This is a genomic window from Pedobacter panaciterrae, from assembly GCF_013204795.1.
Lineage (GTDB): Bacteria > Bacteroidota > Bacteroidia > Sphingobacteriales > Sphingobacteriaceae > Pedobacter > Pedobacter panaciterrae.
The window spans coordinates 57,672-115,342 of record NZ_JABMKW010000017.1; the positions used below are offsets into that span (position 1 = coordinate 57,672).

The window sequence follows — 57,671 nt, forward strand, 5'->3', positions numbered from 1 at the left end:
TGCTCAAACCGACCTTAAACTAGGGGTCCATAGCATATCGGGTAAGATTATAGATACTGCCAATAAAGCCGTATCCGGCGTTCTGATAAAACTACAAATGATAGTTCCTCAGGACAGTGCTTATGTTGATGATGAGGTAGAAGTAAAATCAGCGGGATTAACATCATATGTCCGAACAGATGCCAACGGGAATTTTGCATTTTTAAATTTACCTGAAGACAAAGCCTTTGAGCTGTTACCCCTAAAACCCGGCTTTCAATTCGGAAGATCACAGGGCATACAGGAACTTCAAAAAGATGCTTCGTTTACGTTTAAGCAAACACAACATACTATCCGGCTTTTTTCTGCAAGGGATTTTAAAATCTTAAAGAAAGAAAAATCGCTGATAGTACGTACTCCTGATGAATTTAATAAATGGTTCTGGATCATTACCGGAAGTTTTTTTGCAGGATTTTTCCTGTTACATTTCCTGCTAAGCGTTAAGTTTCCTCAGGCAGATCAGCTTATTTTACCCATCATTATGCTAATGACGGGGTTCTCGTTTATAGCCTTACTCAGTTTACAGGATCCATTACGAGATCGTTTTTTAGCAAAAGATACCCTTGTTTTTTTTGGCATGGGCGTTTTCGCCATCATTATATTAATGCTCATTAAATTCCGGAAGTTTAATGTCGACTCCAGGTTTTACCGGATGCTTGTGCTTAATAAAAACTCAGGAAAAGCAAACGGGTGGCAATGGGCGGGGCTGGCACTGGCGCTACTGGCCTTAACCATCATTTTCGGAAATGGCCCCGAGGGCAGTGGTGTAAAAGTAAACCTGTTTGGTGTACAACCCAGTGAGATCGTAAAATATGCCATCATTTTATTTCTTGCAGGCTTTTTTGCCAGTAACGAGCGTTTTATCACCGAATACCGCAGCTGGCAAAAAAGATGGTATTTCTTCTCATTCGCACTTGTGGCAATGGGCATCGCTATCCTGATGTACCTGGTTCTGGGTGATCTGGGCCCTGCAATGGTGGTGTGTTTTACATTTATCATACTGTTTTCTTTCTCGCGTGGCGATTTCATGATGATGCTCATTGCCATCATTACTTACACATTGACTGTCTGGTTTTTGAACATCTGGATAGCCAGTCTGGTTACCGTTGTATTGATGGGCCTGGTCATGCTGATCAATAAAAAACAGACCAGCGAATCGGCAATAATGGTCATCATGATCATCGCAGGTTTCTTATTGATAGATCAGGTTCCTTATCTCGACAAACTCATCCAGGGACCTGTTAACCGGCTTACAGAACGTAAATCTATATGGCAAGACCCATGGAATAACGAAGTCTATGGCGGAGACCAGGTAGCAAACGGCATTTGGGCTATGTCTGGTGGTGGCTTAACCGGTCAGGGTGTAGGCGAAGGTTTTGCCAAAACAATACCAGAGGCACACACCGACATGATATTGCCAGCCATAGGCGAAGAATTCGGGTGGACAGGTATAGTGAGCATATTTGTGTTGTTCCTGATTTTCTTAAACAGGTCAATAATTATAGGCCGGCAAACGGGCACTCCATTTCTATTTTATCTCTGCGCAGGTATTGGGATAAGTATGTTTGTGCAGTTCCTGCTCATTGCCGGTGGTTCTACAGGAGCATTGCCCCTATCAGGTGTTGCATTGCCGTTTATCAGCTATGGTGGGTCATCACTGGTAGCAAATATGATGGCAGCCGGCATTTTGCTTTCCGTTTCTTTAATCAGAGGCACAGATGTACAGATGGCATTTATTACCAAACAGCAAGATAAGAACCTTGTACCGGCACTTTTATCTGCCAGCATCGCCGTTCTTCTGTTAACCATCACCATATCAAGATATATTGCCAATAATAAAAAATGGGTAGTACAGCCATCGCTTGTAGCCGATAGAAGTGGTTTACGCATGTTTAGCTATAATCCCCGCATTGCAATTTTAATGAACAAATTAGAAGCGGGCCAGTTATACGACAGAAAAGGAAGGGTTCTTGCAACAAGTAATCCTGACTTTGTCAGGAAACAGGCAGACACGTTAAGAACATCTGGCATTAGCTATAATCTCGATTCGGCCATGCATAAACGGGTCGACAGGTATTATCCTTTCGAAGAGCAAACCTTTTTCTGGATAGGTGATGCAAACACGGGAGTATTTAACGGTAGCACAAACGGGTATTTTGCCGAGTATGAACATGCAGCAGAGCTTAGAGGCTTCCATACACCTATTACCTCCTTCAATACAAAAGCGAATAAATACCGTGAAGACCGCTTTCTGCCAAGAGGCGTAAAAGAGATGACGGTAAGCAAAAGAGATTATGCCGCCCTGGCTCCTTTATTACTGGCAGGAATCAACAGCAATGAGGTTGAATCGTTCAAAAAAAGAAACAGAGATGTTAAGCTCACTATAGATGCACGTTTACAGTCAACCATCCAGCATTCTGTTGGTTTGGATACCTCACTAAGAAAAAGCAGGGTTTCCGTGGTAATCATGGAAGATTCAACTGGCGATGTACTCGCTTCATCAGTTTACCCCTTACCTCCGGTTAAGGATTGGGAGCTGTTAAACATGACTACCAACGAACAGAACAAGCTTTCCGGCTGGTATACCAATGCAGATCTTGGGTTTACCTACGCAACACAGCCAGGCTCTACCGCTAAGGTTTTAACAGCAATGGCTGCCTTTAACAAACTGGGCATTAATGCAGCCAAAAGATCTTTTACAGTAAGTTCCTATGAAAGGATCAGAACCAAAGGTATAGAACCGGATGAAACAGGAAATATTACATTGGAGCGTGCAATTGTAAACTCAAACAATGTTTATTTTATTAAATTAGCTAATGAAGAGCATTTGCAGGAAAACATGGCCGCTTTATATATGAAAACCGGAATGTTCCTTAGAGGCGTTGGTGGTTATTACTTTGATAAGGACACCAGTAATGCAAAACAAGAGAACAAGTGGATGAATCTTTGGCGTAAAACTGAGTTTAATACTAAACCGAGATACGATCCTTCAAATATACGTCGCACCAGGGCTAAAGGTATTTCCGGAATGGCCTGGGGGCAGGGCGAGCTAATTGCTACCCCCGCCTCTGTTGCAAGGCTTATATCCGGAGTGGCTAATAAGGGCACATTAGTTGCTAATCGTTATGTTTTAAAGATCAGCGATTCTACAACTAAAGTTAAACCAGGTATTAAGTTGGCCAATGATCCGCAATACGCGGCTTTGCTTACAGATTATATGCTTAAGCAGAGTGCCAATAAGCGGTATACATTGGGCATTACTGTAGGAGGTAAAACAGGAACACCAGAAAGGATCTGGAAAAAAGAGCGAATTAATGACGGCTGGTATGTGTTCTTTGCGCCCAAAAAATCAGGTCCCGGTCACGTTGTTGTTTGTATTCGTATAGAATCTACCAGGGGCTCAAGTAAAGCGGTACAACTTGCCGGAAAACACGTTGTACCAGCATTATTGGATCTTGGATATATCAAAGATTTTAAACCGCCTGTTGCAAAACCTGTTATAAAAGAAAACATAGTAGTAAAAAAAGATAGCATCAACTAGTTAAAGAAAGGATAAAACATGTTTAACCTATTTAGTAAAAATACCTCAGAAAAGCCACAGGATGTTAAAGCCATCAGGGAGGCTATACTTGTTTTCATTAAGCAGGAACTACAAAAAATGGAAGGCGGAGAAGGAAAACACATTAAAGGTTTCCAGCTCTACATTGCCTGTATACCTGTAGAAAAATACATGTATGAATCGGCGGTTTTTGCCGAAGAGGAGAATCATTTCAAAAATGAGGTACAAAGAATAGCTGATGATTTTGCAATAGACCTTCCCAAAACCTGGACAATGGAAAATGTTTTTGTGGATGAGCTACCTCAGCAAGCCATAAGAATGCCTAATCTGGAAGTGGCCCTTTACATAAAAACACCTGAACATGCAGCAGTACAAAAATCAGGAACAGCATACATAAGAATTTTAAGTGGTGAGGCCGAGAAAGCCGAATATACCCTCTCTTCTTCTGATGGCAAGATTAATATTGGCAGGGAAAAACAGGCACAGGATAGCGACGGCTTTATCAGGGTTAATAACATTGCCTTTCCAGATTCCAGCACAAATGAATGCAACAAATACATAAGCAGGCAACATGCCCATATAGAATGGAATAATGATGCTGCAGCTTTTATGCTTTTTGCTGATGATGGTGGTGTGCCTCCCCGAAATAAAGTAAAAATAAGGTCTGTAAAGGAGCATAATTCTGTAAAACTTACCTTCACAGAACTGGGGCACGCACTACAAGAAGGAGATCAGATAATTTTAGGAGAATCAGCTGTTTTAGAATTCAGTTATCATTCTAATCAGTAATTATAAACAAATGGCAAAAGTATTTACTATAACAGAAGGATTGGAAAATATGGGTGCATTACGCACCGGCGGACAAGGATCTGTATATAAGGGTAAGAGAATGGGCGCCATTCTTTCGGCCGTAAAACTATTGCCTACACCTATCCACGCAGAGAACACTGAGGACAAGAATTTCAGGGATTTCCAGAACGAAGTAGAAAAACTAAAAAAAGTTAATGAAGATCCAAGTCCCAATGTGGTCAAAATATTAAACTCAGGCCTTACCGAAAGCGGCTCTCTTCCTTTTATAGAAATGGAATACATAGAGGGCCCTGATCTGGAAGACTTGCTGAAACCACCACATAGTCCGATATTTACCATAAGAGAAACCATCAAGCTGGCCGATCACCTGGCCAATGCCCTTGCGCATTGCCATAAAGTAGGTGTTAAACATGGCGATATTAAAAGTAACAATATCAAATTCAATACGGATACTGGCAACTATATACTGCTTGATTTTGGTTTGGCGGTAATGTCTGATGAACAGCGTCGTTCCAGTTTACGTCATGCAGGTGCAGTAGAGTTTATGGCTCCTGAGCAGCACGATGGCAAAATGCTTTTTCAGTCCGATATTTACAGTTACGGCATTATTCTTTATGAACTTTTAGCCGGAACGGTCCCCTTTCCGTTGATCAATAAAACAGAAACATCCCGAAATATGGTGATGCTTTCACATATCGAAAAGCAGATCCCTGATGTGATGGAGCTCCGTAAAAACCGCTTACCGGTAGAATGGTCAGAAGAAAAGAAAGCTCATGAAATGATGGCTCCGGCCTGGTTACTTCAGATTATTGAAAAATGCCTAGAGAAAGATCCGGAGAAAAGATTCCACGACGGAGTTGGCCTGTATGAAGCGGTTAGCAATAGCAATCAGGACATCCTTAACAACGAACAGGTTACAACAATAATAAATGAACTGAAAGCCGAGAATGAACGACTAACCAATTTGGTTCAGAAGTACGAAAAAGGAGGCAAAGCAAAAGCATTTCTTATTGGCGGAATTATATTATTTATTTGTTTAGCTACATTTGGAATAAATTTGGTCTTAAATCAACGTAAGGGTACTGAAACAGACAGCACTAACGTTGTAAGTAAACCAATACAGCCAGTAAAAAGCAGTTCAAAAACTGAACCTGGCAAGAAAGTTACAACAGTGAATCCGGATACCTTACAAACTGTTCCGGCGGCTAAAAAGGATACGATCAAACCAAAAACGACTAAAAAAACAAAGGACGGATTGATTAATGATGTTCCTGAATTTTAATAAAACAACAAAGACACTATGAGCAAAGTATTTACCATAACAGAAGGATTAGAGAACATGGGCGCCCTACGTACAGGTGGGCAGGGTTCTGTTTACAAGGGTAAAAGAATGGGTGCCATTATTACTGCGGTAAAGATATTGCCAACTCCTATTCATACTGAAAATACGGACGATAGAAATTTCAGGAATTTTAAGAATGAAGTTGAAAAACTAAAAAAGGTAAATGAAGTACCAAATCCAAATGTAGTTAAGATCCTTAATTCGGGCTTAACCGAAAGTGGCTCTTTCCCATTTATTGAAATGGAATACATCGAAGGGCCAGATTTGGAAGAACTGCTTAAATCACCACACGCTCCAATTTTTACGATCAGAGAGACCATTAAACTTGCCGAACAGCTGGCAAATGCCCTTACGCATTGTCATAGAGTTGGGGTTAAGCATGGCGATATAAAAAGCAATAATGTAAAATTTAATACGGATACAGGGAATTACATCCTGCTCGACTTTGGCCTGGCAATCATGTCCGACGAGCAGCGCCGCAGCAGTGTGCGACATGCAGGTGCAGTTGAGTTTATGGCTCCGGAACAGCATGACGGCGAAATGTTCTTCCAAACCGACGTGTATAGCTATGGTATAATACTCTATGAGCTTCTGGCCGGTACTGTTCCTTTCCCATTGATCAACAAAGGAGAATCAGCGCGTAACTCGGTAATGCTTGCCCATATGGAAAAGCAGGTGCCCGACATATTAGCACTGCGAAGAGCTCAATTGCCGGAAAACTGGTCTGACGACGTGAAGGCACGAGAAATGAATGTACCTGCATGGCTGCTTGATGTGATCAGGAAATGTTTAGAGAAGCGACCTGAAAACAGATTCTCTAATGGAATGGAATTGCAGGATGCCGTATTGCACCATAGCCATAGTAATGTATCTGCAACTGCTGCAAAACCAGCGGCCACAGTAGCAAGCGCAGTTACTGCAGCACCCTCATCAGGAGTTCGTGTTGCAAAGCCAGTATTTGTTTTAATGATCATGGCCATTTTAATGCTGGGTATTCTTTCAGCATATGCTTTGTTTTTTAAAAATCTTGAACCGAAAAAAGATCTGGTTACCGATTCCAGCAGTATAGTCCATCAAGACACCACCCATCAGGCAGAAGAAATAATTCCTGACACCACCGAGGAAATCAAACCTATTATTTTAGATACCGCGGCACAACAAACCAACCAGGATAGCTTAAAAAAAGAGTTTGAACGCCAAACTGCAGCAAATACACCTAAGCCTACTCCTCCTCCTGTTACACAACCTAAAGAAGGACCAGAGGAACCTGTTATATTTAGTGAGGGCAAAAAATACAGAGTCCCTAAAACCACACTCTATTTTCATGATTCTCCAAATAACGATGCGCCAAGAAAAGGTATTTTAGGACTATGGGTCAAATCAAAATTTGAGGTAATTGATGAACAGGGCAACTTTATCTATGTTACACTTACCGATAGTGATGGGCAGGTTACAAAAGGCTGGTTAAAAAAATCAGACCTGAAGGAAGTTCCACAATAAATGCTTAAATTTCATTACCAAATATTAAGCATACCGTTGTATGGCAAGAACTACACCGCTTTCCGTCAATTACACTGTACTTAAGAGTGCACTGGATCAACGTTTCCTTATACTTAACTCATCCGTTAATAAAATAATATTTATTAGCCTGGTTACTGTAATCAGCTTGCTTTTCATGTACACCTTTGTGCCTTTTAACATCAACAGGTGGTATGAGGATGCAAGCAAATTTGACTTGTTCAAAATCTTTAGCATCTTTTCACTTGCCGGAACATTCACACTCCTGCTCACCCAATTTGGATTGCGGAAATGGCTGCGTATCGAATACCTTACCTACGGGCAATATTTCTTCTGGTTTCTTGGTGAAATACTGATCTTAACCTTTGGCATTATGGGTTGCGACTGGCTGCTCAACAATCATCCCGACCTGTCTGTAAGCAATTATCTCGACACGTTCAATTATACCATACTTATTGCCATCCCCCCTTATGTAATTTCATTACTGATTTTATTTGGCGCACAGCAATACAAACTGGCACACAACCTTTCATTGGTAGCAACAGAACACAAAGCACTTTCAGATAACCTGCTGATCGGAGATGAGAACGGAAAAATCATATTAACCCTTCACCCGAACAATGTATTGTTCTTTAAATCTGAAGACAACTATGTAGATGTTCATTACCTATTGGGTGGTGAAGTTAAAACAGAGCTTATCCGTACCACATTAAAAAAGATTGAGTCAACCTGCAGTTATTCCGGTTTAATAAGGGTACACAGGTCATATACCATCAATATAAAAACCGTTTCTTCTTCAAAGAAAACACATAAAGGCTATGTGCTTCAGTTCGATCCATTGCCCGACTTGCAGATTCCTGTTTCAGCATCACATCAAAAACAATTTGAGCAATACCTCAGCAGTACTTCTTCTACGTTCCCATTCACCCCATTATAGCCCTATTTCGTCCCAAACACGTTCTAATCATTGTATGCAGATGGTTTTGCAATCTATATTGCACTAACCAAAACCAAACACAATGAAAGTAACCAGACTATTTTTATTGATCCCTTTTCACTTTTTATTTGCCAACCTAAACGCTCAGGTTATCAAAGGAACGATTAAAAACAGCGCCACACAGGAGGCCGCACCGGCTGTATCCATTCATGTAAAGAATTCTTCGGAAGGAACTTATTCTGATGACAGGGGCAGGTTTCAACTGACCATTAAAAAGAAATTACCCATCGTACTTGTCATCTCTTCTATCGGTTTTGAAACTAAAGAAGTTGATGTGCAAAGTACCTCTGCCGCGCTCGATATCACCATTAACCCCACATCTATACTTGGGCAAGAGGTAGTGGTTTCGGCCAGTAGGGTGGTACAAAAAAAGCTCTCCTCTCCGGTAACCATAGAGCAGCTCAGCAGTAAAGACATCAGCAATTCCCCTCAGCTAAACTACATGGATATGATCCAGGGTTTAAAAGGAGTTGATGTAACCGTTTCCAGTATTGGCTTTACCAGCATCTCTACAAGAGGGTTTAACACCAGCGGAAATACCAATTTCACACAAATTGTAGATGGGATGGACAACCAGGCGCCGGGGCTCAATTTCCCCCTGGGTTCGGCCATCAGCTTAACTCAGCTTGATGTTGACAACATTGAAGTACTCTCGGGTGCATCATCTGCACTTTACGGTTCAAGAGGCTTAAATGGCACCATGGTAATGACCGGTAAAGACCCATTTAAATACCAGGGCTTAAGCGTGCTGATTACACAAGGAGTAAACCACGTTAAAAACAGCGGCAGTTATGACCCTGTAGGCGCATCACCATATTATGACTGGGCAATCCGCTATGCCACAAAGATCAACGAGAAACTGGCTTTTAAAATTAATTCTCAATATACACAGGCAAACGATTGGGTAGCTACCGACAGCACCAATAAAAATGGCCCTGGCAGCAGGTTTACAGATCCAAATTATAATGGCGTAAACTATTATGGTGGAGCTACAAGTACAGATATTAATCCGTTCTTAGAGGGAGCATTAGCGGGCGATCCTTCCCTGGCTCCCCTTATTGAACCTTTACTGGCCAAACCTAATTACGTAGCCAGAACAGGATATCCGGAGTATGGATATCTGGATAACAAGGCAAAATTATTCAAAGTAAATGCCGAGTTCAGGTATAAAATAAATCCCAAACTAGAGGCAATCATGTCGGGCACATACGGTACAGGAAACATCGTATACACCAACGATACCCGCTACCAGCTTAAGGCCTTTAAAGTTGGCCAATACCGCGCAGAATTAAAAAGCGACAATTGGTTTGTCCGCGCATATACCACTTCAGAAAATTCCGGAAGAACCATAATTGCCGGCCCAACCGCTCAGTACATCAACGAAGGATGGAAAACGAGTTATGATGGTGCTACAGGAGGATGGTATCCGGAATATACCGGTGCTTTACTCGCTTCCCTTGCCGGAGGGGCCAGCTTAAATGATGCACATTTAGCTGCCCGGGCATTTGCAGATCAGGGTCGCGCACAATTAGGCACCCCGGAATTCAACGCCCTTAAAGAAAAGATTTCCAATACACCTATTTCCGAAGGAGGCACCTTATTTCTTGACCGCAGTAAGCTCTACAATGCAGAGGCTCAATACAATTTTACCGATAAGGTTAAGTTCATGAGTGTAATTGCCGGCGTTAACTGGCGCCTATACAGCCTGAACAGTAAAAACACATTATTCCCTGATAAGGATAAACCAATCAATGTAAAAGAATACAGTGCCTACATTCAACTGGCAAAAAAACTGGCAGCCGACAGGTTAAGTCTAAGCACCTCTTTCCGGTACGACAAGAACACACTTTTCTCTTCTCCTAAAGTAACCTCAAGAGCATCAGCAGTGTATGAGCCCGTTAAAGAAAACTTTATCCGCTTCTCTTATCAAAATGCGTATAGCTTTCCATCAAACATTCAGGCATTGCAAAGCACACTTAACGGATATAACAGCTACTCCTCAGGAGGCTCTTCTTTGCTGTTAAATGACAATTACCATTTCAATCAGTTTCCGCCATATACACTTGAAAGTGTATCCGCTTATCAGCAATCAGGCGATGCCTCCGTATTAAAGAAATTTGAATACAATGACATTAAACCGCAATCTGTAAATGCCTTTGAGCTTGGTTATGCAGCTTTAATTGGCAAAAGAGTAATGTTTGATGTATTGGGCTATTTCTCTACCTGGAAAAACTTTATCGGCTACGCCAATGTGGCAAATACTCCGGGAACCGATGATGTAACTGCTTTTAAAGATCATAGTACATATGTACAGTACAATATTGCTTTTAATGGCGGACAAACCGTAAACACTTATGGCTACGCTGCCAGTGTAAGTGTAGACCTGTCGCATAACTTTTTGGCTAAGGTCAACTACTTTTCAGACAACATTAAGAACAAAAACAACAGCCAGGTAAACAACTTTAACACGCCTCATTACCACGTTAACATGGAATTTGGCAACAGCGGTTTCGGCAAAAAGCAAGAATGGTCGTTTGGCACTACCCTACGTTACAAGCCCGGCTATTTCTATGTTGTTTCGGGTGGCTTAGCTGAGGGCAGGGTTCCCAGTTCAGCAGTTATAGATGCCCAGGTAAGCTACAAACTTATCAAAGCACGTTCCGGCATAAGGCTGGGTGCTACAAACATTACCAACAAATACTATTCAACCGGCGTTGCCAACCCAAATATTGGCGCGGTCTATTATGTAACTTATGCATATAATATCCTTTAATATGAAAACCATCCCATCATTACTAATTGCCCTTCTTGTTACCCTTTCTTTGTTTTCCTGCACAGGAAACAAATCAACGCAAGCGGGAAACTACAAAACCAGGTTAACCTTTAAACCTGGCGAAGAACAGAAAATTGCCGAAGCTTTCCTGTCGATAAAAGACAGCACACAAATTTTATTGAAGCAGGGCACCTATAAATTCGACAACCTGAGCATTGCACAGGTGAACCACATCATGATACAGGGCGAAGGACATGACAAAACTATTCTCGACTTTAAAGAACAAAGCCAGGGCGGAGAAGGCATTAGGGTAACAGATGTAAAAGGCTTTGTGATTGATGGAATGACCATTCGTGATTCTAAAGGCGATCTGCTAAAGATTAACAAGAGCCGGGATGTTACCATTACCAACCTGCATGCAGTTTGGAGTAAAGCCGACTCAACCAGCGGTGGCTATGCCATTTACCCTGTAATGTGTAAAAATGTATTGATAGAAAACTGTTATACAGAGGGCTCATCAGATGCAGGCATTTATGTTGGTCAAACGGATAGTGCAGTGGTAAGAAAATGTAAAGCAGCAAAAAATGTTGCAGGCTGTGAAATCGAAAACACATCTAATGCCCAGGTTTACGACAATGAATTTTATAACAACACCGCGGGCTTTCTGGTATTCGACTTACCGGATCTTTCAAAGAAAGGCGGCCATGTTAAAGCCTACAACAATTACATCCACGATAATAATTTCAGAAACTTTGCAAAGGCAGGCAGCTTTGGCACCTCATGGGGTGTGGGTAATGCCTCACCCGGAAGCGGTATTATTATATTGGCGGCATCAGATATTGAGATCTATAACAACCGGATCATTAACAACAATTCATCCTCAATAACCATTGCTTCGGGCTTTGCAGTTGATGAAAAAGCTGCCGAGAAAATAAACGACAATTACTTTCCCATTTCAAAAAACATCAATATTCACAACAATACTATTGAAATGGGCCCCGCCTTTCCGCAGCCAGCCTATGAGCACCGTATTGGAAAAATATTAGTAGCCGTTGAACAGCAGTTAAATGCCAGTGATCCGGCAAGAAAAAACAAACGTATCCCTTTCATTATGTACGATGGCATCTCGAGCAATATCTTAACCAAGGGTACAGCAGTTAATCCGGATTCTATTTGCATAAAGCAAACGGGCGACAACCTATTTGTAAATGCCGACTTTTTAAACATCAGCAATCCTAAAAACTGGAAACCAAACACAAACATTACCCCTTATATCTGCAAGTAAAAATCAGTATCAATGCGTAAAACTTATCTTTTGGGGTTTCTCCTCCTTTTCAGTATTTCACTTTCCATTTTAAGTGAGCAGGGTTGTAAAAACAAAACCGGCCAGGCTGTGCAAAACAGTGGCTTTGTATTTAAAGAAAAACTATCTGATTATGGTTTCTTTAAAAACAAACTAAAGGATCTTGATCCCAATGAAGGGGTTTTGCATTATGATATCAGTACCGCTCTCTTTACAGATTATGCCGTTAAAGACCGCTTCATTGTTTTACCAAAAGGTACTGCAATGAAGTACACGGCACAGGGTGCGCTTGAATTCCCTGACTCAACCATCATCGTTAAAAACTTTGCTTATACCAATGTCAATCATCAGAAAATAATGATCGAAACAAGGCTACTGGTTAAAGACCCTTCCGATAAGAACTGGAAGGTGATGAATTATCTGTGGAACAAAGAACAAACAGAGGCCATCAAACACATTACCGGAGCAAAAATCCCGATTACCTTATTGGATAATGATGGCAATAAACTCTTTACAAATTACCAGGTACCAAACACCAATGATTGCAAGCGTTGCCACATTAAAAATGATGTGTTAATCCCTATTGGTCCAAAAGCCAGAAACCTTAACATTACCCTTGTCGGACAAAGTACCAATCAACTTAAGGCATGGGCAGCAAAAGGAGTACTTAAAGGATTGCCAGATACGGGAGCGGTTGCTCAATTACCGAACTGGGCCGATGCTAAGCATTACAGTCTGGAACAACGCGCAAGAGCATACCTTGATATAAACTGTGCCCACTGTCATACCAAAGGAGGCGACGCCTATAATACAGGTCTGTTTCTAGAATATGAGCAAACCAACCCCAATCATTTAGGGATCAGAAAAGCCCCGGTTTCGGCCGGAGGTGGAGCTGGCGGGCTTAATTATGATATTATACCTGGCGATGCTACCCATTCTATTTTAGCTTACAGAATGAATAGCACAGAGCCGGGCACTGCTATGCCTGAGCTTGCAAGGACCCTTCCTCATAAAGAAGGAATTAAATTGATCAGGGAATGGATAAACAGTTTAAAATAAAAAAGAACAGCCGTATATTTCTTCCGACTGTTCTAACCTAATTCACAAAACTCCCTAAGTTTATGAATGCTGTGCATCCAGATCAACACAGCACTCAGCCTAAATAGTGTTAAACCAAATTGGTATGGCCAGATCAGGGCTAACCATTCCCTGATCCTTTATTAACTAACAATCCGCAAGGGTGGCGGAAGGATCTTTATTACAGTTTCTCCTTCAATGCCTCATAGGTCTTTTTATAATCCGCATTATCGGATTCCTACAACAAGCTTTTTACTCCATGCCAATGCTTTGGCAAGCTCCTCTTTGTCTGCACTATACTCTAATACAAAGTTGGCATTGGTATTTATGGTAGCCAGGTTGGCTGTATCTTCATATTTCTCGGTGTAGTTTACAATTGCTGAGGCAAAAGCTTTCCAGTCCTTACCGTAGTAAAAAAACAGTTTCGCTCTGGTAACAGTCCGGTCGGCAGTTGTGGCATCATGCTTTTGCGTTACCGATGCGGCTATTGTTTTCCAGTCAGGGATTTTGTCTTTGGCTTTAGCAGCCTCAACAGCCGGGTTAATAATTGCATCGGCAATGGCTTTATCTTTTTATTTAATATCTGTGGCGTCAGATGATTTTGGGGCGGCAGTTACCACTTTACTCAGCTCATCAATTGCACTCAATTTCAAATACAACTATGAACTGGTCCGAATTTCCGAAGTCAATTATGAGCTCTTCCTCAGGTCAAGGAACCTCGAGGTAAAAATGCTTGGCATACTGGCCAACCTTGGAGATGGCAACCCTAGTAAAGGAAATACGAGCCAGCTTAGAGCCTAAGAAATAAACAAAGTATGACATCAGTCAGCATAGGCGACTAGTCCGCTATCATACGATTTGGCCGTATCCAGTAATAGCAATAAGGATTGTATATCGCTATCATTAACAGTATGCTTTTGAATATTCACCCTGATTTGCCGTATTAAAGATGTGTCCCATCTAAAGTCCGAATGGTAGTCAAACCTTTCAGGAATGATCTTCTTTACTTTTAGTCTGTCAAAAATTTGATCATCTATACTGCCTATTAATTTACATTCCTCTTCTTCTGGATAGTTCGGCATATTCTGATTATCGGCTAATAAATAGAAATCTAACATACAGAACTTATTTTTCGATATACAAATATTAACTATTTTAAAATCAATTAATTACAAAAAATAAGCAACAAAAGAATAACTGAGTAATTGATATTGCTTACCTCTATTGGGTAGGAAATTGAACTGTTCCTGTTCACTCTAACTGATCCAGTAGACTTGAGTTGAACAGTAAACCCTCTCTGAAGTTCATGCCTAATCTCAAAATATCGGGTATCAAAAAGCAACGACAATTTGTTTCTTGAGATAGTCTCAAGATCCTCACCGCGGCTGGATAGAGGCAATTTAATGCTACCACAAGTTTCCGACTTATCAAAATTTGGCTTTGTCATTTAGAGAGGTTTTTAATTCGAATATACAAGTGCTAAGTGTTTTTTGTTAAATGATCCAAAATTGGCGGTTCAAGTATTTTTCAATCTCAATAAACCTTCCGGTAATCCTTAATCTTCTATAATTGCTTTAAGATTATCAGAAAGGTAATGATCAAAGAGATTGTTTGTTTAAAGATACATAATTGAATTATTTAAAATTCCTTCCCCCATAAAAGGTTCCCTTTGGAACTTCCCCGGGAACCGTTGTAAGTACTGGCAAATCCTCTTGCTCCCGCTGCACCAGTTTACCCATCAGTTTAGTCAAATCCACGCATTTGCTCACAATGACATGAACCACCTCTCCTTCCCGCTGCAAACGCCCCTCCACCATCAACAGCCTGGAATGCAAAATCTCTTTCCGGTAGGTATCAAAAAACTTTTCAAATACCACCAGATTGCTAAAGCCAGTCTCATCCTCAATGGTAATAAAACATACCCCACCGGCAGTTCCCGGTCGTTGTCGAACCAGCACGAGCCCGGCAACCTTCACCAATTGTCCGTTCTGCGCCTCCTTATTGATCTGATGGCAGGACAAGATGCGCAGCATCTCCAGTTGTGATCGCACAAAGCACACCGGGTGTGCTTTTAACGATAAGCCTACGGTAGCATAATCCTGAACCACATGTTCTCCTTTGCTCATCAACGGCAATTCCACCTGTGCCTCCAACACACTTTCTGAGGGTTGCCCTTTAAAAATCACCACTGGCATATCCTGCAAGGCAGAAACCTCCCATAATGCTTTTCTGCGGTCCAACCCAATCGAGCGGAAAGCATCAGCATCTGCCAGTCTTTCCAGTGTATTAATCGCTATTCCTGCATCACGTAAGGCCGTAACTGTCCTGTACTCATTTCCCCTGCAATTCACCAAAACATCCATCTCCTCCTGCCCTAAACCTTTAATCTGCCGGAAACCCAAACGGATCGCACAATACTTCCCTGATTTTTCTTCCAGCAAATTATCCCATGTAGAATAATTGATATCAACTGGCCGAACCTCCACACCATGTTTCTGTGCATCAATTACAATCTGCGCAGGCTGGTAAAAGCCCATTGGCATACTATTGAGCAAGGCTGTAGCGAAGGCATCCGGATAGTAGTGTTTCAGCCAGCAGGACACATAAACCAGCAAAGCAAAACTTGCCGCATGACTTTCGGGGAAACCATAACTCCCAAAACCCTCCAACTGCCTGAAAATCCGTTTGGCAAATTCCTCGGTATATCCCTTTTTCATCATCCCCTCGACCAGCCTCTGTTCATACAAATTAACCGTTCCGGTATACTTAAAAGTGGCCATACTGCGACGCAGTCCATCTGCTTCGGCGGGTGTAAATCCTGCGGCTACAATGGCAATTTTCATTGCCTGTTCCTGAAATAGCGGCACACCATAGGTTCTTTCTAAAATTTCTTTTAATTCAGCGGAAGGGTATTCCACAAGTTCATCACCATTACGTCTCCGCAAATAAGGATGCACCATATCTCCCTGTATGGGGCCAGGCCTGACAATGGCAACCTCAATCACCAAATCATAAAAACATTTGGGCCTTAACCTGGGCAGCATGGACATCTGTGCCCTGCTTTCAATCTGGAATACCCCCAGTGTATCCGCAGCACTAATCATATCATAGACCTCCGGATCATCCTGAGGGATATTGGCCAGGGTCAGATCTAAACCATAATGCGCTTTGCACAAGTCAAAAGCCTTGCGGATACAAGTCAGCATACCCAAAGCCAATACATCCACTTTCAGAAAACCCAAAGCATCAATATCGTCCTTGTTCCACTCAATATTCGTACGGTCTTCCATACGCGCATTCAGGATCGGACAGAGATCAGTCAGCTTCCCATTGGTCACCACAAAACCACCGGTATGCTGGCCCAATTGTCTGGGGAAACCCATCATCTGCGCGGTCAGTTGCAAGGTCTTCATCAAATGCGGATCCCGGGGATTCAAACCCTGTTCAGTCACACGCTTGCCCTCAAACCATTCGTCTGTAAACTCCCATACTGAACTGGATAACCTGTTAATGGTATCCACAGATAAACCCATGGCCTTGCCCACATCTCGCAAAGCACCTTTCTGGTGCAGCTGTGTTACCGTCGCCACAATCGCTGCACGGTCACGGCCATACTTGGTATAAATGTACTGCATGATTTCCTCCCGACGTTCATGCTCAAAGTCCACATCAATATCGGGCGGTTCATTCCTGTCCGAAGAAATAAAACGCTCAAAAAGCAAGTCGAACTTCATAGGGTCTACTGAGGTTACACCCAGACAGAAACAAATTGCTGAATTGGCCGCTGATCCCCTTCCCTGGCATAAAATGCCTCGGCTTCTCGCTTCGCGGACAATGTCTTCCACAAAAAGGAAGTAATTCGCATAGTCCATCTTCCGCACAAAGTCCATTTCATGGGCAATCATGTTCAATACTTTTTCCGGGATAACCTCCCCATAAAATGCATGTGCGCCTTTAAAACACAGGTATTCCAGCTCTTCCAATGGCGAACGACCGCTTTTGTTGATCTCCTCCGGATATACATATTTCAGTTCATCCAGTGCGAAAGCACATGCCTCAGTGATGTGCATCGTATTACGGATCGCTTCGGGATAATTACGGAACAAGCGGTGCATTTCGGCAATCGGTTTCATATAACGTTCCGCATTCTGATGCAACCTGAAACCAGCCTCCTTGATGGTACACTTTTCTCTCACACAGGTCAGCACATCCTGTAATTCCCTTCTGGAAGGATTGTGGTAATGCACATCACCGGTGGCTACAACAGGTATTCCAAACCTAGCAGATAACTGCTGGATGCGAAAGATCAGCTTATCATCATTACCCAGGTACGTACGTGTTGCAGAAAGGTATAACTGCTTACCCAAAGCTTCCCCATATTCCTCAAAATCTTTAACAAAGGAATCCTCAAAATTGAAATGACGGTTCAGCACACCAGGCATCACAACGGTAAACAACATCCCTTCAGCGTGTTCATAAACATCCGCCTTATTCAAATGGCAGGAACCTTTTTCCGCACGCAGATTCCCAACCGTTAATAAAGCCGAAAGTCTGCAATAAGCATCTTTGTCCGTAGGATAAGCCAGTAAACTTGGCCCATCCAGTAAATCCAGGCGACAGGCGGGAATGATCTGAATGTTTTTTTCTTTAGCTGCAGCGTGTGCACGAACAATGCCTGCCAACGTATTGCGATCAGTAATGGCTACCTTTTTATAGCCGAAAGCAGCTGCCTGATCCACCAGTTCATGGGGATGGGAAGCCCCCCTTAGAAAGCTGAAATTAGAAGTCACCTGTAATTCACTGTATTCCATATCTCATTCTTCATGCAAAAAAACCATGTATAAACCATTGGTACCGCTGCTCGCCCCCATAGTGACCCGAACGGAACAGCCAGTAACGCTGTCCCAGTTCATCTTCCACCTGGTAATAATCCCTGTGCTCTCCTACATCTAACCACCACTCCCGTTCTATGCGCTCAGGACCATCGGCCTTCACCACAACATGCCTGATGCCCATATAAATAAAAAACTTTGGCGGATGATCGGGTATCAAGGCCATTACTTCGATTGGGACAGGTTTACTCAACAATTCTGTTGGGCGCGGTCTGTCAATATGCCATTGGGCTATCGGTTTTTCAGTAATGGAAACTGCCCGGTTCGCAGATCGTTCCGGCCAATAGCGAGCTGCAGGGACATAACGATGAATCACATCAGGCCCCATTTTACCGGTTACCCTGTCCAGCAGCTGGATCACACTCTGATCATCCAGTCCGGGCTTACCCGCCCAAAGCGCTTCTTGTCCGGGTAAAATATCATCCACTTTAGGCGCTTCCAACACAAACAGTTCAATGCCCAGGGCCGGGCGGATCTGATCGATCTTCAACTCGAAAAGTTTAAACAAATGACTGACGCTACAGGTTGCCCCGCTGGTTCCTATAGAAACTTGTACCACCTTGCCATCAATACGATAACAAGTCAGCACCCCTGTCCTTAAGCCCTTGCCCTCATTTTGCAGTCGCAGACACAAATGCTCCAGTAACCGGCTGATCGCCACTTCAATGCCAATGCGGGTTTTAATCGGCTCCAGACAAGGCAAGCGTTCCTGAAAAAGAACAGGCACCTGCAAAGGAGTAATCAACTCATCAACTGTACCCAAAGCCTGCCCCAAACGGGCCAAAAAATCCTCTCCGAAACGCCTGCGCAGCACCGAGCGCGGCATACCTATAAAACTCCTGATCCGGTAAAAACCAAGCTTGCTCAGCTTAGCCAGTGTATTTTCCGGTAAACGCAAGGCTTCTGGCGGCAACGCAAGCAGGGCTTCTGTATGCGTCCCGGGTGCAATCAAAGGAGTTACTTTTCCAAAACGAGCTATTGCCCATGCGGCACCGGCAGTATCAGCCATCGCCACACGAACCGTATAACCCTTGCTTTTTAACCTGGATACGATTTCTTTCAGGTATTCCCGTTCCCCGCCCCAAAGGTGGGTACAGCCACTTACATCCAGGAACAACCCATCTACCGAAAAATCATCGGCCATCACCACGGGTGAATAACGCACACACCACTCTCCAAGTCCTTTCAGCAATATGGTAGTGCGCCCGGCTTTATCATCCAAAACCTCCAGTCCCGGGCAAAGGGCCTTGGCATCAGCTGCACGCATTCCTATCTCAATTCCCTGCGAAGCAGCTAAAGGACTTGTCGCAGTAATCATATTGCGCCCATGATCGGGCGCTGCGAAAACAAAAGGAATGTCACAAAGTTCCGGCCGGCGGATCAGCTGCCAGTCTGCCAGCAAATGACGGAACCATATCGAAACATAACGCTTTTGCATTTTTTAGCCGTTTAACCAATTTGTCTTTCCTCATGATCGTACCATGCTGCTGTTTTCAAGGCTGGAAGTACTTCCACAAAACGATCTCCTCCCCATTCCATGATCCAGCTTCCCGGATTTCCATTACGGACTTTGGTCAGCTCCACCTTCCAGCGAGGGAAACCCACACCAGGCATTTCATCCTCGGTTACACTGGGTACCGGGCTGATCTTCCAGCGCGCTGTAGCCACCGTACTTACGGCCTTACGGGCGTCTTTACGTAAAATAAAACCCGTCACACCAGAACCTTCCACCGCAAGCTGGAGTCTACGGGATTCAATCAAACTCAGTTCATTCAACTCCGCCACCACAGCAGCAAGACCTTCACATTTTAAAGCCTCCTCCATAATCCAGAGCACATCTTTTTCCCTGGTAACATCCATAAAAATGATCCGCTCGGGTTCTACGTTGAACAGACAAAGGGAAACCGGGAATAACTTTCTTGCAGTACTGATCCATACACAAGCAGCGCCATCCTTCATCAATACCGAAAGCAAGCCACCGATAAAACCATCGCTCGCTGCCGCATGTTCGGGCAGCACCGTAATAAATTCATGAATGGCCTTTTTCGGAAAAACCCCGTTTGGAAATACGTTTTCCAGCTCACCAAGGCCAATCGCCTCAGCAGCTTCTTTACCTTGCAGTTTAAAGCCCTGCCACAGCAGAATATCCTGTTGTAATTTACTAACCAATTCCTGTTTTGCGTTCATGATGTTATCCCCTTTCTTGAATCATTGTATTAGCAATGCAAATGAACAAACAAATATAATACTAAAAATATTAGTACTGTAAATAAAATGAGAAAGAATTTTTACGCTCGATTTTTCTCGCTAAAATCCTAAAACTCCCGTCATCTCCTTTGGTTAACCAAAGGAGATGACGAGGAAGGGCGATGAAGGGAAGGGCAAGGACGACGTTTACTGTACCAACACCGGACATAATAGTGTGATTGCTAAGGCCAGCTTGAAGACAGCGTCGAGGCAGCATCGACATTCCTTCGGAAAAAGGTACCTGTTTTCCGAAAGAATCCTATCGCAGTCCTTAATTTGCCTTGATTCAGTCGAGACCCAGGTACTAGCATTAACATATTGAGTGCTATACAAAAGGAGATTAATTGAAAAATTTATTAATAAAAAAAAGTCCTGTATCATAATTATGATACAGGACTTTTTTCATCCTCACGTCATCCCGAACGAAGAGAGAGATCTCTTGGACTACGCCTAAACAAGGGATCTCTCTCTTCGTTCGGGATGACGGAGAAGAGTAATGACGGTCAAGGGTGATATCCGTCTGTCCCTACTTCACTACCATTTCTTTTTTGCTAACCGTATGTGCGCTGAAATACCCCAGGGCATCATTGCTAATATTTGAAGGCGGGTTACCTGGAGTAACACCACCACCAGGACCATTCTGTGATTGCTGACTTAATGTATTCCAGTAAGTAAATACATTTTTATCTATACACTGCATCTCAACTTCTACGTTATCGCCTGTTTTCAGCTCATCGTCATCATCATTTTTCCCATTAAAAAACATCACACTCGGAACATTGTTTCCATCGGTAAAGCGATCATTTTCAGAATACACACTTCTCGATTGAAAACCATTCACTTTTAGCACAAACCGGTACTGATTGGCAATTCCGGCAGGATCTTTATAATGTACCTGTGCCTGCTTTTGCTTTTCGCTACCAAAATTAAATACTTTAACATCAAGCGAATCAATGCCTACAGAATCTGGCATGGTTGAAGAAGCAGTATAAAGCACATTATTTATATTTACTTTAAGGCTATATGTGCGGCCCGGTTCTCCTTTGAACGCGCCAAAAGTATAGCTGCCGGGTGTGCTTTCGGTAAAGATCCATGAACTGCCCTGATCATCAGTTACATTTACTACGGCACCTTGAACAGCCGGGTAATCGTTAGGTTCAGTATAAGCAACCGATTGACTTATTTTAATGGTTTGCATCCCCAATTTATTGGTAATGTTGCCTTCTATCACCAACTGATTTGGAGAAGTATTAAGCTCAACGTCTATCACTTTTTCACATGAACATATGCTAAAGGATACTGCAAGTAACAGACTTAAATATTTGATTTTTCTTAACATCACTATTAAAATTTAAAGTTGTAAGTTACCGAAGGAATAATGCCAAAAAGGCTGGTTTGCACTGCTTCGGTACGTGTTGGATCATTTTCTTTATCGCGGAACTGGATAGAATAAGGGTTTTTGCGGTTCAATGCATTGTAAACACTGAATGTCCAGCTAGAACGGAATTTCTTGGTTTCCTTAGCCTTTAATGTTGCCCCTAAATCTAAACGGGAAGTATATGGCATTCTGTTGGCGTTTCTATCGGTATAATAATAAGTGGTAAGACCACCTACATTATACTTTCCGGCCGGATAGGTTACGGCATTACCAGTGCTGTAAATGTAATTAGCTGATACCGACCAGCGGCGACTAAGGTTGTACATGGCAACCAAAGCCAGGTCATGTGTACGGTCTTGCTTTGCATTATAATATTTGCCTTTATTGATTTCATCAAACTGCCTTTCGGTTTTTGAAAGGGTATAGCTCAACCAACCGGTAAGCTTGCCTTTGGTTTTTTTACCATAAAGCTCAAGTCCGTATGCCCTGCCCTTGCCATACAACAATTCAGATTCAACATCTTTATTAGCTGTTAGTTCAGCAGCATCTCTATAATCTATCTGATTTTGCAACCATTTATAATACACCTCGGCAGAAAATTCGTAAGCATTGCTTTCGCTATTTTTGAAAAACCCTAAAGCTACCTGATCTGCAATCTCGGGCTTAATGTTATTGCTGCTCATTACATATTGATCTGTTGGAGAGCTGGTGCCTGAATTGCTAAGGATATGGATATTTTGGGTATTTCGGTTGTATGATGCCTTTACAGAGTTTCGCTCATTTAAGGTGTAACTTGCCGAAAGACGCGGTTCTAGGTTGAAGTAATTTTTAACAAATTCACCGCTTTTATAGGTTGATGAGGAACTTACTTCTCCTGAACTGTCATATGTATTTATTGTACCGGGCCCCAAAAGGGAAAACTGGCTTAATCTTAAACCATATAATAAATTAAATTTATCGCCAATGGTCCATTCGTCTGAAGCGTATACAGCCATTTCTAATCCGTACCTGTTCTCTATAGAAAGAGGGTTGAAGCTCGAATTGGCCGATGCGGTAATGTCAGATGGTGCTATTCTATGGTGTGTGGCCTGCAATCCGAATCTTAGGATGTGGTTACTGGTATAATATTGCAGGTCTTCTTTAAAATTAAAATCTCTGATCAGGGATTTTACCTTGGCATTGCTATTTTCATCGAGCAGTTCTATGGCATAGTTGTACTTGTTATAGATCAAAGATGTATTTGAAAACAACCTGTTGTTAAATACATGGTTCCAACGGATAGTAGCTGTTGTATTGCCCCAATCGTTTGCAAAAAGGTCTTTGATACCAATATTATCCTGCCCAAAATAGCCTGAAAGAAACAGCGTATTCTTATCGTCAAACTTGTAATTCACCTTGGCATTAATGTCGTAAAAGTTTAACGTATTGTTCTTTAATGCCGAATCGCCCGAGGCTTTAAGCAAAAGATCTACATAGGTGCGTCGGGCGCTAATCATAAAAGAGCTTTTATTCTTAACGATTGGTCCTTCTGCTTTTATGCGTGAGGCGATGAGCCCTAGTCCACCTTCAAAGCCATATTCTTTATCATTACCATCCTGCATTTTAACATCAAGCACTGATGACAATCTGCCTCCATATTGCGATGGCATGCCACCTTTGTACAAACTTACGTCCTTTATGGCATCGGCATTAAAGGTTGAAAAGAAACCCAGCAAGTGAGATGAATTATATACTGTGGCCTCGTCTAAAAGGATCAGGTTCTGATCGGCAGCTCCTCCGCGTACAAAAAAACCTGTATTGCCCTCTCCTCCTGCCTTTACTCCCGGTAAAAGCTGTATGGTTTTCAGAACATCCTTTTCGCCGAATAGAATAGGTACATTGTCAAGATCGGCCATATTGATCTTGTTGAAACCCATTTGAGGGCTCTTTACATTTTCATTTTTCCTTTCACTGGCACTTATTACTACCTCCTGCAAATCTGAAACGGCAGCAAGTTCTATATTTAGTTTTAAGGCCTTGTTTAAGGTGATTTTTTGAGTATTGCTCTGGTAGCCGCTGTAGCTTACGATGAGGCTATACTCGCCTCCATCGGCTGTTAGGGAATAAAATCCGTATGCATTTGTAGCAATACCTGAATTTTGCGTGGCACTTTGCAATCTAACCGTTGCTCCAATCAAGGTTTCTCCGGTTGAAGCATCCCTTACCGTACCACTAATGGCGAAACGCTGCTGCGCAGATAAGAAGAATGGTACTGAAGTAATAGAAAATAAGAGGAAAAAGAGATATACTTTCATAGTGTTTTGGTAATTAACCGCAAAATTATCGTATTAGTATACCATCACCTCCAAAAAACTGATGAAACGGACAAAATAAGTAATGAAGTGTTCAAAAACTCCTTTGAATTGTAGGGAGTAACAATAATACAAAAAAGTGGTAATGACAATCGTCATCTCGAAAGAAGAGAGAGATCTCCTGAATAACACAGGCAAGAGATCTCTCCTATCGTTGAGATGACGACAGCTTTAAACATCTGTCATTGGTAATCTATTTCTAATCTTCCAACACGCCAAATTTCCCCATGTTGAAATCAGTGATCGCTTCTCTGATTTCTGCTTCAGTATTCATTACGAACGGTCCGTAGCTTACAATAGGTTCATTCAAAGGTTCCCCGCTTAACAACAAAACAACACTTTGCTGATTTGCTTTAATGTGAATCTCTTCGCCTTTATTTTCAAATAAAACAAAGCTATGTTCTCCAACTATTTCATCGTTTACCTGAACACTTCCGTTTACAACTAATAAAGCGGTATTGTGGCCGGCCGGAATACTGGTAGTCGTTTCGGCACCTTCATTCAATTTGATGTCAAACAGGTTCACCGGACTATATGTTTCTGCAGAACCTGCAACACCATTGAAGTTTCCGGCAATTACATTTACCTCGCCACCATTGTCTGCAAGCTGCACTTTACCCATACCATCTTTAGTCAACTCCTGATAATGCGGAGCTGTTGATTTGTCCTTTTTAGGAAGGTTAACCCATAACTGAACCATTTCAAAAGGTCCTCCTTTTTTAGAGAAAGTCTCTTCATGATATTCTTTATGCAAGATTCCATTACCGGCAGTCATCCATTGTACGTCACCAGCATTGATTATTCCGCTACTTCCGGTACTATCGTGGTGTGCAACACTTCCTTTGTAAGCAATGGTTACTGTTTCGAAACCTTTATGTGGGTGAACACCAACACCTCTAAGGTGATCTGAAGGCCCAAAATCATATTCAGGATTAAAGTCCAATAGTAAAAACGGACTTATTCTCTCCTGCGGAATGCCAGCGCCCGGGATATAATTAAATACCCTAAACCCATCGCCAACCATATGCGGGCGATCAGAATTTATCACGATTTTTTCAATTAACTTTTTCATTTTAATTCTCCTTTTAATAGTATAACACAAAGTTATCCTAAATAGATGAGCTGTTAATTGATCTAGGATAAGAAGTATGGCCTGGTTATTTGACAGAAAAGTACCACACCCAACCTATAAAAAACAATTGAAGAGGGATGCGCTGCCACAAATAAGACATCCCTTTCCCATCAAACTTTGCAGTTTCATAGTTGATGCTATGCATTGAGGCATATATGTTTGCAGGCAAAAGAAGTATAAAGAAAATGATTAGGAAGTACCCTGCATAAGGCCTAACTGCAGGGAACAACAGGGCTATTCCCAAAACAATTTCCATAATTCCAGTTAAAAATACGATGGAATCTTTAAATGGAATTACGGGTGGTATCATTAGGGCCATTCCTTTTGCATAAATGAAATGCCCTATTGCAGTGAAGCAGAGCATAACCAGCATTGCCAGATTGCCCCCGAATGTAAAATTCCAGTTTCCCGTTATAAATCTCGAGATAATCGAATACAATAAAAAAGTTATTAATAATATAAATAGGGGCTTCATTGTTCTTTGTTTTAATGTTCAACAAAGTTGCAGAATGATAGCTGCGAAAAAAATGACATATGTTAGTTTCGCACTTGAAGCTTACGGATCCGACTAAGGCTTTCGGGCTGAATCCCTAAATAGGAGGACAAATGTTTAACAGAAATATTCTGTATCAACTCAGGATTTTTACTTAAAAGTAACGCATACCGTTCTTCAGCAGTAAAAGCAAGAAGATCCATTTCCTTTCGCAAGCGTTTTACGTATTGAAATTCAGCCATTAAGCGGCCAATTCTTTCTCCTTCATGATCTTTTTTATAGAATTCCTGTAAGTGTCTATAAGGAATAGCAACTACTTCAGCCTCTTCTAAAAGCTCAATAAAAATAGGGCTTGGTTCTCTGCTAATGAAAGAGAGATAAGCGGTTACAAAATCGCCTTCAAATTGGAAATCTACGGTATAATCCCGGCCATCTTTCAAAAAGTAATTCCGGGTTGCACCTGCATTCAGAAAGTAGATATAATTTTCAGTCTGTCCTTCTCTGATTAGAAAATCGCCCTTTTTGAATGTTTTTAAAAGTAAACCGGAAGAAAAGGCATTCCACTTTTCATCAGTAAGCGCTACAAATCCAGAAATTGCCGACTTTATTTTATCGAAATTACAATTCATAGCTATAAAGATAGCTCTATTGAGTATTCAATGCATCCCGCAACTGTTTTTCTTTATCACCATTCCAGTAAGCACAATCCAACTGTAAAAAGACCGAAGTATAGGGAATGGTCTCATTTGTTTTAATGACCAGAACTTTAAACAGTTTCGATTCCGTATCCAATTTCCTGAATACGGAATCATGAAGCATCGTTTGAACAGTTTGATTGCCAAAAATTGTTTTTGATTCCTGTACAAACTGCTTAACCCCCTTGGCCTGACTTTCTGTAATAAAACCTAACTCCTTATCCTGATAGATAATCGGTTTAACATGGTTAGACAAATTGATTTGTGTAAGTACCTGTTTTAAAACAGGCAGCAAACCTTCATTAATATAAATGTATTCCATTCCCTGAGCATTTTGCTCTGGAAAGGCTTTATCGACAACAAGAATCCAATTCCTGTGACCCAGCATAGGCAGTTTCTGATTAAGTTGTTCTTTCCAGTTCTGATCCTTATTCGCAACATCTCCGTTTGTTTTGCTTGCAGGTTCCTGGCAACCAGACAAGATTACTGCTGTAGTAAACAATAAAACTGTAAGCAGTTTTTTAAACATATCATCTAATTTTTTCATGCTACTTATCTATCTATGAAAAGGTAATATTTAAACGCTCATTGGTTTTAACGCTGATCTTCTTATTGCTGGTAATCTGCAATTCGGCACCGTTCTGTTTAAATTGGACAGGAATATTTTGAGCGCCCAGCATTACGGAAACAGATTTTACAGTGCCTGAGCCTATTTTGTTAAAAGCCAGTTCCTGTAACTGCAACTCGCCATATTTCAGGTGTATGGTGTGTAATTGTTTAGCGCCTGTTTTTTTCTGTGTATAGCTGCCCCATCCATTAGCTGAAGTAAAGGGAGCTTTAAAATCCTCTGCTTTCCAGGCAGGCGCGAATTTGATATAACCTTTAGGGCCATGGTACTCAAAACCACATGCGTTAATAAAGGTCCCATAACTTGCCATAGCCCTTGCATAATGGTCGCTGCACTCTATCTCATTGAATGGGTTTCTTTTAGCTGCATGATACCTGTCGTGAATAAATCGTGTAAGAATCAGGCTCTCTTGTACCATACCTTCGGCCATCAGGTGTGCTGCAACCTGATGTTCAAATCCGCTCATACATTCGTGAAAGTACCCGAGTTGCCAGGTTACATTCTCTCCAAAAGGCTTAGGTTCGTTATGCGGATTGGTATTCATGACCATTCCACCCTCTCCTGGCAAGGCATATGGCCTGCCACCAACATGGGTTTTGATGTATGGGCCAACATCGGCAGTAAAGTTATATTTCCATAAGGCTTTTAGAGCAGCAATGGCTTTGTCTTTACTCAATACCCTTGGTAATCCTACCTGAAACGCCCAGCTTTGGCCGTATACCTGATCAATATGACAGGTATTATAGGAGCCCAGGTTTTTACGACCCTGAACCTTATCTGGCCGATGAATAAAGTATTCGCCATTAAACAGTTCTTGTTCCATATTCTTGCCACCGTTGGTTACATAGGTTTCACAAGTCTGTGCAAATGCAGTGTCGTTCATTTCCTCTGCCATGGCCTGGCCTGCTCTTGCCGCAGCAATACAAAGACCAACAATCCATGCAATTTCACCTTCCCATACTGCATCAAGGGTATTCTCCATTGGTGTATCCGTCATACCATCACCATTCTTATCCTGGTCTAACATGAACTGGGTTGCCTTTTTGATTTTTGGCCAGTTGGTTTGCAGAAAAGTATTGTTGGCACTCATTTGATGCTCACGGTAAAACCTGAGTACAGTGCCTGCTTGCCCGTCAATGGCCGGTCTGTTTTCGTTTTCTGCACGGAATATAATGGCGCCACTGTCTTCCTTAAACCCAACACCTAGATCTACACGGTGTCTCAGGTCGCGCTCCAGTTCAGGAAATATCCTGGCAACCGCTTGTGCATATTGCCATACGTGCGTACAGGTTCCGGCACAAGCACCAACGCCCTCCCAGCTCCAGAAGCGGCCGTCAGCAAAACGATAAGTATTTGCCGTTGCCAGTGTATCAATATTAATAAACGTGCGCTCCAGGAACCAGTGTGGAAGCGTAGCGTCATTCCATGTGGTACTCCACAACTCGGTTGTATTTGTTAGCTTTTCAAAATTTGATTGCAGGTATGCACTTACTGCACCGGCGTCCTTAAATCTGGTAGCGTAATGAAACCCTTGTTCTGCGTCCTTAACTATTTTCTTGAGGTTAACATTTGCATTGTTGAAATGCCAGCTGATTGAATAATCGGCTTTAAGAGATTTTCCGGGACTAACAGTCTCTCCAAATTCAATTCCTCCAACCAGTTTTTCAGGTGCATCTGCAGTCGAAGAACTTGTAGCCGCAGCTCCAAAATGCTTGCTTTTAACCGGCCACGGATCAAGCGAGGCATATGTTTTACTCTTTGTTTTGTGTAAGGTAAAGCACATTGTACCGCTATCCTGAGCATTTTTCACATCATCGCTAACTGCTTCAAAAGAAGAGAAGATGCTGCTTGAATTTTCGACTGCCAGCACCTCATTTTTCCTTTTTCCGGTGTTTACTTTTCCGGTCAACTTATTCGCGCCATTTTCCATCCAGCCTAAAACCGCAACATTTATATTGCTGTTGCTGATATTCTTTACTTCTACACGCAAAATAGTTGCAGGCAAAGCCGAATTTTGTGCATCCAAAGGAATAAATGGCGAATACACCTTTAGGTATACTGCTACAGGAAAATCTTTACTGCTATATTTTATGGTAGCCATCGGGTAGGCTGGCTTAAATTCGATCTCATCCCAATGCTCTTCACTTAATTCTTTAATAAAGGTTTTGCCGTTAACCACTGCCTTAACCGCAAAGCCTTGCTCCAAAACACGCTTGTTATTAGCAATAGCCGGTTCAATATAGGCCGAGCCATCTCTGGCACGGATCTTTCTTACTTCTGTTCCGTCATTCCAGTTCACGGTTTTAGGTTCTATCCCTTCCTGTGCACCTTCGAATGTTTCATTGTAAATTTGCCATAGCCAGAGCCGTCCATCGCCACCTACATATACGGTTCCGGCGTGAAGGCCGCCAACAGGCATTCCAATATATTTAAATTCATTTTTACTTTTATAATAAGCCGTCTCTTCGCCCCGGTTGTAAAGAGATTTGACCCATTGTGGATCTAAGCCTTTACTTTCGGGTATGTTGTGAAGAGGATAGTCTAACGCAAATATACTTTTACCCCATACCGGGAATTGCACCGCTGCCAGACTAGCCGTAAGCAAGCCTGCTTTTTTAATAAAATCTCTTCTGTTGGATGGTTTCTTGTGCATGTTAAAAATCTCTATTTCTGTTTAATCTTATACTTGGTTAGCGTTTACATTTAGTGGATTAACGATCCGAAAATGCTTTCGGATCGTTAAGATACAATGAAATTATCAGAGGCTTACCAACCTTTATTTTGTGGTAAGAGGTTCTTATTTCTGTCTATTACAGATTGAGGAACCGGCCATATATAATTTTTGTTTGCGTTAAATACTCTGTCCTGAGCTTTAAACATAGGTTTCGTCCAATCGCCTACAGGATCAGCAACATTACTGTTAATCCCGTAAGCAGGTTTGCTTAATACCAATTCGGCAGTTTTCCATCTAAGCAGGTCAAAGTACCTTTTGTGTTCTGCTACGAATTCATGGCGACGTTCTTCCCTGATCGCATCCCTCATTTTAGCCTGATCGCCAAGCAATGCATCCACACCGGGAAGCCCTGCTCTTGCCCTCACCTTATTCATTGCCCAGGTAATTTTGGTATTTCCCGGATCTGATTCATTCAATGCTTCAGCAAGTATTAGCAATGTTTCAGAATAGCGATAGATCGGCCAGTTGGCCCAGTTCTCTCCGGGTTTAGGGTTAGTAGGGTCATTAAATTTCAAATACATATAACCGGTTAAGCCTCCTCCTTCATTGTTCATCCTTTCGGGCATATTATAAGATGGATGTGGCTGATAAGGGGTAAAGGTTCCATTTGGCCTTAATACAGGAACACCCGGAAGCATAAAAGTCATTTTTAACCTCGCATCCCTGTTTTCATAAGGTTTGTTAACATCATAAAGTGCCGATGTTTTAATGGACTTTCCGTCTGTACATTCATAGGAATCGATCAGATCCCTGGTTGGACAAAAACTTGCCCAGCCTTCACCGGTTATACCTGTTCCGGTAGGAGAAGCCAGTACTGCCAGGAACTGGGTAAATTTATCCTGAACATATTGGTAGGCCAGGATCACTTCTTTATTGTTATTATTGGCTTCTTTTTTAAATAATGATGAATAATCATCTTCAAGATCGTAACCCATTGTAGTTACTTCATTGGCAGATTTAGCTGCCTCTGCCCATAGAGCTGCATCGTTCTGGCCATTGTGAAACTTTTTCATACTGGCCATGTAGAGATAAATATTGGCCCTTAACATTAAGGCTGCCGCCTTTGTAATACGACCCTTATCTGCAGCTGCTCCATAAGTAGCAGGTAATCCTGCTATAGCAGTCTCTACATTTTGCAGTGCATAATCCAGGACTTCTTGTTTAGGGCTACGCGATAAATTCGACTCTTCAAGTGTAACCGGTTTTTCCTTAATCAAGGGCAAATCTCCAAACAGCTGGGCCATACGAAAATACCTCATTGCCAAAATGAACCTGGCTTCGGCATCAAATCTCCTTTTAAGATTTGCATCTATGGTCATGGTACTTAGCTTGTCAATAAAATACAAGGCCCTTCGGATTTGGTCGTAGCGCCATTCTTCAGCAATATAACCGTCAGTTGCAGAGTAGGTACCCATGCTTATGTAGCCCATTCCTCCTTCGCCCCAGGCATTGGTCATTACCGAATTGTCGCTGCTGCAATCCCGCCAGAAATCACGACTGTCCGGTAAGGTAGCATATACCGCATTAAGACCTGTTTGCGCATCATCCGCTGTCTTCCAATACGTAGCATCAGAGGATTGATCAAGTGGTGTAGTATCTAAAAAACCCTTTTTACAACTGCTGGCAATTAAGATCAGGGCAAGAAGGTAAATATATTTTCTTTTCATTTCTTTAAAATTTAAGGTTTAACCCGAATGATAATGTTCTTGAAAGCGGATAATATCCTCCTTCCGGATCAAAACCAGGATAGTTTGTTATGGTAGCCAGATTTTGAACAGATGTAAAAAGTCTGAGCGAATTAAGTTTTAGTTTGCTTAATACAGATTGCGACAATTGATAACCAAGTTGTATATTCTGTATTTTTAAGTAATCTGCTTTTCTTAACCAATAGCTCGAAAATTTAGTATCATTGGATGTATTTTGGATCGATAACCTTGGATAAGATGCATTGGGATTATCTGGAGTCCAGTTGTCTAAAGCAAGCGGACGGGCGTTTTGGGAAAGGAAAAAAGCCCAGCCTTCATAACCACTCATATACCTCATTCCGTTCAATGCTCCGGTTACATTTGCTGAAAGATCAAAATTCTTCCATCCAAAATTAAGGTTAGAACCAAATCGCATTACAACCTTGTCATTTAAGATCACCCTGTCTTTACCATCGATAACATTGTCATTATTGGTGTCCTGATATTTGATATTTCCGGGAAATACATTTGGTCCCTGATTTGGGCTGTTTGCAATCTCATCAGCGTTTTGAAATAATCCGCTAGCTTTTAACCCATAAGGCAATTGATATTGCAAGCCAACATCCGTATAAGTATCGCCAATTTGAGGGCCTTTACCGGCAAGATCAACAACTTTGTTTTTAGAGAAAGAGGTATTAAAATCAAATCCCCAATTAAAATCACCTGAATTATCCTTATAGTTTACCAGGAATTCCCAGCCTTTGCTATCCATTTTCAACAAATTGCTAAATGGCGCCGGCAACCCAAATTCGGCACTCACCGGAGGATTGTTTAAAATATTATCTCGTTTATTCATAAAGTAATCGACCGTGATCGCTATCTTCTGACCAAACAAAGTCATATCTATACCAATATCAGTTTGTTTAGACTCCTCCCAGCTTATTCCTTTGTTAACAGACACCCCATTGTATGCACCAGGAACAGTAACTCCATTAAACCCATAAATGATAGGCGAGTAGGTTAACACCTCGGCCGTTGGGTACAGGCCAACTTTCTCAGCATCTCCCAAAATCCCCCAGGATCCGCGAAACTTTAAACTGCTAACCCACGGCAGTGTAAAGAAAGATTCTTTATGAATGTTCCAGCCTGCAGAAAAAGAAGGAAAATAGCCCCATTTATGCCCCTTGGCAAAACGTGAAGAACCATCGGCACGGATATTTGCCTGCAAAAGATATTTTCCATTGTAATCATAGTTCAGTCTTCCGAAATAAGACCTGATGGCTACATCTGAAGCAGTACCGGAATTTTGCATATTGGTTGATGATCCTGTATTTAATACATCTATGTTCCCAAAAGGAAGATTATCTCTATAAGCACTAAAGCCATTGCTATAAACATACTCTTGCGAATAACCTGCTAAAGCTTTAAATGTGTGGTTACTTAAATTATAGGCATAATCGGCCGTCGCCTGAAAAACATTCCTGTAGTTGCTGGAAAAACTCTCAGTCAGTCCTGTTACCAGGTTTTTCCTTGCAGCTATTTCACCTTTATCATCATACAAATTGTAGGCAAGTAACCTATCGGTAGTACGCTGATCTGTTGAAGTTCTGGCATATGAACCTTTAATATTTAAGTTTTCTATTGGGGTATAGATCAGGTCAGCTACCCCAAACAGTTCTTTATACTTTGCATTATTATAACCACCCTCATTTAAGCCGGCAATGGTATTACCTACCATAGAAGAACCTAAGCCATATTGACCCTGTGAAGTATAAATAGGACTGATAGGTGCAGCACGGGCAGCCTGCGACTGCCATGCATCCGTTCCACCCTGAGGTTGCAGGATGTAAGTTTGAGTATATTGCAGATTTGTAGCAAGTTTAAGTTTGTTGGAGATTTTAATATTTAGATCAGGACGGAAAACATATTTGTTATAATTGTTATTTGGCAAGGTTCCATCCTGATAATCATATGAACCGGAAACGCGATAGGTAATATTTTCGGTTCCTCCGGAAATTGCAATGTTATTGGTGTTAATAATGGTATTATTTTTATAAATCTCCTTATACCATTTGTTGTCGGAATATTTTCCCGCAGCCAGATCCTCAAGCCCTTTAGCTCCGTAAAGTGGTTGTTTACCATCATTTACGAGGGCCTGATCCCATAACTTCATATAGTCTGCAGAGCCTACAAAATCAAGCATAAACTGAGGTTTTTGTACACCAACGCTGCTGTTAACTTCAACCATAGGTTTTCCGGTTTTGTTCCCTTTTTTTGTGGTAACCAATAAAACTCCATTGGCAGCCCTGGAACCATATATAGAAGCTGATGCTGCATCCTTAAGTACAGAGATGCTCTCGATATCGTTAGGGTTTAAAGTATAAATGTTACCGGGGAAGCCATCAATCAACACCAATACACCCGAACTGCCACCAATTGTGGATGTTCCGCGGATATTCAGTGACGCACCAGATCCTACTGCTCCGGAACCTTTCGAAATATTTAATCCCGGAACCGTTCCGGCAAGTAATTCCTGAACATTGGTTACAGGTCTGGAAGTAAGTGATTTTTCAACGTTTACCACTCCCACAGCTCCTGTAAGGTCCGCTTTCTTTTGAGTACCAAAACCAACCACAACAAGTTCTCCAAGTAGTGCTGATTCTTCCTGAAGCACCACATTCAGGTCAGAATTTTGGCCATCGGCAATGCTGATCTCTTTTGATTGTGTGGTGTAGCCAATAAAGTGCCAGGAGATTTTGTATACGCCTGGTTTTAGATTGCCGAAAGCATAATTACCGGCTTCATCAGATGTTTTAGTAAAGCTGGCACCTTCGCCATCCAATTTAATAGTTACCCCTGCCATCGGCAGCCCTGTTTTACTTTCTGTAACTTTTCCCTTTAAAAAACCCGCAGCTACCATATAAGTAGTTCTTATTGGAATAGCGGGTTTAATGATCACTGTTTTATCTACAATGGTATAAGTAATGGGTTGGCCGGCGAAGCACTGCTTAAGTACTTCATCCAAAGAAGCGTTGTTGGCCACAATATTTATCCGCCGGCTTCCTGAAAGCGCCTCATCTCCATAGAGGAACTGATAGCCACTTTGTTTCCCAATCTGCTTAAAAACCTCTTTCAGGCTTTTGTTTTTGGCCGACAAAGTGATTCTCTGCGCATTTGCAGCAATACCCATTTGAAGAAATAAGGTGACTAAGAAAACAAAGGTTAGTTTGGCGCGCATTAATATTTTCTTTGTTAATTGCTGGTTAAATACCCCACTGATAACATCAGGAGAATATTGCTGGTGTATAAGCATAATTAGCTTATGCATCAAAAAAGTATAAAATTTCATACATTTGGTTTGGTTAGTTTTCATGAACCGTTTATTCTTAGAGAATATCGAACGATTCAAATTATTTGATTTTGTTTAGTCGCAATGATCAATATGGAAACCCCTGCTTTGCCGGAAGTGTTATCAGCGCTTCCGGTATTTTAAGGTTCATTTGATGATAAGTATGGCTTATGGCATAACTATTATTCTCCTTTCTTTAATTTTAAAATGAACCAGATTTGTGAATTCAAGCATCTTTAATACCTGTGAGACATCTGCATAACGGGAAATAGAACCAGTAAATTCTTTCCCTGAAATGTCTCCTTTATATTCTACATCAACATTATACCACCTGGATACCTGACGCATGATGCCTTCCAGTGGCTGACTGTTGAAAGTAAACTTATTGTTCTTCCAGGCCATAACTTCCTCAAGATCTGCTTTTGCAACCTTCAGTTCCGAGCCCACAGCAGACTGCTCACCCGGCTTCAATATCACATTTCGTTTTCCACTTCCGGTTTGGGCCAGCACCCTAACTGATCCTTCCAGCAAAGTTGTTTTCAGGCTGCTTTCATCAGCATAGCTGTTGATGTTAAAATGAGTACCCAGCACTTCAATAACCTGCTCGCTGCTGCTTACTTTAAGTGGCATTCTTTTGTTTTTAGCTACCTCAAAATAGGCCTCGCCGGTTAAACTGACATTTCTTTCTTTACCTGTAAAACGGACAGGGAAACGTACTTTTGTTGCGGCATTTAGCCAAATGCTTGTACCATCCGGTAAGATTACCTGATATTGCCCTCCTTTTGGGGTAGTAATGGTATTGAAAGATAAATCATCGCCTAGTTTATATCCGCGTGTGGTACTATAAACCAGCTGTCCACTTTTTGTTTTTTTAATAATTACACCGGACTCATTTGCGAGTACCCCATCCTGTACATCATTTAATATAATCTGCTTACCATTGCCAAGGGTTAACACCGCTTTATTTCCACCTGGATTGATGTCGATGTGCTGTTCCTGCTTTACTATTTGATTTCTATTAATAATTGGTTGAGGATAAAAATAAAATGCAAGTCCAACCACAATTATTAATGCTGCAGCAACCGCTATGGCTTTATAGAATCTAAATATTTTGTTGGGTTTAAAAGCAGGGTTAGATTGTGTAGTGTTCGATATGACCTTCCAAATTGCATTTTTAGCAAGCATAGGATCAGCATCGCCTTGCGGAAGTTTGCGATTCAAAACTTCTTCCATATAAAACCGCTCAATAAGCGCCTTTTCTTTCGAAGTACACTTTCCAGCTAAATACCGGTCTATAAGTTGTTCTACACTTTCTTTGTTCATGAGGGCATGGTCTTAATTTTAGTAAAGACACTTGCCAAAGCCCGGGGGAGTAGAAGAAAAATAAAATTATTTATTTAAATACCAGGCAACCATAATCAGAAGGGTTGCGGGAACTGTAAGCCGTAATCGAAGTATCCGGATTGCATTGGCTACTTGTTTCTTAACCGTTTTATCTGAAATGCCAAGCTGGTCAGCAATTTCACGGTGCGACAGGTATTCTTTACGGCTATATTCAAAAACCTCCCTCATCTTTTTAGGGAGGTTTTTAATTTCAGCTTCTATAGCTGCAGCCAGCTCTCTCTCACTAATCTGATCGATAACAGAATCATTATGAGTAGCGGCATATGCCCCAAGCGCCTCAATAAATTTATCACTGGTTTTACGTTTCCGAATAGTATTTAAAACTTTATGCCTGGCAGTAATATAGAGATATCCCACCAGATTAGTCTTAAGATCCAATTCAGCCGATTTTGTCCAAAACGTAATAAAAAGATCCTGTACCACATCCTGAGCCTCGGCTTCATCCTTAAGCATCTTTAAACAATGCACATAAAGAATGCCCCAGTACCTGTTGTAAATTTCTGAAAATGCATTATGATCTCCGGCTTTCACAAGCTGGATCAGCTGATAATCAGAAAATTGACTATTTAGATTCATGGAAGCACCCCCTATTTGGCTCTATTTGATTAAAGATAAATACTTTACATGATAGAATTTAAAATATGCCAAAATCGCTTAATACTATGGCAATTTCATTTCGTTTTCTGTACAACGCCAGCCGCCTTTACCATCGCCATGCTTGCTGAATGCAAAACGCATCAATAATCCATTTGCTGCAATGAACAATATAATTGCCAGTATGGCGGCAACTTTTGTTAGTGAAACAAGGGTTGGATTTTTAGAAAACCCACCAAAAATATAACCGATGATAAATACCATACAAACACCAAAAAGTATTCGTATGAACATGATAATTGCGAATCCCATGATCTTAAATTTTAATTGTTAATGATTATTTGTTTTTACCTAATAATTCCTGGTTCTCTGTTTTACCCCAGTGTGGTTGAATACTTGATTGCTCCTTCTGAAGCAAGGCAAGGCTTCTGGTTGCCAACTGCTTGCCAGCCTCTTTATCGCCTCCCCACATTTTTGGGGTCTTATACATTTCCCAGGCTTTTACATAGATTGCTCTGGGGTTTTCAGGATTGAGTTCCTGTGCTTTTACACGGTATTGCTGAGAAAGGACTCCGTATTTTCTTCCATATGTCATTGGGTTGATGAACACCTTTGTACGGTAGACCATACTGAGCACGGTATACAGCTCTGAAAGCTCCTTTTTTTGCTTTACGGTATCGAGCAGTGATTTGGCCATTTGCACCTGCTCTTCTCCGCGGTTGCTAAAAGGCTCTATACTTTCGCCATCGTCCTGATTGATGAAACCTACTTTCGCATTGCAAAATGCGGCATAATAATAGGGCAGCCAATCTTTTTTCTGCTGGGCTGCAATCTGTAAAAATTCTTTCTCCAGCAGTTCAAAATCTTTGGCCTTAGTTGCCTGATCTAATTTAGTTACCGCATTTTGTAATGCATTTGGTTTTCCTTGTTCCTGTGCCGCTGAAGTAAAATAGAATGATACCAGGGCCAGAATAGCTAATACTAACTTTTTCATGTTATTGATTTTTAATGGTTAAAAAATATTTATTGATTTTTGTCGAGGAAATCGCTGGTGCGGTCTATCCCGAAGCTCATGAATATGCCTGCATAGAAAAATCGGGTGGCAGGCAGTGTTATGGGCACTTTATTGGTGCCATCCAGACTATAATTATATCCGAATACCTGCTTAGTGCCCAGTATATTATTTACCCCTACACTAAATCCGGAAACGGGCCTTTGCTTCCAGCTGCTGAAGATTGAAAAAAGGTGGGCAATCTGTAAGTTCATTACACTGTATGCTTTTGTTTTTCCCTGATCAAAGATCTTGCAGGCATTGTCATCAGCACTGTATCTGATATCATAATACGGCCTTCCTGTAGCAATTGCATAGGATACATTCACATAGGTATTGATGTCCTGAAAATTTTGTTTAATTGCAATGGTTGCCGTATGCGGCGTAGCAAAAGCAGGTTGCAAAGCAAATGGGTAATTGAGGTAATTGCGTTTGGTATCCAGGTAAGTATAAGTAACCCAGTAATCAAGATTTTTAATCGTTTTTTTATCCCTGAAAAACAACTCTACCCCCTGTGCATATCCACTTCCTTCATTATTAATAACAGGGATTGTTTTTACAAGATCGTTGTATTGCTTACGATAAGCCTCTATCCTGAGGAAACGGTTGTTTGCTTTTTTGGTATAGTTTAGCATGTAATGTGCTGCCCTTGAAAATTTCAGGTCAGTGCTCCGGTACAAGATTTCGTTCAATGGTTCCTGGTAAAAAATGCCGTAAGCCAGATTGAATTGTCCGCCGTCTTTTAAACGATATGCCAGACTTGCACGTGGTGCCACAACTGCCTTATTTAACAAAGAAGAGTACTCTATACGGGTTCCAATTTTTGCAGCCAGATTTTTTGCCAGGTAAATATCGCCCTCAACAAAAGCTGCCGATAGGTTGTCGATAATGGCAAGGGTACTATCGTTGGAAAAGCCCCTGTCCCGGTTATAAAAGTGCTCTGCTCCGAAACGCAGTGCCTGATTGTTTGAAAGTGTATTGGTAAATACTATTCTACCCTGCGCAAAGTTAGATCTGAATAATTTTTGGGCATTCTTATAATTTAGTGCGTCATCTTCTAGATTTACGGGCTGTCCATCGATGTTTAAAAGACCATTAATGGTATGATCCTCATTATAACTATAGACTAAACCTGCATCAACCTGCCATTTATCTGTTAAATAATCTTTATAGCTAAGGTTATTGTAGATGCTCTTTCCTTTTACCTGATAGCTGGATCTTAGTGCTGTGCTATCAATATCAGCATTACGCATACCAACATCACTGATGTTCCAGTTGGTATAAAACTTGAGCATTCCGGTTTTCCCTGTTTTTATTCTAAAATTCGCATCCCCCTCAATATATTCCGGCCCCCTAAAATAATCGGGTTTTTGTTTAACAATAGAATTATAAAATGTTGCATTGCTATAGCGCAGTGTAACACCATAGCTGCTTTTCTTATTGCGCGATAACTGTTGTATACCTGCATTGGAACTTGGCGGAAAAATGGCAAAATAGGCCGATGATTTTTCAGGGAGCTCATTGCTTTCGAGAATCAGGGCACTACTCATTGCCTGGCCATATAATGCGGAATAACCACCGGTACTAAAAAGTATACCCTTAAACAGAATCGGATTAACACGTGCATACTGCTGCACACCAGGCACCCTTGGATAGTTTGGATTTTTGAGCAGTGTACCATCAATAAACTGCTTAGTCTCGTCGCCTGTTCCGCCGCGGACAAACAAGCCATCCAAATCGCCGACTTGTTGTGCGCCCGGCAAGGACCGCAGGGCTAAGGATAAATCAGCCATGCTCCCGGCAACAGTAAAGGCATCCATTGCGGTAAGAGAGGCCCCTTTAGCCTTATCGCTTGCTTCAAAAGACCCGGCACTAATGGTTACTTCGTTCAGCGTTCTGGTATCTGGCTTTAAAACAATGTCCAGATAAAGGGATGAATCTAAGCTGATGTCTTTTTTGAACAGTTTATAACCTATTGAGGATACAGATAGCACTTGTTTTCCTTTTAAACCTTCAATACTGAATTTACCTGTGCTATCTGTTTTAGCTCCTTTATTTGAAGGGCTTAATAAAACACTTGCAAGTGGAATAGCATTTCCTTTATCACTTTTTACAGTTCCTGAAATCCGGTATTGGCCAAAGGCAAAAGAGAAGGCCGATACCAACAAAATTATGATTATGTATGTTGCGAAATTTGTTTTCATTGCCTGCGGGTTTTGTATAACTTACAGGCAAACTTATGCTGAAAACCAATGCAGTTTTTGGAGAGTAGACTACATCAGAAATTTTGTAGACGAGACCGGAGATTCTCTTTATAAAACTCACTTACCGGAATTTCTTTATTGCCAATACAGACAAAATCCCTTTTAACGGCGGTTATCTTTTGCACAACTACAAGAAAAGATTTATGGGTTCTTACAAAGGAATTTGCAGGAAGCTTTTCTTCCATTGCCTTCATGGTCATGCGGGTAAGCACCGGCTTATCGCTGGTCGACAAATGAATTTTGATGTAATCTTTTAACCCTTCTATATATTCAATATCTGCTACTACAATTTTAACAAGGGTATACTCTACATTTACAAAGAAGTCCTGAATCTCATTTACATCGTTGTTCTGATTATGCTGCAAACGGAACAATTCATTGGCGCGGTTACATGCTTTTAAAAAACGTTCGAAACTGAAGGGCTTTAACAGATAATCTACTACCTGCTGATTGAACCCCTCCAACGCATATTGTTCATAGGCTGTTACCAGGATCACCATTGGCGGATGCTGCAAGGATTGCAGGAACTGCAGTCCGCTTAGACCGGGCATTTGTATGTCCAGAAAAATGAGGTCCACCTGTTCGGTTTGTAAAACTTCATAGGCTTCGAGTGCATTTTTACAGGTTTTAATTAACTCTAAAAATGGCAGCTGCCGGATGTTATCTTCCAAAAGATCCCGAACCAGTTTTTCGTCATCAATGGCAATACATTTGATCATTTAAGCATTAAAGTTAAGGTAATATGGAACAAATTGTTTTCCGTTTTAATTTTTAAGTTATGCTTGCCTTTATAAAGCAGATCTAATCGGGATTTAACATTGGCCAGTCCGATGCCCGAATTTTCATCTTTACTGGAGTTGGGCTGATCATCAATCTGGTTCTCTACTTCAAATAGCAGCACATCATTTTTTACGGACGTACTTATGCTTATTTTAGGATACCCCTGGTGGGCGACACCATGTTTAAAAGCATTTTCGACAAAAGGGATGAGCAGCATTGGCTCAATGGAATAATCTCCATTTTCTATGCCAGGATCTACGTTGTAGTTGATTTCAACATCGTTACCAAAACGCAATTTCTGTAATTCTATATAGTTATTAAGATAAGAAACCTCTTTGCCCAGCGCTACCTTTTTCCCTTGTGTATCGTACAACATATAGCGCATGAGTTCAGAAAGCATGATCAGAGAAGGTTCCATTTGATCTGATTTCTTTCTGGCCAGCGATACCAGGTTGGTAAGCACATTGAACAGGAAATGTGGACTGATCTGAGAGCGCAGAAACTTTAATTCGGTAGACAGCTGTTCTGCTTCGATCTTTTGCTGTTTCCTGTCGGATATGATCTTATCAACTACCTTACGATAAACAATACTAATTACAAATATTCCGATAGAAGGTGCAAAGACAAATTTATAAGCCGACATGTCGTTTAGGACATCGGGGAACCACCATAAAAGCAGGTGGTATTTTAACTGAAAGGAACTGATTATAAGAATTGCCGATGCAATAATGTATAACCACCACCACCGCCGGTTTAGTAACCGGGGTATGAGGTAAAAGGCATTAAAATAAAATATAAAAAGATGAATAAAACCCGCAAGGGTAAAGAAAGGCCCTGGTATAGGCCCTATTTTATAATCGTGTTCTGCAGAGGAAACAAAATAAGGTAACAAGAGGATCATTCCCCAGACAAATACATGAAGGGCAATACTGATGTGCTGGAATTTAACAGATATTTTCATTAGCCTCTAGTAACAAATTACAAAGCTACTTATTCATACATGTAACGAAATAAAGAGTAGACGAAGCAGGCAATTGTAGCGACAACAGCCTGCTTTTACTATGGCACTAGCTTCTCAAGTGCCAGGCTTTAGGCTTGGCAAAAGCACGCAAACCCTGGTGGGATAAGGTAGCACCTATACCCGAATGTTTTCTGCCACTCCATGGCACGCCCGCACTTACCCTGTCGCAGCAATTCCAATATCCCGTACCGGAATCAATTTGCGAAAGAATGTGTTCTGCCCTATCTATGTTATCAGAATAAACGGAAGCTGTAAGCCCATAGGCCGTATCCTTCATCATCTCCAATGCTTCATCGTCATCCGCTACTTTCATAATTCCAATTATAGGCCCAAAGCTTTCTTCCTGCATCACCTTCATATCATTAGTTACATTGGTGAGAACAGTAGGTTCAAAATAATGCCCGATATGGCCTTTGCGTTTACCCCCCTGCAATAGAGTAGCTCCTTTTTCTATAGCATCTTCTACCTGATGCTTTAGTACATCAATTTGTTCCTTTCTGGTTAAAGCGCCTATATAAACTCCATCTTCTGTTGGTGGGCCCGATTTCCATGATTTTACTTCTTTTACAAAGGCGGCCACATAATCGTCATATACATTTTCATGCACGTAGATACGCTCTACCGCGCAACAGCTTTGTCCGTTGTTATAGAAGGCCCCATCAGCGGTACCCGCAGCTACTGCAACAATATCTTTTACATCATCTGCAACATAGAGCGGATCTTTACCGCCAAGCTCCAGCTGACAAGGAACCATCTTTTTGGCTACTCGTTCGTAAATGTGTTTTCCTGTTTTATAGGAACCGGTAAAGAAATAACCATCGAAATCCATATCTAATAAATGTTCTCCTGTTTCTTTAGCCCCGATAGCGATCTGAAAAACATTTTCAGGTACACCTGCTTTTTTAAGTAGGCGCTCAATTTCCAGTCCTGTTAAAGAAGCATATTCCGAAGGTTTATACATTACTGCATTTCCGGCAAGCAGGGCTGGCACAAATACGTTTACCCCAACCAGATATGGATAGTTCCAGGCCGATATGTTACAGATTACACCAAGCGGATCATAAGAGATCTTTTCTTTCAGTTCATCGGTATCAGTAACCCACTCATCTGAAAGGTATTTCTCTGCATTGCTAATCATCCATTGAATCCTTGTTCTGGCCCCGTTAAGTTCATTGCGCGATTGCTGTAAGGGCTTGCCTACCTCAGAAGTAAGTATTGCCGCAAGTTTTTCTTTTTCTAAATCCAGCAAATCGTAAAACCGATGGATAACGGCAATGCGTCCTTTTAATGATTGCTTTGCCCAGTGTTTTTGAGCAGCTTTAAGCAGGTTATATTTATTATCTAACGATGCCTTGTCGTTTTCTATTAATATGGTAATAATTTCCTCTGTAGCCGGATTTACAACATTCATCTTTTATGATTTTTTACTGCTTCTATAAACTGTTCTTTAACTTTTTGAGAGAGTGGGTTCGATTCCTTTTCTTTCATTCTTTCAGGATGCCATTGTACGCCTAGCATAAAAGCTTTGTCGGTTTTATCTTTAAATTCCAGGGCTTCAATGATACCGTCGTCGGTATCTGAATACGCACTAACCATTAAATTCTCACCAAGGTAATTCGGATTAATTCCCTGATGGTGGGCGCTGTTTACTTCTCCTTTTTCTACACCGGTTACGCTATACAGCAAGCTTTCCTTTTTAACATTTACGCCATGTACTTTGTCCTCAGCAACTTTTTTGTGGATTTGATTCACCTGCTCGCCATTGTCTTCAAATACTTTGCCCCCCTCAAGGATATTAACATATTGCATGCCCCGGCAGATTCCCAGAACAGGTACTTTGTGATCTTGTGAATAGGTATAAATCTGTAGTTCAAACTGATCTCTTTCGGGTAAAAACACATCCGGCTTATGTGGATAATCTTGTACCCCACCATACAATTCAGGAACTACGTCTATTCCCCCGGTTAAAACAAAGCCATCACATAACTGAAAATCGTAAATATTATCCTTTTGAAAAGAAAGCTCTATGAGTTCAATTTCATCTCCCAATTCCTGCGAGGTAAACCAATTCCAATAGTTCTGAAAATTGGTTTCGGTATAGCTTATTCCAATCTTTTTTTTCATTAGAATATCATTAAAGCGCCTTTAAATACAGTTGTTTAAAATCTTCGCGGCTTACCGGTTTAGGATTGTTAGGATGTGCAAAATCGGCAAGGGCGAGGTCTGCTAGTGTTTCTATATGTTCGGGTTTTACACCGATGTCTCTTAAATGATGCGGGATATTTACTTTAGTATTCAGTTCAAAAAGGTATTTTACCACCGCTTCGCCTGTTTCTTCTTTTAATTCAAGCGTCCGGGCTATCCTGCGGAATTTGTCTTCAAAGCCGGCAATATTAAATTCCATTCCGTATGGGATGTTTACCGCATTGGCCAAACCATGATGCGTATCGAGTAAGGAAGAAAGTGGATGTGCGAGAGAATGCACCACACCAAGTCCTTTTTGAAAAGCAATTGCGCCCATCATAGAGGCCATCAGCATTTTACTTCTGCTTTCCAGATCAGGTTTGTTTGTCGCTTTTTCGAGCGCGTCTTTTATTAACGAAATGCCCTCTAGTGCTATACCATCGCACAGCGGTTGCGGATTTTTTGCCAGAAACGCCTCCATATTGTGGGTAAGCGCATCCATACCTGTTGCTGCCGTTATAAATGGAGGTAAATCCATAGTAAGTACCGGATCAGCAAATACAATTTGTGCCATTAACTTTGGAGAGAACAGGATCTTTTTCTGATGTGTTTCATCATCAGCGATAATAGCACTTCTGCCTACTTCGCTTCCGGTTCCCGAGGTGGTTGGAATGGTAATAAAATGTGGGACATCGTTGGTAACGTAAACATCCCCACCAATCAGGTCATCGTATTTAAACAGATCCTCGCGGTGATTTACCCTTAACACAATTGCCCTGGCCACATCCAATGCTGCACCGCCACCAATACCAATAATGCTATCTCTGGAAGTATTATCCCACACATCGCCCCCTTTGTATACATCGCTTTTTACAGGGTTTTTGTGAATGTCGTTAAATACTTCTACTGAAATGTTATGCGCTTGTAAATCGGCTACAATGGCTTTAAAAAATGGCAATGAAGCTATGGTTGGATCGGTAACGATCATTGGCCGTTTTAATCCATTCTTTTGCAAATAAGCGGGCAATTCCTTTATAGCCCCAGCTCCGAAACGAATGGTGGTTGGGAAATTATACTGATATACTTTATCGAATGTCATATGTATGGTTACTATTAATCAAATTATACCTGAGGTTAAATAATTTCAAAGTAGCGTTTAAGCTCCCAATCTGTTACTACTTTGGCGTACTGCTTCCATTCCCACTCTCTTGTTAACGTAAAATGCTCAACAAACTGATCGCCAAACAGCTCTTTTGCTACTGTTGATTGTTTCATTTTTTGGGTAGCTTCATAAAGGTTGGCCGGCAATACTCCGTTTGAAAGATCCCGGTAACCATTTCCTTCGGTAGCCTCCTTTTCCAGTTTCATTTTGTTTTTAACTCCATATAAACCCGCAGCAAGGCAGGCAGCCAAAGCCAGATATGGATTAGTATCGGAACCTACTACCCTTGTTTCCAGACGCGTTGCTTTTGCGTTGCAAGGCAATGCCCTTAAGGCAACCGTTCTGTTGTCGATACCCCAGGTTAGGGTAGTTGGGGCCCAGGCCCCTTCAACCAATCGTTTATAACTGTTAATGGTCGGAGCAATCATTGGCAATATTTGCGGCAAACAATGCAATTGCCCAGCTATATAGCTTTTCATCAGTTCACTCATTTTGTGCGGATCCTTTTCGTCGTAAAACAGGTTATGTTTCGAATCCTTATCCCACAAACTCTGATGAACATGTCCGCTGCAACCAGGAAGATGTTCAGTAATCTTTGCCATAAAGGTAGCCATAACCCCGTGCTTATAGGCAATTTCCTTGACCGCAGTTTTAAACAATACCGCCTGATCTGCCGCCTGTAAAACAGGCGCATATTTAATGGCTGCTTCGTAAACCCCTGGCCCGGTTTCTGTATGTAAGCCCTCTATAGGTATTCCGAATTTGCAAAGCAGATCAAAAAGATCTGTCATGTATTCATTTTTTAAGGTACTCCGTAAAATGGAGTAACCAAACATTCCAGGAGTTAAGGGTGTAAGGTTTTGATAGCCTTTTTGGTGTGCTGTTTCTGGTGTTTCTGCAAAATTGAACCATTCGAATTCTTGTGAAAAATAGGGTGAAAAGCCACTTTGTTCAGTATCTGCCAACACCTTACGCAGTAACTGCCGCGGACAGGTATATCCTGGTATTTCATCATCATCTACGAAGTCGCCCAGGAAAAAAGGAATATCATTTTCCCAGGGTATTTTACGGAATGTACTTAGGTCAAGCTTTACCAGTGCATCGGGATAGCCGGTATGCCAGCCTGTAAATTTCACATTATCGTAAGCTACATCACCCATATCCCACCCAAAAGTAACATCACAAAATCCTAATCTTCCTTCTGCTAAAGAAATGAACTTTTCGGCAGAGATATACTTGCCTCTTAAAACGCCATCAATATCGGCAACGGCGAGTTTTACTTTTCCTGACGGATGCTGCTTTACATATGCTAATATTTCTTGTGTTGTCATGCATGAGATGGTTTAAAGATTCTGTACAGCAAAAAGGTTACTATCAATATGGAGAAATAAATAAGTCCGAGTTTAAAATTGAAAATGAACATTGCAATAATAGATACAGTTGCAATGACGAGCGAGATAACCGGAAATGCCGGATAAAATGGAGCCCGAAAAGGTCTTGGCAGATCAGGTTCCCGCTTCCTCAGGATAACAATGGAAATCATGGAAATGATATATAATGTAAGTGCTCCAAAAACAGAGACAATGATGATCTCTGATGTTTTACCGGAAAGCAATGCCAGAATACCGATTACCATGTTTCCTATAAGCGCATTTGCCGGGGTATGGAATCTTGGAGATATTTTGCCGAGAAATGAGGGGATGTTATGTACCCTGCCCATTTCATAGGTTGATCTTCCGGCAGCAAGTATAAGTCCATGAAAAGAAGCTACCAGTCCGAATAAACCAACAGTAATTAGCAGGTGGTACATGAGGTGATTACTGCCTGTTATTTTTGCAAGGGCCAAAGGAAGCGGAGAATCTGATGTTTCTCCGCTTATTCCATTTTTATAAACTATTGCTTCCCATCCGGCGATGCCGGTAGCTGCAATAAAGATTAATACGCACAGTATAGCCAGTGTAAAGATGGCCCAGCCAAATCCTTTGCTGATGTCTTTTTGCGGGTTCTTGGTTTCTTCGGCCACATTAGCGATTCCCTCGATTCCCAAAAAGAACCAGATGGCAAATGGAATGGCTGCAAAAACGCCTCCCCATCCATTGGGCATTGCATTGTGGGTAAGGTTTGCTACCTCGAACTTTGGCAAAGCGATACCTGAAAACAAAAGCAATTCTCCTACGGCAAGAACAGTAATGATCACCTCAAAAGAGGCCGCAGCTTTTACACCATATACATTGAGCCCGGTAAACACGAAGTAAATGGCTATGGCACTGGTTAGTATGGGCACTTGCGGAAAAAATGCATTGAAATATGCACCAATTGCAAATGCAATGGCTGGCGGAGCAAGTATAAACTCTACAATCTGGGCAATACCGGCTATAAAGCCGATATTTTTGCCCATCGCTTTGTTTGCATAGTCAAATACCCCACCCGCCTTGGGGATAGCGCAGGCAAGTTCCGCATAGCTGAATGTAAAGGTTACATACATTACCATGATCACTATAGTGGCTATAGCCATCCCCCCTGTGCCGCCTTTTTCGAGACCCAGGTTCCATCCAAAATACATACCCGAAATGACATACCCTACTCCAAGCCCCCAGAGCATAAACGGGGTGAGTGTTTTTTTTAAACCTTTGTTTTCTGTCATTTGATGATTTCGGTTACATGATTATAAATATAAGATAATTACTACTTTAACAACCACATTTGCTGATTTGTATTATCATTACCTCCGTATTGAGATTGAACAGCTGCATCAAGGTTGTCTGAATTATAACTCAACTCATTAGATGGATATAACCAGCGTAACGGAAAGTTTGTAGATGGTGTATTTAAATTTGTTGTACTGTTTAAAGTAAATACAGGATATCCGGTTCTCCGGTTTTCGAACCAGGATTGATATTTACCTCCCTGTAAGAAATTGGCCAGATATTTTTGCGTGATGATCTGCTTAATCTGCTCCTCAGTTGACCCTGCAAGCGCAACTCCTGGCTTAGCCGGGAAGGCAAGTATATAAGCTGCATCCATTTTCATGTTGTGGTGATAATCGGCCAGATCAGGTGTATTTATTGCAACTGCGTTCATAGAATTTGTAATACCATCAGCGTAATAAACCTGTGCTGCTGTTCCTGTAATCCATCCGCGTACAGCAGCCTCTGCAAGCGCAAATTGCATATCCCAGCAACTAAATACACTAACCGGCTCAGCATTTACCAGTTGCACATAACGATTATTAAGGTCGGCATAATCTTTACCTACTCTTCTTGTTTGCAAGGCTGAAAAGGCATCAGAAGGTTCTACACCCGGATAAGCGTTATAATCAGACTGCGACACCCCTGCAGTAATTTTAACCGACGAAGGCTTAGCATAGTAAAACAACCTCCTGTCGTCGGTAGCTTTTAAAGGGGCTAGCAAAGTGTTTGTGAGCATGGTATAGTTCGATTTCACAAATGAGTTACCAGAACCAGCCGGCACATCAGACCATGGGTAATTCTGACCAGCAGTATTGTTATAAGCAAGTGCAAAATTATCTCTGTAATCGCGCATCAGCGGACGGTTTGCAACAATATCTTTGAAACGGTCAATAACCTTAAGATCTGCATCTGCTGTTTTTTTATAAAGATTAATTAGCACATGCAGCTCAAAACTATTGGTAAGCCTTCTCCACTTGTCGACGTTACCGGCATAGATAGGGTCACCTTCAAAGTTTGCACCTGTTGCAAACAACTGGTTTGCCTGATCAAGCTCATTCAGAATTCCCATAAAAACTGCTTTTTGAGTATCATATTTAGGCTGCAGCACATTAGTTTCTCCTTTTACGGCTTCTGCATAGGGGATATCTCCTACCTGCATTGTAGCCATAAAGAATTGCCATGCACGGATAAAATGTCCTAATCCCTGATATGATTTTTTAAGTGCATCGCTTGTAGCATAGTTTTCCATTGATGGAATATTCCGCAATAATGTAATGCGATCAAAATCGGTACGTCCGAGTCTGTTGTATTGAAAGCCTTCTTGACCCTCTCCCCAGGTTAGGTATTTGCCCAATAAAAAGGGCTGCATAAATCCTTTTGTAGAGCTGATGTCGCCACGGGTTACGTTCAGAATCATACCTGTTGCCAGCATGGCCGAATTTACCTGGGTTGTTTCATTTGGATTGGTATTGATGTCTTCAAACTTTTTACAACCGTTTGTTAGCGTTGCCAGTAAAGGCAAAATCAACATATATTTTATAATTCTTTTCATCTTGATTTAAGTTATTTATAAACGTAAAAGCTGCCTTACTAGAATCCTACTTTAAGATTGAAACCAATCATTCGTGATGAAGGAGAGTTCAGGTTTTCAGTATCTATATCCGGATCTGAAAATTTAAAGTCGGTTAACAGCAGTAAATTCTGACCTGTAACTGAAAATGATGCGCTCCGGGCACCGATTTTATTAGCCAGCTTTGCAGGGAAATTATACCCGAGTGAAACTTCACGAAGTTTGATGAAGGTTTCTTTTTGAATACCCATATCACCCCCTCTAAAAGATTGTGCAAAATCCTGATAACCTACTTGTACGTCGTTTGCTGCGTATTGTCTGGTATCGCTGGTAATGTTTCCATATTTGTCAAACTGCACTTCTCCAGACACTACTTTAACACCTTTACCTACATAGTTATTCAAACCGTTTACTACCTGGTCATAGCGATACTGGTTATCGGTTTCTGGGTTAGTACCGGTATCCCACATTTTATCGTATAGGTAGTTGTACATTAACCCTCCAATACGTCCGTCTATATTTACACCCAGATTCCAGTTTTTGTAGCGGAAATTATTAATAAAACCAATGCTAAAATCGGGATCTCCATAACCATATTTTTTATCATAATCGCTTTCAACAGGAAAGCCGTTGTTAAAAATTACGTTTCCACTTGGATCCCTCAACCAATATGAGCTGAGATAAGTATCTAACCTTTGACCTTTTTTAACCCATGGATTATCAGCTGACAAAACAGGATCAAGGTTAACATAATAGCGGTGCTGATTAGACCAGTTAACGGTAGTTTTCCACTCAAAGTCTTCATTTTTTACCACAGAACCGTCAACAGAAATTTCAAGACCTCTTCTGGCATATGTTTCTGCAGTGTTTACCAATATGGTAGCAAAGCCAGATGACCCTGGAATATCAGTATTTACCTGTCTGTTGTAATAGTACTTATCATAATATGCAACATCGAAATGTAGTCGTTTACCCAGTAAGTAGCCTGCTGCACCAACTTCCCAGGTGCGCTGTGTACTTGGCAGTAAATGCTCTCCGATCAGCTTTGATGGATAACTGGCAGAATTAAGTGTATTCCATGCTGAGGTAGTAGTGGAGAAAGTTTTATTAATTGCAAAAGGATCAAATGCGTTTTTAAAGAGTGTCCATGATCCACGTAGTTTAAACATATCAATCACAGTCGGCATTTTTACCAGCTCAGATACTACCACACTTGAGCCCAAAGATGGATAAAAGAAAGATCGCGATGATTCTGGCTGAGCTGAATTCCAGTCGTTCCTGCCCGTAGCATCAAAGAACACTGCATCGTTCCAGCTTACAGATGCCCGGCCGTAAAGACTGTTAATTTGCTGAGACCAATTTCTTCCAGGGGTAATTGTTACCGGCTCAACTGAACCTTTCAGAGAAAAATACCTAGGAGAAATTAATCCATTTTTAGTGGTAGCGGTAAAGCCATCATCTTTAAAATAATAAAGTGTACCACCGGCTAACCCCTCAAATGCCCATTTGCTAACTTTCTTATTAAAAGTAAGGATCAAATCGTTATTGGTAGAGAAACCTCTTGAATCACTTGTTTCATACATTCCTCTTGCATTCCATCCCCCACGTGTAGAGAAAATATTAGCTGTAGGGTTTTGTTTGGTATTTGTATTATTATAGTTATCATAACCTGAACGCAGCATCAGGTTAAAATCATTGTTGAACTTATAATTGGCAGTGACATTTGCATTTACTTTATTTTTGACCTCACCGTTAAGCTTTTCGTAAGCAATTAAGTATGGGTTATCATACCAATTGGTATACATCCAGTTCTGTGTTTTGTTAGGAACTACCCAGTAGTCTTTATAATCACGGATATCGTACTCTGTACCCGTCCACATGATAAGCTGGTATAAATACCCCTGATTTCCATATCCGCTACCCCACATTTGAGGCGTAGAACCACGACTAACACCAAAACGTCCCTCTACCCTAAAATGATCATTAACTATGATCTCACCACCAGAAGTAAGGTTCAGGAGATTAAGTTTCTGATTTGGAAACTGGCCTTTCTGGAAAATATGGTTTACCCCAATCCTGAAACTTCCATTCTCATTACTCTGTGCCAAAGAAATGTTATTACTGGCTATAATACCGGTATTCATAAAATTCTTCAGGTTATCCTTTCCTACCGATACTAAGGGGCGTCCATCTTCAAATTGTTTGGTTTCCGGGTTCCAATCTCTGGCTGTATTTCCTGCATCCAGTTTTGGACCCCAAACATAATCGTTATCAATTTCACCATTTTGACCACGACCGTATGAACTTTGTACTTTCGGAATTGCCAGATAACCCAATTGAAACATAGTGTTACTATTTACATCAATTGAGAACCCCTTGGCTGCTGCTCCTTTTTTAGTAGTGATCATCAAAACACCACCTTTAGCACGTGAGCCATATAAAGCAGAAGCAGTCGATCCCTTTAACACATCCATACTTTCGATGTCATCGGTAGGCACATCACGTAAAGTCATGTTTGCATAAGGGACCCCATCAATAATTAACAATGCATCTTCACCTCTCAACTCTACTGTAGGTCTTGCATTAAATTCCGTAGAATTCTTAATTACCAAACCTGAAACCCGACCGGTTAAGGAAGTACCCAAGTCCACTCCTTTTACAGTTTGCAGTTCTTTTCCCCCAACTCTTTGCACAGCATAACCTAAAGCCTTTTCCTGTCTTTTAACCCCAAGGGCCGTTACAATCACTTCAGAAAGGCCCTGTAATTCGGCTTCAAGTACAATATTTATACTGGTAACACCTGCCTTTACCAATACCTCTTTGGATTGATAGCCCAGATATTTTACCACCAATACATCTCCTTCTTTCGCATCTATCGAAAATTCACCGGAGATATTTGCAGAAGTTCCTTTTGAAGTTCCTTTAATCATAACAGTTGCTCCTGATAGCGGATTGCCTTCTGTATCTGAAATTTTCCCCTTAATGTTTATTTGCGCCTCGGCAGTAACAATAACCGATGCTGTTGAAATGGAATTTCTCTTAATTACAATGGTTTTGTTTATGATTTTATATGAAAACGGCCTGTTTTTAAATATCTGGTCCAGCGCTGTTTCCACACTTACATTCTTCAGCTCGATGCTGATTCGGCCTTCCTGTTTTATGAGTTTATTGTTATAAAAGAAGGTATAGCCACTTTGCTCTTTTATACTTTCGAACACATTATTTAGCGTAGTGTTTCTTTCGGAAAGTGTAATACTTTGCGAAAATCCCGTTGCGGAGACTTGAAGGCAACCTATGAAGATTAATAGTACAATTAGTTTCATTGCCAATAAATTCCTGGATGAGAATAACCACCTGAAAACAGATGCTTTCCTACATTGATTTAAATTCATACTTTTGAATGTTTGGTTAATTCATTAATTATTTAACAAGGTATTTTTTGAGATCGACCGGAACTTTGTTCCATTTCTAACTTAAGAAGTGGATCTATCCGGATCCTGTTGCAACCAGGGTCCGGTATTTTCTTCTCAGTTACACGGGTTAGGTATTTATTTTTCCATACAATACTGGTTTTAAGTTGTTTATTTAGTTACAATTAGTTTTTTTCCTTCAATTTTAAAGTGGACACCTCCAAATTCTAATATCTTAAGCACTTCTGATAATTTTACGTTGCGCGGGATATCGCCCATAAACTCATCATCAGTATGGTTTATCTCATATAATACATCTACATCATACCATCGCGATAGCTGACGCAACACAGATTGCAGGTCATCACCCTCGAAATGAAAATACCCCTTTTGCCATGCCATTACCTGATCAATATTGGCTTTACTGATTTTCAGGCTCATATCCTGATGTTCAACATTGGCCTGCTCTCCGGGTCTCAGGAAACGTGAAACTTTTTTATTCCTCCCGTTCAGTAATGATACTTTTACTGAACCCTCAAGCAAGGTTGTTTTGATGCTTGTTTCATCATCATAAGAATTAATATTAAAATGGGTTCCAAAAACTTCAACTTCCTGTTTATCTGTTATCACAATAAAAGGAAGCTTCTTATTCTTAAATACTTCGAAATAAGCTTCTCCGGTTAGTTCTACCCTTCGATAGGTCGCATTAGCAAAACTTGTTGGAAATTTTACGGAGGAGGCAGCATTTAGCCAAACTCTTGTACCATCAGGCAAATTCACTTGATATTGACCGCCCCTGGGTGTACTGATGGTATTATATGCCATCTCTTTTTTCCTGGATTCTATAACAGTATATACCAATTGCCCACTGGCATTTTTTGTTATTGCTACTCCAGCTTGTTTAGCAATCTGGCCGTTAACTGCATCTGTTAGCGAAATTTCAGTACCATCAGCTAAAGTAAGTATAGCCTTATTTCCACCGGGTTCCGCATCTTGTTTTGTGTAAACAGCGCGCAGATTAGCATTATTAAGATTGTGATTAACATAAGAATATAAGCCTATAGATAACGTAACCAATACAACAACCGCAGCAGTTAGTTTGAGCCACAACGGCTTTATTTTAATTTGCTTGTGGTGGTCCTCGTCAGCCTCAGAAATTCCACCTTCCTCATCCATCGCTCCCAAAAGATGTTCATCCAGTTTCCCATCTTTGGTTAACTGTACAAACAATTCCAACTCATCATCAGAGAGTTGTTTATTAATATATCGACTAACAAGTATTCTGTAAAATTCTTTATCTTCCATAGTGAGGGCCTTTCAAATACTAAGACAATATTTGAAGCGCCGAGGGTAGCTGGAAAAATTATTTTTTTGAACTTATTTTAACAGGATAACCAAAAGTACTCCTAAAGAGATACCCAGGTCCCTTTCAACAGAAGTCCTGAGAATTTTCATAGAAGCTACCATATGATTCTTTACGGCATTTCGGGAAATACCCAATGCCGTTGCTACCTCCTCGTAACTTTTGCCCTGCTCTCTGCATAGTTTAAAAACTTCTCTGCTTCGGGGAGATAATACCGCTAATGCTTTTTGAAGGTAGTCGTAATATTCTTTATTCAAAAGCTCGTCTTCAGTGGAGTTCCTTTCTTCAACAAAACTATTGACTATCTCTGACATAGCAACTTCAGAACGGAAGGCTTTTTTAAGGCTATTTAAGGTATGATTCCTGGCAACGATATGTAAATAGGCCTTTAGCGATTGGATATCTGCTAATTTTGATCTGCATTGCCAGATCTTTATAAATATTTCTTGTGTAAGATCTTCTGAAAGATCCGCAGAGTGAACAAATTTTTTAACAAAACCTAAAATTCCGGCACTGTACCTCTCATAGAATTCCGCAAAGGCGTACTCATCCCCAGAGACTAATTTGGCCCTGAGGTCTTGATCAGAAAGCATAGAATATGTGGTCATGGTTTGGCTTACGATACTAATTTACTAAAAATAAATTAATGTTACACAAATGTTACGGAATTAAAAAACCTTCATATTTTACTAGAAATAGATTTTTTGTCTGCTAAAACCATCAGGTAACGTCCTGAGAAGTAATTATTTAAAATTTATTTTCAAATAAAGAAACTTTTTGACAATATCATACGTTATAGTAGTGGTTTGTTTGGTTTAGGTTGATCTGTGGTGGATCAACCATCTTAAAACAGGGATAGCTTTATTGCTCATCCCTGTTCCTATTTTAAGACATACCATAATATTTTCTCTTTTTTTGCATTTACTGAACAGTGTTTATTATATTTGCATCAGTTAGCATTTTAGTATGTCAATAAAAGATAGAAAAGAAAGAGATAAGCTGGACAGGAGAAAGTTGATTATTGAATCGGCTACCAAACTCTTTTTGGAACAGGGTTATGAAAAAACTTCTATCCGCAACATTGCCGACGATATAGAATACAGTCCGGCAACAATCTATCTTTATTTCAAAGAGAAAGATGAAATCTTTTACGTAATCCACGAACAGGGATTCGATCTGTTAAACAAAGAATTTATAAACCATAACCAGATAACTGATCCATTTGAAAGGCTGGCTGAGCTAGGAAAAATATACCTGAATTTTGCGCTGACAAATCCGGACTATTATGATCTTATGTTCATCATGAGGGCCCCTTTAAGTGAAATTAAATGCCATAGCAAGTGGGAAGCCGGAGAGAATAGCTTCCAATACCTGCTTAATACGGTTACAGAATGCCTGGATAAAAAGCTTATTGTTGATGGTGACCCCCTTATCGTTTCAATGTCTATATGGTCCTATGTTCATGGCCTTATTTCCTTATTTATAAGAGAGCGGCTGCAGTCGGTAAATATTGAAGGTGAACAAAATCCTAATCTTTTAGCCCAATCATTAGACTATTTTCTAAAAACACTTAAAGTGTAAAAAAAATTTACCTTAACATAAACAGTGTTTAGTAAATAACCAACGATTATTATTTTTCAAAAACAATGTAACAAATCAAAAAATATCAATTCTAATAAACAGTGTTCATTTTATAAACAACGATACGTCATGAATAGAAAAACAGCCTTAAAATCGTTAATACTATTAATCCTGGGGTGCTGGCTTCCCTTTAGTGTCTTCTCTCAAAGTCCTCTTCAGGGTTATATAGACGAGGCCCTCAAAAATAATCTTGGGATACAAAAACAAGATTTCGCTTTACAGCGAAGTCTTTACGCCCTAAAAGAAGCAAAGGGACTATTCCTTCCAGATGTAGAACTAAACACCTCCTACCTGACATCAGGAGGTGGACGCAAAATTGAAATCCCAATTGGCGACCTCCTAAATCCTGTGTACAGCACCTTAAACAGCTTAACAGGTTCGGGTAAATTCCCTCAGGTAGATAATGTGAGTCAGACTTTCAATCCGAACAATTATTACGATGCCAAAGTACATACCACCTTGCCTCTGTATAATGCGGAAATTATTTACAACAGCCGCATCAAAAAAGAACAGATCACTATGCAGCAGATAGAACTAAGGCTGTATAAACGCGAGCTGATAAAGCAGGTTAAACTTGCGTATTATGGATACGAACAATCGCTGCAGGCCATAAAAATTTTTGAAAACGGGATTGCATTGGCAAAAGAAAACCTGCGGATAAATCAATCAATGGTTAAAAATGGAAAAGCGATAAGAACAGTGGTGGCCCGTTCAGAAAATGAGCTTACAGGGCTTGAAACTCAACTTGAAAATGCCAGAACTGAGTCTCTGAACGCTGCCGCGTATTTCAATTTTCTACTCAATAAGCCGCTCAACAGTACCATTGAAATTAGTGAAAACGAGAATACGATTGTTGGATCAGATTCATCTTCTCATTCCGGAAAAAGAGAAGAACTTACCGCGCTGGAATCTTTAAATCAAATAAATACCCTCTCTGTAAAATTAACCAGGGTAGCAGTACTTCCAAAGCTATCCACATTTGTTGATGTAGGTGCTCAGGGTGATTTTTTAAAAGTAAACAAAGATGCGCCCTATTATCTTTTCGGAGTAACACTATCATGGCAAATATTTAATGGCAACAGAAATAAAAACAAAACTCAGCAGGCGCTTTTAGATTTAAAGTCCACCGAAACACAAACAGAACAGGCCTCGCAGCAACTGGAACTTGAGGTTATTACAGCTCAAAACAAACTGAACGCGGCGCTACAGGCTTTTAAAGCCTCAGTTAGCCAGTCGTCGTTATCTCTTCAATATTATAAAGACGAGCAACGTCTTTATAAAGAGGGTCAGGCGCTTTACCTGGAGTTATTGGATGCACAGACAAGATTGATAAATGATCAGCTAAAACAAAGTATTGCCTATCTGAATATGCTAACCAGAACAACCGAACTGGAAAGAGCAAAAGCAAGCTATATTCTTTAATCACCTTTAATTTAAAACAAAATGAAACATATAAATACACTCCCGATCTTCATATTTCTTGGCATTGCCGTAATTGGTTGCAGTGAACCAAAACCGGCACAAAAAACCGATAA

At 41.0% G+C, this 57,671-nt stretch carries 41 protein-coding genes (2 of these 41 cut by a window edge); 12 read left to right on the forward strand and 29 right to left on the reverse strand.

Annotation, left to right across the window (positions count from 1 at the left end; all coding sequences use genetic code 11):
* The 9 genes from HQN86_RS11505 to HQN86_RS11545 all read left to right on the forward strand — a co-directional run.
* Window positions 1-3,580: the 3' portion of an FtsW/RodA/SpoVE family cell cycle protein gene (locus HQN86_RS11505; RefSeq protein WP_172661135.1), read on the forward strand. It extends 446 nt beyond the left edge of the window; only the last 3,580 of its 4,026 coding nucleotides appear in the window; its start codon lies beyond the left edge, outside the window; it ends in the stop codon at window positions 3,578-3,580.
* Between the two features lie 18 nt (window positions 3,581-3,598).
* Window positions 3,599-4,387: an FHA domain-containing protein gene (locus HQN86_RS11510; protein WP_172661136.1), complete on the forward strand. Its 789-nt coding sequence runs from the start codon at window positions 3,599-3,601 to the stop codon at window positions 4,385-4,387.
* Window positions 4,388-4,397: 10 nt separating this feature from the next.
* Complete coding sequence (locus HQN86_RS11515; RefSeq protein ID WP_172661137.1) at window positions 4,398-5,690, forward strand: serine/threonine protein kinase; 1,293 nt, start codon at window positions 4,398-4,400, stop codon at window positions 5,688-5,690.
* Between the two features lie 18 nt (window positions 5,691-5,708).
* Window positions 5,709-7,250, forward strand: coding sequence for a serine/threonine protein kinase (locus tag HQN86_RS11520; protein ID WP_172661138.1), 1,542 nt, complete (start codon window positions 5,709-5,711; stop codon window positions 7,248-7,250).
* A gap of 40 nt (window positions 7,251-7,290) precedes the next feature.
* Complete coding sequence (locus HQN86_RS11525; RefSeq protein ID WP_172661139.1) at window positions 7,291-8,205, forward strand: LytTR family DNA-binding domain-containing protein; 915 nt, start codon at window positions 7,291-7,293, stop codon at window positions 8,203-8,205.
* Between the two features lie 82 nt (window positions 8,206-8,287).
* On the forward strand, window positions 8,288-11,038 hold the full coding sequence (locus tag HQN86_RS11530) for a TonB-dependent receptor (RefSeq protein WP_172661140.1): 2,751 nt from the start codon (window positions 8,288-8,290) through the stop codon (window positions 11,036-11,038).
* Window position 11,039: 1 nt separating this feature from the next.
* Window positions 11,040-12,323: a parallel beta-helix domain-containing protein gene (locus HQN86_RS11535; RefSeq protein WP_172661141.1), complete on the forward strand. Its 1,284-nt coding sequence runs from the start codon at window positions 11,040-11,042 to the stop codon at window positions 12,321-12,323.
* Window positions 12,324-12,335: 12 nt separating this feature from the next.
* Window positions 12,336-13,400, forward strand: a complete 1,065-nt coding sequence (locus HQN86_RS11540) for an SO2930 family diheme c-type cytochrome (RefSeq protein WP_172661142.1) — start codon at window positions 12,336-12,338, stop codon at window positions 13,398-13,400.
* A 576-nt stretch (window positions 13,401-13,976) separates the two neighbouring features.
* Window positions 13,977-14,219, forward strand: a complete 243-nt coding sequence (locus tag HQN86_RS11545; RefSeq protein ID WP_172661096.1) for a hypothetical protein — start codon at window positions 13,977-13,979, stop codon at window positions 14,217-14,219.
* Between the two features lie 20 nt (window positions 14,220-14,239).
* Here the strand turns inward: HQN86_RS11545 and HQN86_RS11550 are convergent, their stop codons facing one another.
* The 29 genes from HQN86_RS11550 to HQN86_RS11690 all read right to left on the reverse strand — a co-directional run bounded on the left by HQN86_RS11550 (window position 14,240) and on the right by HQN86_RS11690 (window position 55,103).
* Complete coding sequence (locus HQN86_RS11550; RefSeq protein WP_172661143.1) at window positions 14,240-14,536, reverse strand: hypothetical protein; 297 nt, start codon at window positions 14,534-14,536, stop codon at window positions 14,240-14,242.
* A gap of 516 nt (window positions 14,537-15,052) precedes the next feature.
* A complete protein-coding gene (locus HQN86_RS11555; protein WP_172661144.1) occupies window positions 15,053-18,229 on the reverse strand; it encodes an error-prone DNA polymerase in 3,177 nt (1,058 codons plus the stop codon).
* 10 nt (window positions 18,230-18,239) lie between these two features.
* Complete coding sequence (locus HQN86_RS11560; protein WP_172661145.1) at window positions 18,240-19,748, reverse strand: Y-family DNA polymerase; 1,509 nt, start codon at window positions 19,746-19,748, stop codon at window positions 18,240-18,242.
* 11 nt (window positions 19,749-19,759) lie between these two features.
* Window positions 19,760-20,497: an ImuA family protein gene (locus HQN86_RS11565; RefSeq protein ID WP_216854388.1), complete on the reverse strand. Its 738-nt coding sequence runs from the start codon at window positions 20,495-20,497 to the stop codon at window positions 19,760-19,762.
* 586 nt (window positions 20,498-21,083) lie between these two features.
* Window positions 21,084-21,896: a DUF4249 domain-containing protein gene (locus tag HQN86_RS11570; protein ID WP_172661146.1), complete on the reverse strand. Its 813-nt coding sequence runs from the start codon at window positions 21,894-21,896 to the stop codon at window positions 21,084-21,086.
* A 5-nt stretch (window positions 21,897-21,901) separates the two neighbouring features.
* Window positions 21,902-24,229 (reverse strand): TonB-dependent receptor, encoded by a 2,328-nt coding sequence (locus HQN86_RS11575; RefSeq protein ID WP_172661147.1) that lies wholly within the window; start codon window positions 24,227-24,229, stop codon window positions 21,902-21,904.
* Between the two features lie 256 nt (window positions 24,230-24,485).
* On the reverse strand, window positions 24,486-25,358 hold the full coding sequence (locus tag HQN86_RS11580; protein ID WP_172661148.1) for a pirin family protein: 873 nt from the start codon (window positions 25,356-25,358) through the stop codon (window positions 24,486-24,488).
* Window positions 25,359-25,443: 85 nt separating this feature from the next.
* Window positions 25,444-25,893 carry a DoxX family protein gene (locus HQN86_RS11585; RefSeq protein ID WP_172661149.1) on the reverse strand — a complete coding sequence of 150 codons (450 nt, stop codon included), beginning with the start codon at window positions 25,891-25,893 and terminating at the stop codon, window positions 25,444-25,446.
* A 62-nt stretch (window positions 25,894-25,955) separates the two neighbouring features.
* The gene (locus tag HQN86_RS11590) at window positions 25,956-26,540 is read right to left on the reverse strand and encodes a Crp/Fnr family transcriptional regulator (RefSeq protein WP_172661150.1); all 585 of its coding nucleotides are present in this window, start codon (window positions 26,538-26,540) and stop codon (window positions 25,956-25,958) included.
* Window positions 26,541-26,556: 16 nt separating this feature from the next.
* On the reverse strand, window positions 26,557-27,153 hold the full coding sequence (locus tag HQN86_RS11595; protein WP_172661151.1) for an RbsD/FucU domain-containing protein: 597 nt from the start codon (window positions 27,151-27,153) through the stop codon (window positions 26,557-26,559).
* 13 nt (window positions 27,154-27,166) lie between these two features.
* On the reverse strand, window positions 27,167-29,887 hold the full coding sequence (locus HQN86_RS11600) for a GH116 family glycosyl hydrolase (RefSeq protein ID WP_172661152.1): 2,721 nt from the start codon (window positions 29,885-29,887) through the stop codon (window positions 27,167-27,169).
* Window positions 29,888-30,000: 113 nt separating this feature from the next.
* On the reverse strand, window positions 30,001-31,635 hold the full coding sequence (locus HQN86_RS11605) for a RagB/SusD family nutrient uptake outer membrane protein (protein WP_172661153.1): 1,635 nt from the start codon (window positions 31,633-31,635) through the stop codon (window positions 30,001-30,003).
* A 4-nt stretch (window positions 31,636-31,639) separates the two neighbouring features.
* A complete protein-coding gene (locus HQN86_RS11610; RefSeq protein WP_216854389.1) occupies window positions 31,640-35,002 on the reverse strand; it encodes a TonB-dependent receptor in 3,363 nt (1,120 codons plus the stop codon).
* Between the two features lie 168 nt (window positions 35,003-35,170).
* The gene (locus HQN86_RS11615) at window positions 35,171-36,325 is read right to left on the reverse strand and encodes a FecR family protein (protein ID WP_172661154.1); all 1,155 of its coding nucleotides are present in this window, start codon (window positions 36,323-36,325) and stop codon (window positions 35,171-35,173) included.
* Window positions 36,326-36,391: 66 nt separating this feature from the next.
* Window positions 36,392-36,982 (reverse strand): RNA polymerase sigma factor, encoded by a 591-nt coding sequence (locus tag HQN86_RS11620; protein WP_172661155.1) that lies wholly within the window; start codon window positions 36,980-36,982, stop codon window positions 36,392-36,394.
* 84 nt (window positions 36,983-37,066) lie between these two features.
* Window positions 37,067-37,312 (reverse strand): hypothetical protein, encoded by a 246-nt coding sequence (locus HQN86_RS11625; protein WP_172661156.1) that lies wholly within the window; start codon window positions 37,310-37,312, stop codon window positions 37,067-37,069.
* A 25-nt stretch (window positions 37,313-37,337) separates the two neighbouring features.
* Window positions 37,338-37,994 carry a hypothetical protein gene (locus HQN86_RS11630; RefSeq protein ID WP_172661157.1) on the reverse strand — a complete coding sequence of 219 codons (657 nt, stop codon included), beginning with the start codon at window positions 37,992-37,994 and terminating at the stop codon, window positions 37,338-37,340.
* Window positions 37,995-38,023: 29 nt separating this feature from the next.
* Window positions 38,024-40,255 (reverse strand): TonB-dependent receptor, encoded by a 2,232-nt coding sequence (locus HQN86_RS11635; RefSeq protein WP_172661158.1) that lies wholly within the window; start codon window positions 40,253-40,255, stop codon window positions 38,024-38,026.
* Window positions 40,256-40,329: 74 nt separating this feature from the next.
* Window positions 40,330-41,034 carry a LytR/AlgR family response regulator transcription factor gene (locus tag HQN86_RS11640; protein WP_172661159.1) on the reverse strand — a complete coding sequence of 235 codons (705 nt, stop codon included), beginning with the start codon at window positions 41,032-41,034 and terminating at the stop codon, window positions 40,330-40,332.
* Window positions 41,031-42,056, reverse strand: a complete 1,026-nt coding sequence (locus HQN86_RS11645) for a sensor histidine kinase (protein WP_172661160.1) — start codon at window positions 42,054-42,056, stop codon at window positions 41,031-41,033. The genes HQN86_RS11640 and HQN86_RS11645 overlap by 4 nt, the downstream gene beginning before the upstream one ends.
* Window positions 42,057-42,162: 106 nt before the next feature.
* A complete protein-coding gene (locus HQN86_RS11650; protein ID WP_172661161.1) occupies window positions 42,163-43,527 on the reverse strand; it encodes an aldehyde dehydrogenase family protein in 1,365 nt (454 codons plus the stop codon).
* The gene (locus tag HQN86_RS11655) at window positions 43,524-44,240 is read right to left on the reverse strand and encodes a gamma-glutamyl-gamma-aminobutyrate hydrolase family protein (protein WP_172661162.1); all 717 of its coding nucleotides are present in this window, start codon (window positions 44,238-44,240) and stop codon (window positions 43,524-43,526) included. Before HQN86_RS11655 ends, HQN86_RS11650 begins: the two co-directional genes overlap by 4 nt.
* Before the next feature lie 10 nt (window positions 44,241-44,250).
* The gene (locus HQN86_RS11660) at window positions 44,251-45,399 is read right to left on the reverse strand and encodes an iron-containing alcohol dehydrogenase (RefSeq protein WP_172661163.1); all 1,149 of its coding nucleotides are present in this window, start codon (window positions 45,397-45,399) and stop codon (window positions 44,251-44,253) included.
* Window positions 45,400-45,434: 35 nt separating this feature from the next.
* The gene (locus HQN86_RS11665; protein ID WP_172661164.1) at window positions 45,435-46,793 is read right to left on the reverse strand and encodes a glutamine synthetase family protein; all 1,359 of its coding nucleotides are present in this window, start codon (window positions 46,791-46,793) and stop codon (window positions 45,435-45,437) included.
* On the reverse strand, window positions 46,790-48,106 hold the full coding sequence (eat, locus tag HQN86_RS11670; protein ID WP_172661165.1) for an ethanolamine permease: 1,317 nt from the start codon (window positions 48,104-48,106) through the stop codon (window positions 46,790-46,792). Before eat ends, HQN86_RS11665 begins: the two co-directional genes overlap by 4 nt.
* A 41-nt stretch (window positions 48,107-48,147) precedes the next feature.
* On the reverse strand, window positions 48,148-49,704 hold the full coding sequence (locus HQN86_RS11675; protein WP_172661166.1) for a SusD/RagB family nutrient-binding outer membrane lipoprotein: 1,557 nt from the start codon (window positions 49,702-49,704) through the stop codon (window positions 48,148-48,150).
* A gap of 38 nt (window positions 49,705-49,742) precedes the next feature.
* The gene (locus HQN86_RS11680) at window positions 49,743-53,114 is read right to left on the reverse strand and encodes a SusC/RagA family TonB-linked outer membrane protein (protein WP_172661167.1); all 3,372 of its coding nucleotides are present in this window, start codon (window positions 53,112-53,114) and stop codon (window positions 49,743-49,745) included.
* Between the two features lie 189 nt (window positions 53,115-53,303).
* Complete coding sequence (locus HQN86_RS11685; protein ID WP_172661168.1) at window positions 53,304-54,437, reverse strand: FecR family protein; 1,134 nt, start codon at window positions 54,435-54,437, stop codon at window positions 53,304-53,306.
* 72 nt (window positions 54,438-54,509) lie between these two features.
* Window positions 54,510-55,103, reverse strand: coding sequence for an RNA polymerase sigma factor (locus tag HQN86_RS11690; protein WP_172661169.1), 594 nt, complete (start codon window positions 55,101-55,103; stop codon window positions 54,510-54,512).
* Between the two features lie 358 nt (window positions 55,104-55,461).
* On the opposite strand from HQN86_RS11690, the gene HQN86_RS11695 reads away from it, so the two are divergent.
* From HQN86_RS11695 to HQN86_RS11705, 3 genes are all read left to right on the forward strand, one after another.
* Complete coding sequence (locus HQN86_RS11695) at window positions 55,462-56,076, forward strand: TetR/AcrR family transcriptional regulator (RefSeq protein ID WP_172661170.1); 615 nt, start codon at window positions 55,462-55,464, stop codon at window positions 56,074-56,076.
* A gap of 129 nt (window positions 56,077-56,205) precedes the next feature.
* Window positions 56,206-57,558, forward strand: a complete 1,353-nt coding sequence (locus HQN86_RS11700) for a TolC family protein (RefSeq protein ID WP_172661171.1) — start codon at window positions 56,206-56,208, stop codon at window positions 57,556-57,558.
* A gap of 21 nt (window positions 57,559-57,579) precedes the next feature.
* A protein-coding gene (locus HQN86_RS11705) for an efflux RND transporter periplasmic adaptor subunit (RefSeq protein ID WP_216854390.1) crosses the window boundary here: on the forward strand, window positions 57,580-57,671 show its 5' portion. It continues 943 nt past the right edge of the window; the window shows 92 of its 1,035 coding nt (coding positions 1-92); it begins with the start codon at window positions 57,580-57,582; its stop codon lies beyond the right edge, outside the window.

What these genes read in the sequence shown, in the direction of transcription:
- HQN86_RS11655 (WP_172661162.1), bottom strand. Translation starts at nt 44,240, where the DNA reads ATGAAAAAAAAGATTGGAATAAGCTATACCGAAACCAATTTTCAGAAC.
- HQN86_RS11515 (WP_172661137.1), top strand. Translation starts at nt 4,398, where the DNA reads ATGGCAAAAGTATTTACTATAACAGAAGGATTGGAAAATATGGGTGCA.
- HQN86_RS11685 (WP_172661168.1), bottom strand. Translation starts at nt 54,437, where the DNA reads ATGGAAGATAAAGAATTTTACAGAATACTTGTTAGTCGATATATTAAT.
- HQN86_RS11585 (WP_172661149.1), bottom strand. Translation starts at nt 25,893, where the DNA reads ATGAAGCCCCTATTTATATTATTAATAACTTTTTTATTGTATTCGATT.
- HQN86_RS11600 (WP_172661152.1), bottom strand. Translation starts at nt 29,887, where the DNA reads ATGCACAAGAAACCATCCAACAGAAGAGATTTTATTAAAAAAGCAGGC.
- HQN86_RS11570 (WP_172661146.1), bottom strand. Translation starts at nt 21,896, where the DNA reads ATGTTAAGAAAAATCAAATATTTAAGTCTGTTACTTGCAGTATCCTTT.
- HQN86_RS11580 (WP_172661148.1), bottom strand. Translation starts at nt 25,358, where the DNA reads ATGAAAAAGTTAATTGAAAAAATCGTGATAAATTCTGATCGCCCGCAT.
- HQN86_RS11565 (WP_216854388.1), bottom strand. Translation starts at nt 20,497, where the DNA reads ATGAACGCAAAACAGGAATTGGTTAGTAAATTACAACAGGATATTCTG.
- HQN86_RS11665 (WP_172661164.1), bottom strand. Translation starts at nt 46,793, where the DNA reads ATGACAACACAAGAAATATTAGCATATGTAAAGCAGCATCCGTCAGGA.
- HQN86_RS11525 (WP_172661139.1), top strand. Translation starts at nt 7,291, where the DNA reads ATGGCAAGAACTACACCGCTTTCCGTCAATTACACTGTACTTAAGAGT.
- HQN86_RS11535 (WP_172661141.1), top strand. Translation starts at nt 11,040, where the DNA reads ATGAAAACCATCCCATCATTACTAATTGCCCTTCTTGTTACCCTTTCT.
- HQN86_RS11640 (WP_172661159.1), bottom strand. Translation starts at nt 41,034, where the DNA reads ATGATCAAATGTATTGCCATTGATGACGAAAAACTGGTTCGGGATCTT.
- HQN86_RS11645 (WP_172661160.1), bottom strand. Translation starts at nt 42,056, where the DNA reads ATGAAAATATCTGTTAAATTCCAGCACATCAGTATTGCCCTTCATGTA.
- HQN86_RS11545 (WP_172661096.1), top strand. Translation starts at nt 13,977, where the DNA reads ATGGCTTTATCTTTTTATTTAATATCTGTGGCGTCAGATGATTTTGGG.
- HQN86_RS11620 (WP_172661155.1), bottom strand. Translation starts at nt 36,982, where the DNA reads ATGAATCTAAATAGTCAATTTTCTGATTATCAGCTGATCCAGCTTGTG.
- HQN86_RS11510 (WP_172661136.1), top strand. Translation starts at nt 3,599, where the DNA reads ATGTTTAACCTATTTAGTAAAAATACCTCAGAAAAGCCACAGGATGTT.
- HQN86_RS11605 (WP_172661153.1), bottom strand. Translation starts at nt 31,635, where the DNA reads ATGAAAAGAAAATATATTTACCTTCTTGCCCTGATCTTAATTGCCAGC.
- HQN86_RS11650 (WP_172661161.1), bottom strand. Translation starts at nt 43,527, where the DNA reads ATGAATGTTGTAAATCCGGCTACAGAGGAAATTATTACCATATTAATA.
- HQN86_RS11630 (WP_172661157.1), bottom strand. Translation starts at nt 37,994, where the DNA reads ATGAAAAAGTTAGTATTAGCTATTCTGGCCCTGGTATCATTCTATTTT.
- HQN86_RS11575 (WP_172661147.1), bottom strand. Translation starts at nt 24,229, where the DNA reads ATGAAAGTATATCTCTTTTTCCTCTTATTTTCTATTACTTCAGTACCA.
- HQN86_RS11615 (WP_172661154.1), bottom strand. Translation starts at nt 36,325, where the DNA reads ATGAACAAAGAAAGTGTAGAACAACTTATAGACCGGTATTTAGCTGGA.
- HQN86_RS11530 (WP_172661140.1), top strand. Translation starts at nt 8,288, where the DNA reads ATGAAAGTAACCAGACTATTTTTATTGATCCCTTTTCACTTTTTATTT.
- HQN86_RS11700 (WP_172661171.1), top strand. Translation starts at nt 56,206, where the DNA reads ATGAATAGAAAAACAGCCTTAAAATCGTTAATACTATTAATCCTGGGG.
- HQN86_RS11625 (WP_172661156.1), bottom strand. Translation starts at nt 37,312, where the DNA reads ATGGGATTCGCAATTATCATGTTCATACGAATACTTTTTGGTGTTTGT.
- HQN86_RS11595 (WP_172661151.1), bottom strand. Translation starts at nt 27,153, where the DNA reads ATGAAAAAATTAGATGATATGTTTAAAAAACTGCTTACAGTTTTATTG.
- HQN86_RS11660 (WP_172661163.1), bottom strand. Translation starts at nt 45,399, where the DNA reads ATGACATTCGATAAAGTATATCAGTATAATTTCCCAACCACCATTCGT.
- HQN86_RS11695 (WP_172661170.1), top strand. Translation starts at nt 55,462, where the DNA reads ATGTCAATAAAAGATAGAAAAGAAAGAGATAAGCTGGACAGGAGAAAG.
- HQN86_RS11555 (WP_172661144.1), bottom strand. Translation starts at nt 18,229, where the DNA reads ATGGAATACAGTGAATTACAGGTGACTTCTAATTTCAGCTTTCTAAGG.
- eat (WP_172661165.1), bottom strand. Translation starts at nt 48,106, where the DNA reads ATGACAGAAAACAAAGGTTTAAAAAAAACACTCACCCCGTTTATGCTC.
- HQN86_RS11590 (WP_172661150.1), bottom strand. Translation starts at nt 26,540, where the DNA reads ATGAATTGTAATTTCGATAAAATAAAGTCGGCAATTTCTGGATTTGTA.
- HQN86_RS11550 (WP_172661143.1), bottom strand. Translation starts at nt 14,536, where the DNA reads ATGTTAGATTTCTATTTATTAGCCGATAATCAGAATATGCCGAACTAT.
- HQN86_RS11560 (WP_172661145.1), bottom strand. Translation starts at nt 19,748, where the DNA reads ATGCAAAAGCGTTATGTTTCGATATGGTTCCGTCATTTGCTGGCAGAC.
- HQN86_RS11540 (WP_172661142.1), top strand. Translation starts at nt 12,336, where the DNA reads ATGCGTAAAACTTATCTTTTGGGGTTTCTCCTCCTTTTCAGTATTTCA.
- HQN86_RS11520 (WP_172661138.1), top strand. Translation starts at nt 5,709, where the DNA reads ATGAGCAAAGTATTTACCATAACAGAAGGATTAGAGAACATGGGCGCC.
- HQN86_RS11690 (WP_172661169.1), bottom strand. Translation starts at nt 55,103, where the DNA reads ATGACCACATATTCTATGCTTTCTGATCAAGACCTCAGGGCCAAATTA.
- HQN86_RS11680 (WP_172661167.1), bottom strand. Translation starts at nt 53,114, where the DNA reads ATGAATTTAAATCAATGTAGGAAAGCATCTGTTTTCAGGTGGTTATTC.
- HQN86_RS11675 (WP_172661166.1), bottom strand. Translation starts at nt 49,704, where the DNA reads ATGAAAAGAATTATAAAATATATGTTGATTTTGCCTTTACTGGCAACG.
- HQN86_RS11635 (WP_172661158.1), bottom strand. Translation starts at nt 40,255, where the DNA reads ATGAAAACAAATTTCGCAACATACATAATCATAATTTTGTTGGTATCG.
- HQN86_RS11610 (WP_216854389.1), bottom strand. Translation starts at nt 35,002, where the DNA reads ATGAAATTTTATACTTTTTTGATGCATAAGCTAATTATGCTTATACAC.